The organism is Chromobacterium alkanivorans (assembly GCF_016937655.1).
Lineage (GTDB): Bacteria > Pseudomonadota > Gammaproteobacteria > Burkholderiales > Chromobacteriaceae > Chromobacterium > Chromobacterium alkanivorans.
Window position 1 is genome coordinate 56,152 of record NZ_JAFHKL010000013.1, and the last position, 57,671, is coordinate 113,822.

At 61.3% G+C, this 57,671-nt stretch carries 41 protein-coding genes (1 of these 41 running past the window's edge); 29 read left to right on the forward strand and 12 right to left on the reverse strand.

Annotated elements, in window-relative coordinates; all coding sequences use genetic code 11:
• Positions 1-53: 53 nt before the first annotated feature.
• Together JW897_RS20045 and JW897_RS20050 are read right to left on the reverse strand one after the other, a co-directional pair.
• Positions 54-2,132, reverse strand: a complete 2,079-nt coding sequence (locus JW897_RS20045) for a M60 family metallopeptidase (RefSeq protein ID WP_205467388.1) — start codon at positions 2,130-2,132, stop codon at positions 54-56.
• Positions 2,133-2,559: 427 nt separating this feature from the next.
• The gene (locus tag JW897_RS20050) at positions 2,560-3,045 is read right to left on the reverse strand and encodes a putative pterin-binding protein (protein ID WP_205467389.1); all 486 of its coding nucleotides are present in this window, start codon (positions 3,043-3,045) and stop codon (positions 2,560-2,562) included.
• A gap of 496 nt (positions 3,046-3,541) precedes the next feature.
• Between JW897_RS20050 and JW897_RS20055 the strand changes: the two genes are divergently transcribed.
• The 5 genes from JW897_RS20055 to JW897_RS20075 are packed head-to-tail and all read left to right on the forward strand — an operon-like array spanning position 3,542 to position 10,556.
• A complete protein-coding gene (locus JW897_RS20055) occupies positions 3,542-4,798 on the forward strand; it encodes an MFS transporter (protein WP_205467390.1) in 1,257 nt (418 codons plus the stop codon).
• Positions 4,799-4,827: 29 nt separating this feature from the next.
• Positions 4,828-5,952 (forward strand): LuxE/PaaK family acyltransferase, encoded by a 1,125-nt coding sequence (locus JW897_RS20060; protein ID WP_205467391.1) that lies wholly within the window; start codon positions 4,828-4,830, stop codon positions 5,950-5,952.
• 1 nt (position 5,953) lies between these two features.
• Positions 5,954-8,377: an acyl-CoA reductase gene (locus tag JW897_RS20065; RefSeq protein WP_205467392.1), complete on the forward strand. Its 2,424-nt coding sequence runs from the start codon at positions 5,954-5,956 to the stop codon at positions 8,375-8,377.
• On the forward strand, positions 8,374-9,648 hold the full coding sequence (locus JW897_RS20070; RefSeq protein ID WP_240352309.1) for a phenylacetate--CoA ligase family protein: 1,275 nt from the start codon (positions 8,374-8,376) through the stop codon (positions 9,646-9,648). The genes JW897_RS20065 and JW897_RS20070 overlap by 4 nt, the downstream gene beginning before the upstream one ends.
• Positions 9,645-10,556 (forward strand): GNAT family N-acetyltransferase, encoded by a 912-nt coding sequence (locus tag JW897_RS20075; RefSeq protein WP_048415144.1) that lies wholly within the window; start codon positions 9,645-9,647, stop codon positions 10,554-10,556. Before JW897_RS20070 ends, JW897_RS20075 begins: the two co-directional genes overlap by 4 nt.
• A gap of 10 nt (positions 10,557-10,566) precedes the next feature.
• Here the strand turns inward: JW897_RS20075 and JW897_RS20080 are convergent, their stop codons facing one another.
• A complete protein-coding gene (locus tag JW897_RS20080; RefSeq protein ID WP_205467393.1) occupies positions 10,567-11,343 on the reverse strand; it encodes a hypothetical protein in 777 nt (258 codons plus the stop codon).
• A 191-nt stretch (positions 11,344-11,534) separates the two neighbouring features.
• Here JW897_RS20080 and JW897_RS20085 point away from each other — a divergent pair, with 191 nt between their 5' ends.
• A complete protein-coding gene (locus JW897_RS20085; RefSeq protein ID WP_205467394.1) occupies positions 11,535-12,458 on the forward strand; it encodes a LysR family transcriptional regulator in 924 nt (307 codons plus the stop codon).
• 22 nt (positions 12,459-12,480) lie between these two features.
• Here JW897_RS20085 and mnmE read toward each other — a convergent pair whose 3' ends face one another.
• From mnmE to rpmH, 5 genes are all read right to left on the reverse strand, one after another.
• Positions 12,481-13,833: a tRNA uridine-5-carboxymethylaminomethyl(34) synthesis GTPase MnmE gene (mnmE, locus tag JW897_RS20090; protein ID WP_019102217.1), complete on the reverse strand. Its 1,353-nt coding sequence runs from the start codon at positions 13,831-13,833 to the stop codon at positions 12,481-12,483.
• Positions 13,834-13,957: 124 nt separating this feature from the next.
• The gene (yidC, locus tag JW897_RS20095; protein WP_048415147.1) at positions 13,958-15,610 is read right to left on the reverse strand and encodes a membrane protein insertase YidC; all 1,653 of its coding nucleotides are present in this window, start codon (positions 15,608-15,610) and stop codon (positions 13,958-13,960) included.
• Between the two features lie 21 nt (positions 15,611-15,631).
• Positions 15,632-15,841 carry a membrane protein insertion efficiency factor YidD gene (gene yidD / locus JW897_RS20100; protein ID WP_043639818.1) on the reverse strand — a complete coding sequence of 70 codons (210 nt, stop codon included), beginning with the start codon at positions 15,839-15,841 and terminating at the stop codon, positions 15,632-15,634.
• Positions 15,817-16,182 (reverse strand): ribonuclease P protein component, encoded by a 366-nt coding sequence (rnpA, locus tag JW897_RS20105; RefSeq protein ID WP_048415148.1) that lies wholly within the window; start codon positions 16,180-16,182, stop codon positions 15,817-15,819. Before rnpA ends, yidD begins: the two co-directional genes overlap by 25 nt.
• Before the next feature lie 5 nt (positions 16,183-16,187).
• On the reverse strand, positions 16,188-16,322 hold the full coding sequence (rpmH, locus tag JW897_RS20110; RefSeq protein WP_048408088.1) for a 50S ribosomal protein L34: 135 nt from the start codon (positions 16,320-16,322) through the stop codon (positions 16,188-16,190).
• Between the two features lie 458 nt (positions 16,323-16,780).
• Between rpmH and dnaA the strand changes: the two genes are divergently transcribed.
• The 12 genes from dnaA (at position 16,781) to JW897_RS20170 (ending at position 36,541) form a co-directional block, all read left to right on the forward strand.
• The gene (dnaA, locus tag JW897_RS20115; RefSeq protein WP_048415149.1) at positions 16,781-18,175 is read left to right on the forward strand and encodes a chromosomal replication initiator protein DnaA; all 1,395 of its coding nucleotides are present in this window, start codon (positions 16,781-16,783) and stop codon (positions 18,173-18,175) included.
• Positions 18,176-18,229: 54 nt separating this feature from the next.
• The gene (gene dnaN / locus JW897_RS20120; RefSeq protein WP_048415150.1) at positions 18,230-19,339 is read left to right on the forward strand and encodes a DNA polymerase III subunit beta; all 1,110 of its coding nucleotides are present in this window, start codon (positions 18,230-18,232) and stop codon (positions 19,337-19,339) included.
• Between the two features lie 150 nt (positions 19,340-19,489).
• Positions 19,490-21,880, forward strand: coding sequence for a DNA topoisomerase (ATP-hydrolyzing) subunit B (gyrB, locus tag JW897_RS20125; protein ID WP_205467395.1), 2,391 nt, complete (start codon positions 19,490-19,492; stop codon positions 21,878-21,880).
• A gap of 179 nt (positions 21,881-22,059) precedes the next feature.
• The gene (locus JW897_RS20130; RefSeq protein WP_205467396.1) at positions 22,060-23,103 is read left to right on the forward strand and encodes a DNA cytosine methyltransferase; all 1,044 of its coding nucleotides are present in this window, start codon (positions 22,060-22,062) and stop codon (positions 23,101-23,103) included.
• Positions 23,104-23,114: 11 nt separating this feature from the next.
• Positions 23,115-25,148: an ATP-binding protein gene (locus JW897_RS20135; RefSeq protein WP_205467397.1), complete on the forward strand. Its 2,034-nt coding sequence runs from the start codon at positions 23,115-23,117 to the stop codon at positions 25,146-25,148.
• A complete protein-coding gene (locus tag JW897_RS20140; RefSeq protein ID WP_205467398.1) occupies positions 25,145-26,407 on the forward strand; it encodes a PP_RS20740 family protein in 1,263 nt (420 codons plus the stop codon). Before JW897_RS20135 ends, JW897_RS20140 begins: the two co-directional genes overlap by 4 nt.
• Positions 26,408-26,900: 493 nt before the next feature.
• Positions 26,901-29,747: a type VI secretion system Vgr family protein gene (locus JW897_RS20145; RefSeq protein ID WP_205467399.1), complete on the forward strand. Its 2,847-nt coding sequence runs from the start codon at positions 26,901-26,903 to the stop codon at positions 29,745-29,747.
• A complete protein-coding gene (locus JW897_RS20150) occupies positions 29,747-30,937 on the forward strand; it encodes a VRR-NUC domain-containing protein (protein WP_048415162.1) in 1,191 nt (396 codons plus the stop codon). The genes JW897_RS20145 and JW897_RS20150 overlap by 1 nt, the downstream gene beginning before the upstream one ends.
• Positions 30,938-30,952: 15 nt before the next feature.
• Positions 30,953-32,146: a type VI immunity family protein gene (locus tag JW897_RS20155; RefSeq protein ID WP_205467400.1), complete on the forward strand. Its 1,194-nt coding sequence runs from the start codon at positions 30,953-30,955 to the stop codon at positions 32,144-32,146.
• Positions 32,147-32,223: 77 nt separating this feature from the next.
• Complete coding sequence (locus tag JW897_RS20160; protein ID WP_205467401.1) at positions 32,224-33,279, forward strand: type VI immunity family protein; 1,056 nt, start codon at positions 32,224-32,226, stop codon at positions 33,277-33,279.
• 202 nt (positions 33,280-33,481) lie between these two features.
• A complete protein-coding gene (locus JW897_RS20165; RefSeq protein WP_205467402.1) occupies positions 33,482-35,923 on the forward strand; it encodes a type VI immunity family protein in 2,442 nt (813 codons plus the stop codon).
• 141 nt (positions 35,924-36,064) lie between these two features.
• On the forward strand, positions 36,065-36,541 hold the full coding sequence (locus JW897_RS20170; protein ID WP_205467403.1) for a hypothetical protein: 477 nt from the start codon (positions 36,065-36,067) through the stop codon (positions 36,539-36,541).
• 86 nt (positions 36,542-36,627) lie between these two features.
• Here the strand turns inward: JW897_RS20170 and JW897_RS20175 are convergent, their stop codons facing one another.
• Positions 36,628-36,957: a hypothetical protein gene (locus JW897_RS20175; RefSeq protein WP_048415165.1), complete on the reverse strand. Its 330-nt coding sequence runs from the start codon at positions 36,955-36,957 to the stop codon at positions 36,628-36,630.
• A gap of 1,223 nt (positions 36,958-38,180) precedes the next feature.
• Between JW897_RS20175 and JW897_RS20180 the strand changes: the two genes are divergently transcribed.
• From JW897_RS20180 to JW897_RS20200, 5 genes are all read left to right on the forward strand, one after another.
• Complete coding sequence (locus JW897_RS20180; RefSeq protein ID WP_205467404.1) at positions 38,181-39,206, forward strand: lysophospholipid acyltransferase family protein; 1,026 nt, start codon at positions 38,181-38,183, stop codon at positions 39,204-39,206.
• On the forward strand, positions 39,193-39,441 hold the full coding sequence (locus JW897_RS20185) for an acyl carrier protein (RefSeq protein ID WP_043639763.1): 249 nt from the start codon (positions 39,193-39,195) through the stop codon (positions 39,439-39,441). The genes JW897_RS20180 and JW897_RS20185 overlap by 14 nt, the downstream gene beginning before the upstream one ends.
• Positions 39,442-39,502: 61 nt before the next feature.
• Complete coding sequence (locus JW897_RS20190) at positions 39,503-40,297, forward strand: CPBP family intramembrane glutamic endopeptidase (RefSeq protein ID WP_205467405.1); 795 nt, start codon at positions 39,503-39,505, stop codon at positions 40,295-40,297.
• An 80-nt stretch (positions 40,298-40,377) separates the two neighbouring features.
• Positions 40,378-41,064, forward strand: coding sequence for a S49 family peptidase (locus tag JW897_RS20195; protein WP_205467406.1), 687 nt, complete (start codon positions 40,378-40,380; stop codon positions 41,062-41,064).
• Positions 41,049-41,744 carry a hypothetical protein gene (locus tag JW897_RS20200; protein ID WP_205467407.1) on the forward strand — a complete coding sequence of 232 codons (696 nt, stop codon included), beginning with the start codon at positions 41,049-41,051 and terminating at the stop codon, positions 41,742-41,744. The genes JW897_RS20195 and JW897_RS20200 overlap by 16 nt, the downstream gene beginning before the upstream one ends.
• 119 nt (positions 41,745-41,863) lie before the next feature.
• On the opposite strand, the gene JW897_RS20205 is transcribed toward JW897_RS20200, so the two are convergent.
• Positions 41,864-43,021, reverse strand: a complete 1,158-nt coding sequence (locus JW897_RS20205; RefSeq protein WP_205467408.1) for a histidine decarboxylase — start codon at positions 43,019-43,021, stop codon at positions 41,864-41,866.
• A gap of 452 nt (positions 43,022-43,473) precedes the next feature.
• A complete protein-coding gene (locus tag JW897_RS20210; protein ID WP_205467409.1) occupies positions 43,474-43,746 on the reverse strand; it encodes a phosphopantetheine-binding protein in 273 nt (90 codons plus the stop codon).
• A gap of 124 nt (positions 43,747-43,870) precedes the next feature.
• Between JW897_RS20210 and JW897_RS20215 the strand changes: the two genes are divergently transcribed.
• Complete coding sequence (locus JW897_RS20215) at positions 43,871-48,259, forward strand: amino acid adenylation domain-containing protein (protein WP_205467410.1); 4,389 nt, start codon at positions 43,871-43,873, stop codon at positions 48,257-48,259.
• A gap of 74 nt (positions 48,260-48,333) precedes the next feature.
• On the forward strand, positions 48,334-49,650 hold the full coding sequence (basC, locus tag JW897_RS20220; protein ID WP_240352310.1) for a putative histamine N-monooxygenase: 1,317 nt from the start codon (positions 48,334-48,336) through the stop codon (positions 49,648-49,650).
• Between the two features lie 971 nt (positions 49,651-50,621).
• On the opposite strand, the gene JW897_RS20225 is transcribed toward basC, so the two are convergent.
• Entirely contained in the window at positions 50,622-52,772 is a 2,151-nt protein-coding gene (locus tag JW897_RS20225; RefSeq protein WP_205467412.1) for a condensation domain-containing protein, read from the reverse strand.
• Between the two features lie 360 nt (positions 52,773-53,132).
• Here JW897_RS20225 and JW897_RS20230 point away from each other — a divergent pair, with 360 nt between their 5' ends.
• The 4 genes in view from JW897_RS20230 to JW897_RS20245 are tightly spaced (each overlapping or abutting the next) and all read left to right on the forward strand, a layout consistent with a single transcriptional unit that may run on beyond the window.
• Positions 53,133-53,702: a sigma-70 family RNA polymerase sigma factor gene (locus JW897_RS20230; RefSeq protein ID WP_048415170.1), complete on the forward strand. Its 570-nt coding sequence runs from the start codon at positions 53,133-53,135 to the stop codon at positions 53,700-53,702.
• Entirely contained in the window at positions 53,699-55,492 is a 1,794-nt protein-coding gene (locus tag JW897_RS20235) for an ABC transporter ATP-binding protein (protein WP_205467413.1), read from the forward strand. The genes JW897_RS20230 and JW897_RS20235 overlap by 4 nt, the downstream gene beginning before the upstream one ends.
• On the forward strand, positions 55,486-57,255 hold the full coding sequence (locus tag JW897_RS20240) for an ABC transporter ATP-binding protein (RefSeq protein ID WP_205467414.1): 1,770 nt from the start codon (positions 55,486-55,488) through the stop codon (positions 57,253-57,255). The genes JW897_RS20235 and JW897_RS20240 overlap by 7 nt, the downstream gene beginning before the upstream one ends.
• Positions 57,252-57,671 carry the beginning of an ABC transporter permease gene (locus tag JW897_RS20245; RefSeq protein WP_275899888.1) on the forward strand. The gene runs 525 nt beyond the window's last position, so only the first 420 of its 945 coding nucleotides appear in the window; the start codon lies at positions 57,252-57,254; its stop codon lies beyond the right edge, outside the window. The genes JW897_RS20240 and JW897_RS20245 overlap by 4 nt, the downstream gene beginning before the upstream one ends.

The window sequence follows — 57,671 nt, forward strand, 5'->3', positions numbered from 1 at the left end:
TGGCGGGCCGGCCTCGACGAAGGACGAGGCCGGCCCGCTTGCGGGAGCCGCGTTTACGGCGTCAGGTACTGGCTGCCGTCATAGGTGCCGATGTAGGTCCAGTTGCTGTTGCTGACCCCGGTGGTGGGAAAGTAGCCGTAGCTGGTGTTCTTCAGCACGAAGTAGTCGCGGCTGGAGCGATAGGGGTTGTCGTAGACGTAGACGTCCCCCACCGCGCCGCTGCGGCTGTCGCTCCAGCTGTTCAAGCGGCTCTTGCGCTGCGAGGTCAGCATCGCCAGGTCGTAGGACTGGGAGGCGGACAGCGGCGCGCCGTTGTAGCTGTCCAGGAACTGCCAGCCGGCGTTGCTGCCGCCTTCGGTCGGAAAGTAGCCGTAGCTCGCGGTTTTCAGCTGGAAGTAGTCGCGGGTGTTGCGGTAGGGGTTGTCGTAGACGTAGACGTCCCCCGGCGTGCCCGTGCGGCTCTCGCTCCATTTTTGCAGCGCGCTCTTGTTGTAGGCGGCCAGAATCATCGCGTCGTAGCTTTGCGCGCCGGGGCGGCGCAGCTGGATGGCGCTGCCCAGCGTCATCTGGGTGACGCCGTCGCTGACCGTGACGCGGATCGGCGCGTACGCGCCTTGCAGCGCCTGCGCGGGCGCGGTCAGCGTCGCCGTTGCGCTGTTGCCGGGCGAACCGCCGAAACCGGGCGGCAGCTGCCACTGGTAGCGCAGCGTCTTGCCGCCGGCGTTGCTGACCCGCGCTTCCACGCTGAAAGTGCGGCCGGCGTCGACGGCGTCCGGCAGCGACACGCGTCCGGCCAGGCCCTGCTGCTCCAGCGGGTAGCGATAGAGAAGGCTTTCGTCGCGGTTCAGCCAGATCGGCTGGGACAAACTGGGAAGGGCCAGGTTGCTCAGGCTCTGCCGGGTGGCCGTGTTGGCCTTCAGGCCCCATTTGTCGAAGAAGGGGGTCAGATTCTGGCCGGAGACGCGGCTGGTTTCGATGATGAAGCGCTGGCGCTTGTCCTCGTCGTTGGCGGGCAGCACGGCGAAGGGCATGCTGCGGTAGCGCTGTCCCAGCCGGCTGTAGAAATCCTTGCCGAAGGCCAGGTCCAACTGCCAGAACATCGCCGCGCGCACGAACAGGTCCGTTTGCGCGTCGAAAGACGGTTGCGCCTGGTTCAGATGCTGGCGCACCAGGTCCCACTTGCGGTCGGTTTCCAGCCGCGAACGCTGGCCCAAGGCCCGCTGCACATAGAGCGAGGTCAGGTTCACCGTCACCTCGGTCTGGTCGTTCCAAGTCATCGCCGGCATCTGGTAGTGATGACCCAGCTCATGCCAGGGGCCCCAACCGTCCTGCTGCAGCAATTTGGAGTTGGCCACCGAGCCGGCGCCGCCGACATTGGTGCCCAGCCAGTAATTGCTGGCCGACATATAGCCGCCGCTGCTGTCCGGCTTGGTGACGAATTGGTACTGGAACGGCGTCGCCGTGTGCGGGTAAGGATTGCCGGCGGCCAGGCCGTATTGTTCCTCGGCCAGGGTGACGATGCGGTCCCACAGCGTCATGGTGGCCACCGGGTCGTCCACCTGCTGGCGCAGGATGGACTGCGGCATGGTCACGATCATGCGCTTGCCCACCAGCTCCGCGTAGGGCTCGGCCGACAGGCGGTTCAGCATGGCGTTCCAGTCCGCGCTGCTGTGCTGACCCAGCACGAAACGCGGTATTTCGCGGCCGCCGCTTTGCAGCGTCGCCACGATCTTGCCGCTGCCGGGCTGGCTGCGCGGCGCGAAATAGATCACGGCGTCGTTCTGCGCGGTGATCTGATTGAGGCCGGGCCGCAGCGGGACCACCTGATTGGACGGCATGGCGCTGTTGGCGTTGGCGATAGGCACCAGCCACAGCTCCGGGGGCAGATTGGGCGGCATGCCCTGATAGGCGATATTGACACTCAGCGCTTCGCCCTTGCGGGCCCAATAGCCGGTGGACTGGGTGGGATGAGTGAGGAAGCCGCGGCGGTGGGCCATCAGCCATTCGCCGGGATCGCCGCGCTGTTCCAGCGTCAGCTGGCGCGGCGCGTCGGCGAAGGCGGACAGAGAGGGCAGGCTGGCGGCCATCGCGGCGCCAAGCCATAGACAGGAACTGAGCTTAAATGCGTGCATATTTCTCTTATTCCATCAGGCCATGCCGGACTGCTGCGGGCGCAGGGCACGGCCTGTCCAGTTGCGGGTTGCGCCCTGGCTCCCACCGGCATGAAGGGCGGGAGCCTACCCACTGGAGTCCGCTTCTTATTCCAAAGTTCTTATTTTATTCAGGTAAATATTTACTTGGGACTAACTGGATTTATTCAGCGCATTGACATTTTTAGTCGAGAATTCGGCTAAAAGCGGCTCATAAAAACCGCTCTCACGGCTGAGGCCAATCGGCGCAACGCGGCATCAGCGCTTGGCTAGCGGCTTAAGAGCCGCTAACAAAACTCAGTTTTACGGCTGAGGCAAGGCGCGCCGACGCAGACAGTACTTGAGTACGGCAAGTCGGCGCAACGCGGCATCAGGGGTTTTGTTAGCGGGTCTAAGCGCTACGCCGCGCTCAACGCACCACCAGCGCCTTCACCCGCCAGGCCAGCTTGGCGTCGATGTCGGCGGTTTGCAGTTCGCGGAAGTCGTTGAGCGGATACATCATCCACTGGCTGAAGCCCATTTCCTCCAGCGGCCGGCCGTTGATGCGCAGCGCCAGGATGGGCTGATAGCGGCTTTGGTCGCCGGGCGGGATCACCACCTTGTACTGGTCTTCTGTGACCACTTCCACCGGCCGGCCGGTCGCGCCCACGGCGCGCAGAATGGCGGAGAGCGTGGGGCCGGAGAAGGCCGACTTCGGCGTCCAGGTGGTCTTGGTCTGGATGGTGCGCTGCTGCAGGCGCTCCAGATCGGCCTTGCTGAAGTGGTATTCGCCGGCGCGGGTCTGATTGGACACCTTGATCTGGCCGGTGACCACCAGCGCCGGCGGCGCGCCGGCCAGCGCGGGCGCGGCGCAGAACATGGACAGGATGGCGGCAAAGGGCAGGATGGATCTCATGAGGGCGGGCTCCTGGAAGCGGAATGTCGATGGAGATGACATTTAACCTTGAGAATCCATTGTCATGCTTGTTGCAACGCAATGAAACGAGGTCATCCCGCGCTTGAGGCCTGCGCCGCTCAGCGCAATTTACATGCTGATTGGGAAGGTCGTTGTTTAATCAAACAATGGTTTTGATCGGAATCGTCTCTCCAAATATTAATTAACTTGCCATTTGCATATTATTTTGCGTTGTGGTTTATTTATATAAATATCCGTCGCCAAAATTGGATATTAATATATTTACTCTAGAATAACTGTCCAATAGGGCAGTCAATTCATTCAACAAGCCTGTCTATAATCTCGCCCCTTCTGAGTAGGCCATCGTCATTGGGTGGCCCTGCTTGATCGCCGAAATCAATGCCGCGCCGTCTACGCCTTCGCGTCGTTTTTTCATTGTTGGTTTTAAATAGCCCATGGTTTTTATAGGGCTGACATTCAATTACCTTGATATTTTATGAGTCAAAACTCAATTCAATCCCTGCTGCCTATTTCTCGAGGCCGGGCGCTGGGCTTTTGCCTATTGCTGGCCGCTTTCGAACTGCTGACCTATATCGGCAGCGATATGGTGATGCCGGCCATGTTGCAAGTCGTCGCCGACCTGAACGCCGACGCCCGCCACGTGCCCACCGCGCTCAACGCCTACCTGCTGGGCGGGGTGGCCCTGCAATGGCTGATTGGTCCATTGTCAGACCGTTACGGCCGCAAGCCGCTGCTGGTGGCCGGCGCCGTCGGCTTCGCCCTGGCCTGCCTGGCCGCCGTCGGCAGCCGCGACATCGAGCTGTTCAATCTGCTGCGCTTCATCCAGGGCCTGTCGCTGGGCTTCGTGATGGTGGTCAGCTACCCGGCGCTGCAAGAAGCGTTTCCGGAAAAAGACGCGGTGCGGCTGATGGCCTTGCTGGCCAATATCGCCTTGCTGTCGCCGTTGGTCGGCCCGCTGCTGGGCAGCCTGTTGCTGGGCCTGCTGCCGTGGCGCGGCCTGTTCGCGCTGATCGGCGCGCTGGCGGCGCTGGTGGCCGTCGGCCTGTGGCGCTGGATGCCGGAAACCCTGGGCGTGCAGCGGCGCGACGGCAGCCGGCTGGCGGCGAGCCCGCTGCGCCTGGGACGCAGCGCGCGCCAGTACGCGGCGCTGCTGCGCAACGCCCCCTTCATGCACGGCAGCGTGGCGCTGGGCCTGCTGTCCATTCCGCTGGTGGGCTGGATCGGCCTGTCGCCGCTGCTGCTGATGCGCGGCCTGGGCTTGTCTGGGATCGAATACGGCCTGTGGCAGCTGCCGGTGTTCGGCGGGCTGATCGCCGGCAATCTGACCTTGAACCGGCTGGCCGCGCGCCTGGAACTGGAGCGGGTGCTGCGGCTGGCGCTGTGGCCCTTGTTCGGCGGCCTGGCGGCGATGCTGGCGCTGACCTGGTCCAGCGGCGCGCTGCCGGCGCTGGCGGCCGGCCTGACGCTGTACGCCTTCGGCCTGGGCCTGGGCCACGCCACCCTGTACCGCTTCACCCTCTACGCCAGCGACAGCGGCAAGGGCGCGGTGGCGGCGATGCTGGGCATGATTTCCACCGCCTTGCTCGGCCTGGGTTGCAGCGCGCTGGCCTGGCTGGGCGCCGGCGCCGGACTGCAAGCCTTCGCCGGTTGGGCCGCGCTGGGCGCCGGCCTGGCGGCGTGGCCGCTGTGGCGTTTGCTCAAGCAGCGCGCTTACGCCTTGCAAGCGGCTTGATTCCCCATTCTCACTCCCGGAGCCCCACCATGCTGAACCATGTCGACGCGCTGTGCGCGCTGGAACACCCTTATCGCGCCGATGCCGACGGCGACCGGCTGTTCGACGCCGCCATGCGCGAACTGAGCCATTACCATTGCGAACACACACCCGGCTATCGCAGCTGGCTGCAGGCCAACGGCCTGGACGCCGCCGCGCTGGAAACGCTGGACGATTGGTCGCAGCTGCCGCCGCTGTTCGCCAACTACTTCAAGCGCCGGCTGGTGGTCAGTGCCGCCGGCCAGGACGCGCTGGAGCTGACCTCCTCCGGCACCACCGGCCAGAAAAGCCGCATGCGTTACGACGCGCGGAGCCTGGGCGCGGCGCAAAGCATGGTGGATCGCATCTTCCGGCATTACGGCTGGGACACGCCGCAACAGCCGTGCAACTACCTGCTGCTCAGCTACGAACCGGCCGGCGCCATCACCCTGGGCACCGCCTACACCGACCAATTCCTGTGCAAATACGCGCCGGTGAACCAGGCCTGTTACGCCTTGCGCCACAACGGCCACGGCAATGAGTTTGATCCCTTCGGCGTGATCCGCGCCTTGCAGGACTTCGCCGAACAAGGCCTGCCGGTGCGCATGCTGGGCTTCCCCGCCTTCCTGTGGTTTGCGCTGGAACGGATGCGGGAACTGGGCCTGCCGCCGCTGCAACTGCACCCGGAATCGCTGGTGTTCCTGGGCGGCGGCTGGAAGACCCACGCCGACCGCGCCATTCCCAAGGCCGAGCTGTACCGGCGGCTGGGCGAGCAACTGGGCATTCCGGACGCGCGCTGCCGCGACGGCTACGGCGCGGTGGAGCACCCGGTGCCTTACGTGGAGTGCGAACGCCACCGCTTCCACCTGCCCAGCTACGCCCGCGCGGTGATCCGCGACACCGCCAGCCTGCGGCCGCAACCCTACGGCGCCGCCGGCTTCCTCAACCTGCTGTCGCCCTACATCACCTCCAGCCCGGCGCACAGCATCGTGATGGGCGATCTGGCCGTGCTGCATCCGGCCGAGAGCTGCGGCTGCGGCCTGGCCACCGACTGGTTCGAACTGCTGGGCCGCGCCGGCACCAGCAAGAGCCGCAGCTGCGCGGTGGCCGCCTCCGAATTGATCAAGGAATCCTGATATGTATCTATTAAATGGAACACTGAACGCCGCCGTGGACGCCGCCGCCGCGCTGGCGCAATTGCAAGCGGGCCTGCCGGCCGCGCTGGCCCGGCCGCCGGCCTTGGACGCGGTGTTGGCATGCGCCGAAGGCTTCGCCGCCGCGCTGCCGCAACGGGCGCAGGCGCTGGGCCTGGACGCCGCCGCCGTCGACGCGCTGCAAGGCTTTTGCCGGCGCGAGGCGCTGGAAGCCAAGGTAAGCCGAGAACTGGGCGAGCAGGCCTTCTCGTTGCGCCGCTTCGACTACCGTCAGCCGCGCTTCGAAAGCTGGCGGCCGTTGGGCCTGGTGGCCCACATCACCCCGGCCAACGCGCCGCTGCTGCCCTTCATGGCGGTGTTGGAAAGCCTGCTGGCCGGCAACGTCAACTGGCTGCGCCCCAGCGGCAGCGACCAAGGCCGCAGCGCGCGGCTGTTGGCCGATTTTCTGAGCCACGACGCCGTCGGCGATCTGGCCGCCCACGTGGCGGTGCTGCCGCTGGCCACCGACCAACTGGCCGGCCTGCTGGCCCGCGCCGACGCGGTGTCCGCCTGGGGCGGCGACGCCGCGCTGGAAGCAATCCGCCGCCAAGTGCCGGCCGGCTGCCGCTGGATACCCTGGGGCCACCGCATCAGCTTCGCCTACCTGGACCCGGCCGCGGCGACGGTGGCCGATTACGACGCGCTGGCCGACGACGTCTGCCGTTTCGACCAGCAAGCCTGCTCCAGCCCGCAATGCCTGCTGGTGGACAGCGCGGACGAAGCCGTCTTGCGCGGCGTGGCCCAGTCCATGGCCGCCGCGCTGGCGCGCCGCGCGCCGGCTTGGCCGGCTCTGCAGCCGGACGTGCAGGAAGCCGCGGAGATCTCCAGCCAGCTGGCCATGTTGCGGCTGGACCAGTCTTTCGCCGGCGTGGCCGGCGCGGTGGAGCAGGGCGAGGGCTGGCGCGTGGCCTGGGCGCAGCGTCAGGAACTGGCGGCCTCGCCGCTGTTCCGCACCCTGCAACTGCGGCCGGCGCCGCGCGCGCGGCTGGTGGAACTGCTGCTGCCCTGGCGCACCCATCTGCAAAGCTGCGGCCTGATCGCCGCGCCGGAGCAAGTGCCGGCGCTCAGCCGCCTGCTGCTGGACGCCGGCGTCAGCCGGCTGTGTCCGGTGGGGGCGATGCACGACGGCTACGCCGGTGAGCCGCACGACGGCGTTTACGCGCTGAGCCGGCTGACGCGGCGGGTGTCGGTCAGCCTGCGCGACGGCCAGTTGCCCGGCCACGCGGCGCTGGACGCCCTGCCGCCGTCGCCGGCCGGCCTGGACGCGCTGCCGGTGATGGACAAGGCGGCATTCCAGCAAGCCGAGATGGGGCCGGCCGCCCAGCTGTTCTTCCGCAGCGGCGGCAGCAGCGGCGAGCCCAAGCTGGCCGGTTTCAGCTACCGCGATTACCACCGCCAGATGCAAGCAGCAGCGGACGGCCTGCTCGCCGCCGGCCTGGACCCGGCGCAAGACCGGGTGATGAATCTGCTCTACGGCGGCAACCTCTACGGCGGCATGCTCAGCTTCTTCACCATCCTGGACAAGCTGGGCGCGCCGCAATATCCAATGGGCGGCCCGGTGGACGACGACTTCAGCCAGATTGCCCACTTCATCGTGTCCCGCGGCGTCAACACCCTGGTGGGGATGCCGGGCACCTTGCAGCGCCTGTTCGAATGCGAGGAAGCCGCGCTGCGCGCCTACGGCGGCGTGCGCAAGCTGTTTTGCGGCGGCGAGCACATCAGCGAGGGCCAACGCCAGTTCCTGGCCGGCTTCGGCGTGGAGCTGATCCGCTCCGCGATGTACGGATCGGTGGACGCCGGCCCGCTGGGCCACGCCTGCGACCACGGCCGCGACGGCGAATTCCACCTGCTGGCCGACATCCAGTGGCTGGAAATCCTGGAGCAGGACAGCGACCGCCCGGCTGCGCCCGGCACAGTCGGCCGGCTGGCCTTCACCTCGCTGGCGCGCGAAGGCCAGCCGGTGCGGCGCTACGACCTGGGCGATCTGGGCCGCTGGCTGCCCGGCCGTTGCGGTTGCGGCCTGCCGTCGCCGCGCTTCCAGCTCACCGGCCGCCACGGCGCGCTGCTGCGCGCCGGCACCATCTTCGTCAACCCGGAAGCGCTGTCCGCGCCGCTGGGCCTGGCTGTGCAATGGCTGGTGGACCACGCCGCCAGCGGCGGCGACCGCATCCGGGTGTTGGCCGACGGCGACGCCGCGCAAGTGCGCGCTCAACTGCTGCAACACCCGATGCTGAACGAAGTGGTCAGCGGCGGCCTGCTGCAACTGGACGTCATCGCCACCCCGGCCAGCCAATTCCAGCGCCATCCGCAAAGCGGCAAGACCCCGCTGGTGTTGGACCAGCGCCGCAAGACGGAGCCGGCGCGATGAACGCCGCTATGGATGCCAGGCTGCGCCGGCTGGTGGAACACGCCCGCGCTCACTCGCCGTTTTTCACCGCGCTGTACCGCGAGCTGCCGGCGGACTGGACGCTGAGCGATCTGCCGCTGATAGAACCGGCCGACTACTGGCGTCAATGCCAGCCGCTGGCGGATTGGCCGGTGCTGAGCGGCCCGCTGGCGGACGGCCATGTGTTCAAGACCGGCGGCTCCACCAGCGAGGGCAAGCTGTCGGTGTTCCGCCGCGACGAATGGCAGGCCTTCGTCCGCGCCTTCGGCCAGGGCCTGGGCCGGCAGCTGCTGCCCGGCGACCGCGTCGCCAATCTGTTCTTCGCCGGCGATCTCTACACCAGCCTGCTGTTCATCCACGGCGCGCTGTCGCACTCGCCGGTGCCGGTGGTGGAATTCCCGTTCACCTGCAATGTCGAGGACGCCGCGCTGGCCGACGCCATCGCCACGCTGGACATCAATGTGCTGGCCGGCGTGCCGGTGCAACTGGTGCGCTTCGCCAGCTGGTTGCAACAGGCCGGCCGCACGCTGCCCGGCGTGCGCTGCCTGCTCTACGGCGGCGAAAGCCTGTTCGCCGAGCAACTGGCCCTGCTGGGCCGGGTGTTTCCCAAGGCCCGCATCGGCTCCATAGGCTGCGCCAGCGTGGACGCCGGCCTGATCGGCGCCGCCGGGCCGGATTGCGGCCAGGGCGAACACCGCGTGTTCGACGCCGACACCCTGGTTGAAATCATCGACGAGGCCAGCGGCCTGCCGATCACCGAGCCGGACCGCAAGGGCCTGCTGGTGGTCAGCAATCTGCAACGCCGGCTGATGCCGGTGATCCGCTACCCCACCGGCGACCTGGCCTGCTGGCGCGAACCGGCCGGGCGGCCGGAACGCAAGTTCGCTCTGCAAGGGCGCGCCAGCCGCGGCCACCGCGTGCGCGTCTGCACGCTGTCCTTGTTCCCGGACGAGCTGGACCCGCTGCTGCGCGGGCAGGACGGCGTGCTGGCCTGGCAGCTGCTGGTGGGCCGCCGCGACGGCGTCGACACCCTCAGCCTGCGAGTGGCCAGCGAGTACGCGCCGACTCCGGCGGCGGAGCCGCTGCGCCAACTGCTGCTGACGGCGCAGCCGGCCTTGGCCGAGCTGTGCCGCCAGGGCCTGCTGCGCTTGGACGCCGCCTACTGCGCGCCGGAGGCCATGCACACCCATCCGCGTTCCGGCAAGCTGATGCGGGTGGTGGACCAGCGCGCTTACGACGAGGTGGCGGCATGAGCATAGACATCCGCGTTTTCCAGGCGGACGACGCCGCCGGCGTCAGCGCCTTGTTCCGCGCCATCTACGGCGAACACTACGTCTATCCGGACGTGTATCTGCCGTCTATGATCCGCCGCCACAACGCCGCCGGCCGCTGGCATTCCGCCGTCGCCGTGCGCGATGGCCGCGTGCTGGGCCACGCCGCGCTGTGGCGCGACCCGCATTGCCCGGGCAGCGCCGAGCTGGCGCTCAACGTGGTGCATCCGGACGCGCGCGGCCAGGGCCTGGCCACCGCATTGGGCCGCCATCTCAGCGCCCAAGGCGCGGCCCTGGGCCTGAGCATGCTCACCATCAAGCAGGTGTCGTCCCACGGCCAGAGTCAGCGCCTGGCCAAGACCCTGGGCTTCCACACCACCGGCCTGCTGCTGGACTACGTGGCTTCGCCGTTTGGCCAGCCGCAGCCGGAAAGCATTGTGCTGGGCTGCCTGCCGCTGCAAAGCCGGCCGATTCCGGCGCTGAACTGGCCGGCGGCGTGGCGGGAATGGCTGACGCCGCTGAGCCGCGCCTTCGGCAGCGCGCCGCCGCCGGAGCAGGCTCCGGCCGGCGGCCTCAGCATCGCCAGTCATGGCCGGCGGCTGGAAGTGGGGCTGGAGGACATCAGCGGCGGCCGGCTGCGCGAAGTGGCGGCGCTGCCGGCCGGGCGCTTGGTCTACGTCAGGCTGGCGCTGGGGCCGGACGCCCCGCGCGCGGCGGCCGCGCTGCAACAGGCTGGCTTCGTCTGCGGCGGCCTGGTGCCCGGGCCGGACGGCAGCTGGCAGGCGTTGCTGCTGCGCGGGCACGGCCAGCAGGAACTGGCGCTGAGCTGCCCCTTGGCCAACCATCTGCATCGGTTGAGCCGGCAGGTGGCGGCGGCGGTGGCCGCCTGAGGCCGGCGGTTCAGCCGCGCAGGCCAAAACGCCGCCGCCGCGCGTCCCGGTGGCGGGTTTTGTCTGCGATGGCCTGCCGCAGCAAGGCCAGCTGATAAGCGCGCCGGTGCAGCACCGCCTTGAGTAGAACCCCGCCCAGCAGCATGCCGGCGACGCCGGCCAGGGCCAGCATCAATAGATCGCGTCCATTCCAATGGCTGAAAGGCAGGGAGAAATGGAACAGCCGGTTCAAGGCCGAGCCTTGATCGGACAGTTTTTCCCACACCGCCAAGGCGAAGCCGGCGATGGAAAACAGAGCGAGCTGCTCATGGCTGCCGATGATGGCGCCGATGCGGCTGCCGACTTGCTCCTGCTTGTCTTGCAGCGCCTGCGCCGCCTGTTCCAGCGCGGACTGCCGGTAAGGTCGCAATAAAGCCGCCTGGAGCCGGTCATGTCCCAGTTCCTTCAACAGATCGCGCTGGGCCTGGTGTCGGAAGCGGATCAGCAAGGCCAGGCCGGGCAGGCTGTTGACGATGATGGAAAGCAAGGACAGCGCGATGCACAGCAGCGCCAGGATTTGCGCGGTCCAGACGCCAATGCGGGGCAAGGGCGCGGCAAGATGCCACAGGGCCAGAACCAGCAGTGCCGCGAACAGGCCGCCAGAGCTCAGCAAGGCCAGCTGCGCGTAGCGCTCGCAGCCGCGTTCGAAGGAGCTTTGCTTCTGCTTGGCGCTAATGGGGCGCAGGCTGTGCAGCCGTTGCAGCACGGCGTCGGGATCATGCAACGGGTTGCGATGGGAGACGGTCATGAGGAATTCGATGGCGGCCAAAACCCGGCATCCTAATCCAAACGGCATGCGGCGTCAGCGGTTGGCGTCTGAGTTTTATCGGCAAAGCCGGGATGGCCGTTCCATGATGAAGGGCGTGAGCTTCAAACGCGCAAGCGTTGAAAGTTATTGGTGTAAAATGAATTAATAAAGTCAATCAATTCCAATCCGTCATGAATATCTCCCTCCGCCACCTGCGCGCCTTCTCGGCCGTTGCCGAAGCCGAAAGCTTCACCGCCGCGGCCCGCCAGCTGTTTCTGACGCAATCCACACTGACCAAGACCATACGCGAGCTGGAGCAGGAGATCGGGCTGACGCTGTTTGAGCGCACCACCCGCAAGGTGGCGCTGACCACTCAGGGCAACGCCTTCCTGCCGGTGGCGCGCCGGCTGCTGAACGACTTTGAACTGCTGCTGTCCGATTTGCGCGAAAAATCCGCCGGCAGCAGCGGCAGCGTCTACGTGGCCAGCGGCATGGCTTTTGCGTCCAGCGTGCTGCCCAAGGTGCTCAAACGGCTGAGAAGAGACTACCCGTGCATTCATGTGCGGCTGCTGGACGACACCAGCGGCGGCGTGGTGCGCCGCATCGAATCGGGAGAGGTAGACATCGGCATCGGCTCTTATGTGGGCGCGGCCGGAGACAAGCTGGACAAGCGCCAGCTGCTTTCCGCCCGCTTGGGGGTGATGTTTCCGCCGGGCTTCGAGCCGCCGACGGGGCCGCTCAACTGTGAATCCTTGCGGCAATGGCCCTTGCTGCAGGACGAGAGCGACACCAGCATCATGTCCGCGCTGGAGCGCAGCCATCCCGAGCTCTGGCAGCAGGTGGCCAGCAAGATCACCGTCACCAATCTGGACATGCAGTTCTGCCTGATCCGCGCCGGGGTGGGCGCTTGCGTGCTGTCGGCGCTGGCGGCCTCCCATCCGTCGGCGCGGGATCTGCCCTACCGCTTGTTTGAGTCGGCCGAACTACAGCGGGACGTGCACGTGTTCACCCGGCGCGGCGTGCCGCTGTCGCCGGCCGCCTTCACCTTTTTGCAGGTGCTGGACGAGGTGTTGCCGACGATAGCCTTCCACCCTGGGGTGACGCTGGCGGTCTAACGGCGGCGCGGTAGGGGAGGGCTTACTTGCCGATGCAGAAGCGGCTGAAAATCACCCCCAGCAGATCGTCGGCGCTGAATTCGCCAGTGATCTCGGACAGCGCGTTCTGCGCCATGCGCAATTCCTCGGCGAAGATTTCCACTTGTTCCCAGTCCGCGTGCGCCAGCTCCAGGTGTTCGGCGGCGCGGCGGATGGCGTCCAGGTGGCGCTGGCGCGCCAGGAACACGCCTTCGCCGCCGCCGCTGTAGCCTATCATCTCCAGCAGCTTGGCCTTGAGCAACTCCACGCCGGCGTGGGTGCGCGCGGACAGGCGCACCAGCGGGTGGCCGTCTTCATCGGCCAGGCCCGGCGCTTCGCCGGACAGGTCCACCTTGTTGAACACGTGCACGCGCGGCAGCGCCGCCGGCAGCCGTTGCAGGATGGCCTGCACCTCGCCGGTCAGGCCGTCGCGGCTGTCCGCCAGCACCAGGGCCAGATCCGCGCGTTCCACCGCTTGCCAGGTGCGTTCTATGCCTATCTTCTCCACCACGTCGTCGGTGTCGCGCAGGCCGGCGGTGTCGATGATGTGCACCGGCACGCCGTCGATGACGATCTCCTCGCGCACGGTGTCGCGAGTGGTGCCGGCGATGTCGGTGACGATGGCGATGTCGTCGCCGGCCAGCGCGTTCATCAGGCTGGATTTGCCGACATTGGGCTGGCCCACCAGCACCACGTGCATGCCCTCGCGCAGGATGGCGCCCTGCTTGGCGGTGGCCTGTACCTGCACCAGCCGGCCGCGCAGCCGCTCAAGCTTGCCCAGCGCGTCCGCCTGTTTGAGGAAATCGATTTCCTCTTCCGGGAAATCCAGCGTCGCCTCCACCAGCATGCGCAGGGTGATCAGCTCGTCCACCAGCACGTGGATTTCCTTGGAGAAGGCGCCCTTCAGCGATTTGAGCGCGCTCTTGGCCGCGGTTTCGCTGCTGGCGTCTATCAAGTCCGCCACGCTTTCCGCCTGGGCCAGGTCCAGCTTGTCGTTGAGGAAGGCGCGCTTGGTGAATTCGCCCGGCTCCGCCAGCCGCGCGCCCAGCTCCACGCAGCGCGCCAGCAGCATTTTCAGCACCACCGGCCCGCCGTGGCCCTGCAGCTCGATCACGTCCTCGCCGGTGAAGCTGTTGGGGCCAGGGAAGTAGAGCAGCAGGCCGTTGTCCAGCGGCTGGCCGTGGGCGTCGACGAAGTCGGTGTACAGCGCGTAGCGCGGCTTGGGCGTTTTGCCGCCGCTGACGGCGGCGGCGAAGGGCAGCAAATCCTTGCCGGACACGCGGATCACGCCAACGCCGCCGCGGCCGGGAGCGGTGGCGATGGCGCAGATGGTGGCGGGGGTGTAGCTGAGGCTCATGGGCATTCCTTGGAATCTGGGCCGCGGCCCCCGCGCGGCGGGGCGTCGTGGCGAATACGCTTTAATTATCCAGCAAAAAACCCGGCCATGCGGCCGGGTTTGGGGTTCAGAGCGCGCCGGGCAATCAGGATTGCAGCGCGGCCTTGTTTTTCTTCTCGATGCTCTTGTTGATCTGCCACTGCTGGGCCATCGACAAGATGTTGTTGACCACGTAGTACAGCACCAGGCCGGACGGGAAGAAGAAGAACATCACCGAGAAGGCCACCGGCATGATCTTCATCATCTTGGCCTGCATCGGGTCCGCCGGCGGCGGGTTCAGGAAGGTCTGCAGGAACATGGTGGCCGCCATGATCACCGGCAGCACATAGTACGGGTCCGGGCGGGCCAAGTCGGTGTACCACAGGATCCACGGCGCCTGGCGCAGCTCAACCGAAGCCAGCAGCGCCCAGTACAGGCCGATAAACACCGGGATCTGGATCAGCATGGGCAGGCAGCCGCCCAGCGGATTCACCTTCTCGGACTTGTACATCTCCATCACCGCCTGCTGGAACTTCATGCGGTCGTCGCCGTACTGCTCCTTCATGCGCTCAAGACGCGGCGCCAGCGCCTTCATCTTGGCCATGGAGCGGTAGGACGCGGCGGTCAGCGGGTAGAAGATGGCCTTGACGGTCAGGGTCAGCAGCACAATGGCCCAGCCCCAGTTCTGCACCAGCAGGTGCAGCTTGGTCAGCAGCCAGAACAGCGGGGAGGCGAAGATGTGGAAGATGCCGAAGTCCTTGGCGTATTCCATGCCGTCGGCCAACTTGCTGATCACATCGTACTCTTCCGGGCCGGCGAACAGCGGCACGGACACGCTCAGGCTCTGGCCCGGAGCGATGGTGGCGTAGTCCACCAGCGCGGCGGCGGAGTTCAGGCCGTTGCTCTGCTTCAGTTCAAAGCGGCAGGACTTGTCGTCCTTGCACACGCTGGCGCCGTCCAGCGGCTTCAGGATCCACGCGGACATGAAGTAGTGCTGGATCATCGCCACCCAGCCGTCGCTGCCGGTCTTGGCGTAATCGCCCTTGCCCTTGGCCAGGTCGTCGAAGCTCACCTTCTGGAATTTGTTTTCCGAGGTGTAAACAGCCGGGCCGGTGAAGGTGTGGGCCAGGCGGCCTTCGCCTTCCGGGGTCTGGCTGTCGCGCAGCAGGCGGTAGTAAGCGGTGGCGGCCAGCGGCGCGGCGCCGCCGTTGGCGATGTCGTAACGCACGCCAATCTTGTAGCTGCCCTTGGTGAAGGTGTAGATCTTGCTTACCTTCACGCCATTGGCTTCCGGCGCGGTCAGCTTCACTTCCAGCTTGTCGCCGGAGAGTTCATAGCTGGTTTTTTCCGCGGCGAATACGGTTTTGTGGGTGGGCAGCGCCGGGTTGCTGGCGGCCACCAGGCCGGTTTGCGCCACATAGACGCGGCCGTTCCGGTCCGTCAGCAGATCAAGCGGTTTTTTGCTGTCCACGGCGGAATCGTGCTTCAACAGCGTCAGCTGGCGCAGATCGCCGCCCACGGTGTCGATCTCGGCCTTCAGCACATCGGTGTTTACCGTGATGCGCTGGCCGGAGCTCAGCTTGTTGGAATCCACCGGCTGGGCGTTGTGGGACGCGCTGTTGGCGGCCTGCTGCTGCGTGGCGGCTTGTTTTTGCGCGGCCACCTGCTGCGGCGTCGGCTTGGGCGCGAAAAACTCCTGCCAACCTAGCAGGATGCCCAGGGACAGCATGATGAAGATTATGAGGCGCTTGGAATCCATCTCTCGATACCGGATTTAAGTTCAGGGAACTGGGTCGTAGCCGCTGCCGCCCCAAGGGTGGCAACGTCCGATGCGTCTGGCGGCCAGCCAGCCGCCCTTGAGTGCGCCGTGTTTTTTCACCGCCTCGATCGCGTAGCTGGAACAGGTGGGCTGGAAGCGGCAACGCGGTGCCAGCCACGGGCTGATAGCCAGCTGGTAAAAACGGATCAGGAGGATGAAGAGACGCGACATCGTGCCAGTTTAGCAAACAGAGAAGACAAAGCCGTGATCACTTCAGTTCGCTCGGCGCGAGTAAAAGGCACCTTGGCGCGGACCACGAAGTCCATCTCCGGCAGCGTTTGCCGGTTCAGGCGGAACCACTCGCGCACCGTGCGCTTGATGTAATTGCGGCGCACGGCTCGCTTGTGGACCTTGCGGCCCACCACCAGGCCCAGCCGCGCGTGCCCCAATTCATTGGGCCGGGCCGATACCTGGAACGTGGCGTTGCTGCGCGACATCCGCAAACTAAAAACGGATGAGAACTCATCCGTTTTTAATAGCCGGTGCGCACGGCGAAAGCGGTAAGCCGACAAAGGGCTTATACGGCCAGACGCTTGCGGCCTTTGGAACGACGGGCTGCGATCACTGCGCGGCCGCCGCGGGTCTTCATGCGGACCAGAAAGCCGTGGGTACGCTTACGACGGGTATTGGAGGGCTGGTAAGTACGCTTCATGATTGGAATTCCTGTTTCGAAACGGAAATAAACGCGTGATTTGACAGGATAAACGCCGGTTTGTCAATGAGGAATTTTCTAAGCACCTGTGGATAACTTTGAGAAAAACCGTTAGAATGCCAAGGCTTACCGTTCCGAGTCCGCTGCGCAATTATTGAACGCGCGTCGGGGCGGAACGCCAACCCAGAGAAGCGCTGCCAAAATTCAGCCCCACCCAACTGGAAGCAACGCGCGCCCGCGTAGGCGCGGCGCGGGCCGATCCAGGAATTTTGCCAGCGGTTCTCGGGGGCCGCCCCATCCTTGTCCGGCCCGCCTTGCGGCCGGGCGATGCGCGGGCCGCGGCCCTTGAATCATGCCGAACACACGTCGTCCGCCCCGCGTGCGGGGCGCGGCGGCTTCTCCCGCCGCTTGGCCGTAAAGCCGACAGCGGGTTTTTCGCTTTTACTTGCGTATATGTAATGACCGAACTGGATCAATTTTGGCCTGGCTGCCTGGCCCGCCTGGAGGCCGAACTGTCTTCGCAACAGTTCAACACCTGGATCAAGCCGCTATCGGCTGAAACCACGGAAGAGGGCATCGCGCTGTTTGCGCCCAACCGCTTCATCATGCAGTTCATCAAGGACCGCTTCCTGGCGCGCATTGAAGAACTGGCGGTGGAGCTGGTGGGCGAGTGCCTGGTGGAACTGCGCCTGGGCGCGCCCGCCGGCCGCCCGGCCGCCGCGCCCGCGGTGATGCCGGTCAAGGCCAAGCCCTCTCCCAGCGTGCCGGCCCCCAGCGCGCCGTCCCAGGCCAAGCAGGCCGCGGTCAAAGCCATTGGCGGCAGCCACGAAAGCACCCGGCTCAACCCCTCGTTCACCTTCGACACCCTGGTGACCGGCAAGGGCAACCAGCTGGCGCGCGCCGCGGCCATGCAGATTGCGGAGAACCCGGGCGACCAGGCCTACAATCCGCTGTTCGTCTATGGCGGCGTGGGCCTGGGTAAGACCCACTTGATCCAGGCCATCGGCAACCACGTGTTCCAAAAGAACCCGCAAGCCAAGATCCGTTACATCCACGCCGAACGCTATGTGGCCGACATCATGCGCGCCTACCAGCACAAGGCCTTTGACGAATTCAAGCGCTACTACCACTCGCTGGACCTGCTGCTGATCGACGACATCCAGTTCTTCGCCGGCAAGAACCGCACCCAGGAAGAATTCTTCTACGCCTTCAACGCGCTGATCGAGGGCGGCAAGCAGGTGATCATGACCTGCGACAGCTACCCCAAGCAGATAGAAGGCATGGAAGAGCGGCTGATCTCTCGCTTCTCCTGGGGCCTGACCGTGGAAATCCAGCCGCCGGAGCTGGAAATGCGCGTGGCCATTCTGATGAAAAAGGCCGAGGCCGACAGCATCAAGCTGGACCACAACGTGGCCTTCTTCATTGCCCAGAACGTGCGCTCCAACGTGCGCGAACTGGAAGGCGCGCTCAAGCGCGTGGTGGCTTACGCCCGCTTCACCAATCAGAACATCTCGCTGGAACTGGTCAAGGAAGCGCTCAAGGACATCCTGGCCGCCGGCAACCGCCAGGTGACCGTGGACGCCATCCAGAAAACCGTGGCCGAGTACTACAAGATCAAGCTGTCCGACATGCACAGCAAAAAGCGCAGCCGCGACATCGCCCGGCCGCGCCAGGTGGCGATGGCGCTGGCCAAGGAACTGACCCAGCTGTCCCTGCCCAATATCGGCGACGCCTTTGGCGGCCGCGACCACACCACCGTGCTGCACGCGTGCAAGACCATTGCCGAAATGCGCGGCAACGACGCCGATATCGCTCACGATTACGACACGCTGCTGGCCATGCTGCGTAACTAAGACCATGAAGCCTAACTTGAACCGACTCACAAACACCCAACGGGAGCCCGCCCCATGCTGATCCTGCAAGCCGAACGCGATGCCCTGCTCAAGCCACTGCTGGCAGTCACCGGCATTGTCGAGCGTCGTCACACCCTGCCCATCCTGTCCAATGTGCTGATAGAGAAAAAAGGCGGACAAGTGGGCTTCCTGGCCACGGACCTGGAAATCCAGATCACCACCGCCAGCAGCGACGAATTGCCGGGCGAAGACTTCCGCCTGACCACCTCCGCCAAAAAGCTGCAGGACATCCTGCGCGCCATCCCGGGCAACGCCACCGTGACCCTGGAACAACTGGACGGCGGCCGTCTGACCCTGAAAGCCGGCAAGAGCCGCTTCAACCTGCAAACCCTGCCGGCCGACGACTTCCCGTTGCTGTCCGTGGGCAGCGCCAGCGACTCCAGCTTCAGCCTGAGCCAGCGCGAACTCAAGCGTCTGATCTCCCAGGTGCAATACGCGATGGCGGTGCAGGACATCCGCTACTACCTGAACGGCCTGCTGATGCAGACCGACGGCAACCAGGTGCGCCTGGTGGCCACCGACGGCCACCGCCTGGCCTTCGCCAGCGCGGACGTGGAAGCCAACCTGCCCAAGTCCGAAGTGATCCTGCCGCGCAAGACCATCATCGAGCTGTACAAGCTGCTGCAGGACATCGACGACCCGATCAATATCGAAGTGCTGGCCAACCAGGTGCGCTTCAGCTTCGGCTCCACCGTCATCATCAGCAAAGTGGTGGACGGCAAGTTCCCGGACTACAACCGCGTCATCCCGCTGGACAACGACAAGATCTTCCTGATTGAACGCCTGGAATTCCTGCACGCCTTGCAGCGCGCCGCCATTCTGGCCAACGAGAAATTCCGCGGCGTGCGCCTGGTGCTCAAGTCCGGCTCCATGTCCATTCTCTGCACCAACAGCGAGCAGGAAGAAGCGGAAGAAGAACTGGAAATCGCCTACCAGGGCGGCGAGCTGGAAATCGGCTTCAACATCAACTACCTGATGGACGTGCTGACCAACCTGCCGGCGGACACCCTGCAACTGGCCTTTGGCGACTCCAACCGCAGCACCCTGGTCACCATACCGGACGTCAGCAACTTCAAATACATCGTCATGCCCATGCGGATTTGACGGCGGCCGCCACCCGGCAGCCCGCCGGCGGCGGAGGCCCAGCCTCCGCTTCCGGCAAACGGATTTTCAGATTGACCGGCAGAGGCCGGCCGCGCGGCGCCAGGAGTCACTCCCGGCCCGCCCGGCCCCTCTCCATACAGAAAGCAGCAGATGAGCGAACAGGAATACGGCGCGGATAGCATCAAAGTCCTCAAAGGGTTGGATGCGGTACGCAAACGCCCCGGCATGTATATTGGCGACACCTCGGACGGCACCGGCTTGCACCACATGGTGTTTGAAGTGCTGGACAACGCCATTGACGAAGCGCTGGCCGGCCATGCCGACACCATCAAGGTCATCATCAACCCCGACAACTCCATCACCGTGGAAGACAACGGCCGGGGCATCCCCACCGACATCCACCCGGAAGAGGGGCGATCGGCGGCGGAAGTGATCATGACCATCCTGCACGCCGGCGGCAAATTCGACAGCAACAGCTACAAGATCTCCGGCGGCCTGCACGGCGTAGGCGTCTCCGTTGTGAATGCGCTGTCCGACTGGCTGCGTCTGAAAATCTGGCGCGACGGCAAAGTCCATGAAATGGAATTCCGCCGCGGCGACGCCGTGGCCCCGCTCACCGTCACCGGCCACACCAATCACCGCGGCACGGAAGTGACCTTCCGCGCCAGCGAAGAAACCTTCGGCCTGGTGGAGTTCCACTTCGACATCCTGGCCAAGCGCATCCGCGAACTGTCCTTCCTGAACCAGGGCGTGGGCATCAACCTGATAGACAAGCGCAGCGGCAAGGAAGAAAACTTCGCCTTCTCCGGCGGCGTGGCCGGCTTCGTGGAATACATGAACCGCAACAAGACCGTGCTGCACCCCAAAGTGTTTTACGGCCTGGGCGAAAAAGACGGCATGACCGTTGAAGTGGCGATGCAGTGGAACGACTCCTACCAGGAAAGCGTCCAGTGCTTCACCAACAACATCCCCCAGCGCGACGGCGGCACCCACATGACCGCGCTGCGCCAGGTGATGACCCGCACGCTGAACCAATACATTGAAGAGAGCGAAGTCGCCAAGAAAGCCAAGGTGGACACCACCGGCGACGACATGCGCGAAGGCCTGACCTGCGTGCTCTCCGTCAAACTGCCGGACCCCAAGTTCTCCAGCCAGACCAAGGACAAGCTGGTTTCCAGCGAAATTGGCCCGGTGGTCAACGAGATCATCAGCGAAGCGCTGAAGAGCTACCTGCTGGAAAACCCGGCCGACGCCAAGATCATCTGCGGCAAGATCGTGGAAGCCGCCCGCGCCCGCGAAGCCGCGCGCAAGGCCCGCGAAATCACCCGCCGCAAAGGCATCATGGACGGCCTGGGCCTGCCCGGCAAACTGGCGGACTGCCAGGAAAAAGACCCCACCCTGTGCGAACTGTACCTGGTGGAGGGCGACTCCGCCGGCGGCTCCGCCAAACAAGGCCGCGACCGCAAATTCCAGGCCATCCTGCCGCTGAAGGGCAAGATCCTGAACGTGGAACGCGCCCGCTTCGACAAAATGCTGCAAAGCCAGGAAGTGGCCACCCTGATCACCGCCATGGGCTGCGGCATTGGCAAGGACGAGTACAACCCGGACAAGCTGCGCTACCACCGCATCATCATCATGACCGATGCCGACGTGGACGGCGCCCACATCCGCACCCTGCTGCTCACCTTCTTCTACCGCCAGATGAGCGAACTGGTGGAGCGCGGCCATATCTACATCGCCCAGCCGCCGCTGTACAAGGCCAAACTGGGCAAGCAAGAGCGCTACCTCAAGGACGACTCCGAGCTCAACCAGTTTCTGCTGCAACTGGCGCTGGAAAAAGCCGAACTGATTCCGGCGGAAGGCGCCGCCGCGCTGTCCGGCGACACCCTGGGCGAAATTGCCCGCCAGTTCCTGCTGACCCGCTCCGTGATTGAACGCGAAAGCCGCGTGATAGACCCGCTGGTGCTGGAAGCCATGCTCAAGACCGGCCCGCTGTCCCTCAGCAGCCAGCAAGAAGCGGACGCCGCGCTGGCCAAACTGAGCGCGCTGCTGCCGGTGGAAGCCATCGAACTGGAACTGCTGCGCGACGAAAAGAACGACGGCCACCTGATCAAGATCATCCGCAAACTGCACGGCAACGTGATGGTGACGGTGATGGACCAGGACTTCCTGGAGTCCGGCGACTACGCGGAAATGAAGAAAACCGGCGACATGCTCAGCGGCCTGCTGCGCGAAGGCGCCCACGTCAAACGCGGCGAAACCGTGAAACCGGTGGCGGAGTTTGGCGAAGCGCTGGACTGGCTGCTGGCGGAAGTGAAGAAGGGCATGAACATCCAGCGCTATAAGGGCCTGGGCGAGATGAACCCGGAACAGCTGTGGGAAACCACCATGGACCCCACCGTGCGCCGCCTGCTGAAGGTGCGCATTGAAGACGTGATGAGCGCGGACGACGTGTTCACCACTCTGATGGGCGACGAAGTGGAACCGCGCCGGAACTTCATCGAAGGCAATGCCTTGATTGCGCGGAATATTGACGTCTGAACTTGTAATCAAGCACTAAGCACACGACAAAGCCAACCTTATCGGTTGGCTTTGTCTTTAATATTATTCCAATACAAGACAGCAATCACTCTCTTTTTGGGCGAATGACATGCCTCCCCTTGAGAAGAAGATGTGCTTGTGATATATACTCCATGCCAACTATTAATTCAAATGCCATAATGAAAGAAGACAATATCTCTCACCAGGCTAAAAGTAATCAAGATACAAGCAAAAATAAGCCCAAACTTCTGAGCTTATTCTGTGGAGCTGGTGGCTTAGATATAGGGTTTTTAGAAAATGGCTATGATATTGCTTTTGCTGCTGATTACGATAAACAAGCAATAACCACATACAATAATAATCACTCAGGCGAAAAAGCTCATCAAATTGATTTGCTTGTTACTTCAATTGAAGATTTGCTTCTATTGATTTCAGAAAAAACAGAGAATGTACAGGAATTTATTGGCATTATTGGGGGGCCTCCCTGCCAAGGTTTCTCAAGAGGTAATGCTTCTCGTTGCCATACCGATCCGCGTAATCAGCTAGCAATGAAATATGCTGAGCTTGTTAATTATTTTTGTAGAGTATCAAATATAAAATTCTTCTTGTTTGAGAATGTGCCAGAAATTTTAGCAAATAAAAACAAGGAATTTCTTAAACTGTTACGTGAGCATCTTTCAATTCATTTTAACATTTACGAAAAAGAGTTAAATGCTTCAGGCTTCGGAGTGGCACAAAAAAGACGTAGGTACTTTATTGTTGGAATAAAAAAAGAAATCGATTCTGGGGGGTTTATGTTTCCAATTCCATCTCAAGAGAAAGAAAAAACTGTTGCAGATGTAATTAGTGATCTTCCTCCCCCGAGCTTCTTCGACAGAAAAAATATTGGCCAGGTTAATAAGTTTCATCCAAACCACTGGACTATGCAGCCAAAATCAAAACGATTTATAACCGGTGAAATGCCTGAAGGTGGTAGGTCTTTTATTAAGCTAGATTGGCATAAGCCAAGCCGTACTGTTGCCTATGGAAATCGAGAGATTCATGTACATCCCGATGGAAATCGTAGACTAAGCATATATGAAGCTATGCAGCTTCAAGGCTTTCCAAAAAATTATCAACTTTTCGGAAGCTTAAGTGCACAAGTTAGGCAAGTTTCGAATGCAGTACCGCCTCCTGTAGCATTTGCTCTTGCAAATAGTTTAAATAAATATCTTAAACTCTAAAGGGTATTCGCATGAACCCAATAGCTGATGCAAACGAGAGATCAGAATCAGAGATAAACTCTCGCCTTTCTGAAGCGATAGATACTGGCGAAAGCGTAAAAGCACGCCTCATGACTGACGAGAGGGTGTTTGCTCGAATCACAGATGGTATTTATCGTGATCCAGCGTCAGCTTTGCGCGAGCTGATAGCAAATGCATATGATGCAGATGCAACTGAGGTGAGAGTTGAGACCGACTATCCTCGGTTTACAAAGATATCAGTGAGAGATAATGGCAGAGGGCTTACAAAGGAAACGTTAGCGCATGTCATTTGCCATATTGGTGGTAGCTTAAAAAGAACTAAGGATGGACAGAAACACCAGGTTTCCAGTGAGAAGGATGTAACAAAGAGTAAATCTGGCCGTCCTTTAATTGGAAAATTGGGTATTGGTCTGTTTTCAGTCTCACAAATCACACACCATATTGTAATAATATCAAAAACTAAAAATAGCAATAAACGTATTTACTGTGATATTTTGTTAATGCCTCAATCTGAGGCCTTGCTCGAAAAAGAAGAAGGTCAGCAATTTGTAACCGGTCATGTTGAAATTAAATTTGTCGATGCTGATGATATTGAATCTCAAGGGACAGAGATTTTACTTCTAGATTTGCGTGACCATGTAAAAGAAGCATTGCTTTCAAAAATGACATGGGCGTCATTGAAAGAAAAGGAAGAAAAAGAGAAGCAAGAAAACTTTATCCAAAATGAAGTTGATTTAGCATTGGCTTTTGGCGAAGATCAGTACGACGGATCGATTAATGTTGTTGAACCTGAATTTCATATTGGAGAAATAGATGTAAATAGTGGGCTTGTTATTCGTCAACCTATTTTGCCATGGGAAATTGATCACTCTCCAAGAGAGAAATTTATCAGCTTAGTTGAGCGAGTATCTCAACTATCAGATCCCGATAAAGTAACACAACAAAAAGGACCAAGCATACAAGATCACCTTGATTACTATCTTCGCATGCTATGGACCCTAAGCCTATCACTACCTCTTCCCTACATAAAAAAACACCCTTTCTACCTAGACAGCAGTGACAATATATCAGTCTATCAAATTGACAATAAAGCTAAAGGCAGTGCAATACCTGTAGATTTGGCTGAAAAACAAAATATTATAGAAAAATATAAACTACAGTCAGGCGTAGATTTAGGTATTGAGTTTAATGTATTTATCGATAATATACAAATATTACGGCCGATCTCTTTTGGTGAGTTTCATAGTTTAGACTATGTAATTAATTCTCCAATGATGTTTGTTGGTCGCGCCAGACCAGATTTATCTGATATTCCAGAGCAATATAGAGGCGGTGACCTTGAATTTGAGGGCTATCTATACTGGACAAGAAAAATTATTCCCAGAGAACACAATGGAGTCCTGATCAGAATTAATGGTGCCAGCGGCACACTATTTGATGAAACTTTTTTGAAATATCAAATCTCTGAACAAACGAGATTGAGGCAAGTTTCAGCAGAAATTTTTGTTGTAAAAGGGCTGGATGCTGCGCTTAATATAGATAGAGAATCTTTTAATATTGCGCATCCGCATTTTCAGATATTGAAAAACTGGTTACATGCTGCAATGCGCCAGTTAATGAATAGGCACAAATATCAGTCCGAGGCTGTTAATAAAAATATCCTTGCAGAAAGGAAAGAAGAAACATTCTCTCAGCTTCGAGAGATTGTCTCTATACAGAATAGTATTCATCGGAGTGGGGGTAAGTTAAAAGAAGTTCATTACAGTGTGACAACTCTAAAAGAATTGTTTGAAAAGAATAAGAATACTATTGAGCTTGATCGGGAAAAAACGCTAAGGCCAATTCTTAAAAAGAAAGCCATAACCGCAAAAGATAAAATTAGCCAGATATTGAATGAAGAAAAAGCTAAGTCTGTTGCATCGCTTCTAAGTGTCTATGGGGTTGATGATTTTCTTCCTCAAGAGAAATTTGAAGACTTAGTGTCGGCAATCTTGGAAATCATGGTGCTTGAGATTAAAAAATGAGCGAGAATATCATGGAAAATATGGATGATGACCCTTTTGCAATTGACTCCAGTCTAATTAAAGGCGTCGCCCCTGTTAACATAGAGCATACTTCTCCCCACCTGAAGAAAGACTTTGCACCTTGGCACAAGCCTAGAAAACAATGGATTCGTGATAATCAGTGGGGGGTGTTAATTTCTTCTCTAATAAAAAAACTCAACACTACAAATGAAAATAGACCACTAAATTATCTGAGTCTGCCGGGAGTAGATCTCCTTGATATCAGATCATTTGAACAAGTTTTTACAGAACTTAATGCAAGAATTCAATTTCTAGGGCTAAATTATATAGAGGAAGATCAAGACGATATAAAGGCTGAGCAAGCGCTTTCTCTGAATGAGGTACGATCTCTTGATTTTGTAGATCAGGAAAGTAATGTAATAACAGAACAATTTGAGGAGCTTAGCGATGATAGCTCGATTGTAAGCCGGCGTGTTTTGCAAGAGCATAAAACATTTGATGTCATTAATCTTGATTTATGTGCGTCTTTTGCAAAATATAAACCTGGCACAGTGCAAAGTCTTTATACGGCAATACATAAATTGCTCCACCACCAATCTTATTATCGTACGGAAGACTGGCTATTTTTTATTACTACTAGAGTAGATAAGAAAAAAGTTGATCCTGATGCTTTTTTAACTCTTATAGAGTCAGCTTTAAATAGCTTGCCTGCCGACATGGTTAACAGCAATTTGATTGAAAAGTTCGGGTTAGATCAAATCTGTGTTGAGAATAAGTCAATTGCAGTAAGTAATTTAACTTCACTGCAACATAAATGCTGCTTTACCGCGACATATGGAATATGGAAGCTCAAGTTGCTTATTGATTGCAAGCCGCAAAGCAAGTCAAAAATGCATCCCCCATATGAATACCATGTCGAGTCTGAGGATGAAACGCCAGACATGGTGTCGATGTCTTTTTGGTGTTCTAGAATACCATCAAAAAATGTTGACACTGCGGGGTTGTCAAAATTAGAAATAAATGGGCAGCTCCCAGATTCCAATTCAATCTACATTGACTATGCTCAAAAGGCATTTGATGCTTCGTTGAATGCAATAGATTTAGATGCGTTTTTGTCTCAAAGCCAAGAAAAATACCAAGGGGCGTTGGAAAGATCTAAATTATTACTCAAGAAGGCTCGCTATTCCATTGAAGATTATGAAAGGTGGTTAATAGAGCAGCAAAACAAAATTAATTCGATGCTTGCACCTAAGTACTAATCATATATATTGCGGTGGCTTGCCTGTGTTCTCCCTCCTTGTTTTTACAGGTAATATTTTTACTACTGATTTAGGATTATGGGATTGGTTAAATGAAATTAAGAAAAATGGTTATGGTCAAAATATGGCAATACTGAGCTGGCCTGACTCTTGAAAGCAGCTGATTTGGACTTTGGCCAAGAAAAGTAGGTGCGATTTAATGGATATATTTAAGCCTAGTTACAACGCCGCAGCTTCCACTGCGGCGTTTCCACATCCCCCATAGCAGCTATCCATTGTGCGTCCCCCGTCAGCCTGCCGATCTCCCGCCACGACCCCCCCCCCAGCCTTCCAAGCCACTTCTTGTGTCCCCAACCCCTAAACCTGTCCTTTAGTCCAAGAGAACGTGCTTCCAGACCACGCCGGCTTGTGACTGTCTTCCTAACTTCATAAAATTTCAGGCTTATTTTCAATGTCATACCGCCGCTTGGCGGTGTTTTCGTTTGGAATGCCGATGGACCTGAATGCACTGTTGGCCAGCTTTGCTTCCGCCTTTGGCCAAGACAACCGGATGTTGACCTTGCAGCTTGGAGAGGGGCAGTTTGCCGCAGAACAGCTGCTGCCGCTCAGCCTGGAGGGCGAGGAGGGGGTTTCCCAGCCTTATCGCTATACGCTGGCTTGCCTGTCGCCGGACGGCAATATCCCGCTGAAGACCCTGCTGGGCCAGCCGGCTCGTATTGGCATCCAGGGCGCGGAGGGAAGGGAGGCGATCCGTTGCGGCGTGGTTAGCCAGGCCAGTTTGGTGGGGTCGGATGGCGGCTTTGCTCGTTATCAGCTGACCGTGGAAGCGCCGTTCGCCTTGCTGCGCCACCGCAGGACCTCCCGGGTATTCCAAGACCTGTCCGTGCCGGACATCGTCAAACAAATCCTCAGCGAACATCAGCAGGCCAACCCCATCTTCGCCCGCGTGCAAACGTTGGCCTTGCAGCTCAAGCCTGCCGCGCCGCGCAGCTATGCGCTGCAATACCGCGAGAGCGATTACGATTTCATCGTCCGCCTGTTGCATGAAGAGGGGTACGCCTGGCGTTTCCGTCATCTGGAGGCAGATGGGCCGCGGGTGGAGCTTTCCATCTTTGATGATGCCCACGCCTTGCCGGTTTCCCCATTGCAGCGGGTGCGCTTTCACCGCAGCGACGCCACTGAGGAAGAGGATGGCCTGACGGGCTGGGAAGCTGCGCGCCAGATTGTGCCCGGCGCCAGCACGCTGGCCAGTTACGATTACAAGCCGGTGCTCACCCAGCAAGGCCGGGAGGCAAGCCGGGTGGAGCAGGGCCAGTTTGGCCAGGCCTTGCAAAGCAGCCTGGGCCATTACGATGCGCCGGGCTTGTATTACGCTGGGGACGATGAGCAACTGGGCCGTTACGCCGTGCTGCGGCAACAGGCTAACGATTTGCAGGCCAAATCCTTTAGCGGTAGCGGCGCGGTGCGCGGTCTGTTGCCGGGGGAGTGGTTCCGCCTGGATGATCACCCCGCGCATGAGGACGACGCGGAGGAGAAACGCCAATTCGTCGTCACCGGCCAGCGCTTCCAGGCGCGCAACAATCTGCCGCGGGATCTGGCGCAACATTTGAGCGAGGAGGCCGCCGCCGCGCCGTTCGCCTCCGCCATCCAGGCCCAACGCCGCGGCATTCCGTTGACGCCGGCGTATGCCGGTACTGCTCACGCCAAGCCCACCAGCCTGGGTGTGCAAACCGCCTCCGTGGTGGGGCCGGCCAGCGGGGATGCCGGGGCGGAGAGCTCCGGAGAAGTGCATACCGACGAGCACGGCCGCATCAAGATTCAATTCCATTGGCAGCGTCTGGAAGAGCATCCCAGCATCGGCGCGAGCATGGACGACAAATCCTCCTGCTGGGTGCGGGTGGCGATGCCGTCCGCCGGCGCAGGGTGGGGCCATCAGTTCCTGCCACGCATCGGCCAGGAAGTGCTGGTGGACTTTATCGAAGGCGATATCGATCGCCCGGTGGTCAAGGCCGTGGTTTACAACGGCAGCCATCCCGCGCCGGATTTCAGCGGCGCCGGCAGCCTGCCGGCCAATAAGACGCTGTCCGGCATCAAATCCAAAGAGCACCAGGGCGGCGGCTATAACGAGCTGTTGTTCGACGATACCCCCGGAGAGGTGCGCGCCAAGCTGTCCAGCGAGGCGGGCAAGACCCAGCTCAACCAAGGCTTTCTCACCCACCCGCGCAGTAATGGCCAGGCCCAGCCGCGTGGCGAGGGCTTTGAGCTGCGGACGGACCAGCACGGGGCCATCCGCGCCGCCCACGGCCTGCTGCTGTCCACGGAGGCGCAAGGCGGCGGCGCAGGCAAGCAGCTGGCGCGGGAGCAGGCCAGCAGCCAGTTGCAAGCCGCGGTGGCCTTGAGCCAGGCGCTGGCAGAAACCGCCACCACGCAGCAGGCCGACACCATGGAAACCGGGCCGGACGGCATTGGAGACGACAACGCCAGCAGCGGCAAGCGGGAACAAGGCCATGTGCTGCACCAGTTGCAGGCGCTGGCGGCTTGGGAGGCCGGCAGCAATACCGATCCAGACAGCAAAACCGCGAAAGAACAGGCGGGTCAGCAAGCCTTGCTGGTGCTGTCCGCGCCGGCCGGCATCGCCAGCCTGTCCGGGCAAAGCCAGACCCTGGCCGCGGAAACCCATCTCAACCTGGTGGCGCAGCGCGACACCAATCAGAGCAGCGGCCGGCGCTGGATTCATAACGTAGGCAAGCACATCAGCCTGTTTGTGGCCGGCGTGGCGGATAAGGTGGCGATGAAGTGGATAGCCGCCAAGGGCAAGATTCAGTTGCAGGCGCAAAGCGACAGCATTGAGCTGACGGCGGACAAGGACGTCACCATCACCTCCTGCAAGGAACGCATCACCATTGCGGCCAAGGATGAAATCCTGCTGACCAGCGGCGGCGGCTATATCCGCCTCAAAGGCGGCGATATCGAAGTACATTGCCCGGGCACGGTCAGCATCAAGGGCAGCAGTCATTCATTGAGCGGGCCGGCCAGCGTCTCCGTGCCCATGCCGACCATGCCAAAAGGTTACCAACGCAGCTATATCCTGCAGGACGAAAAGACGGGCGAACCGCTGGTGGACAAGGCTTACCGGCTCAAGCTGCCGAATGGCCGTGTGCTTCCGGGTTACACCGACTGGGAAGGCCGAACCAGCACTGCCTTCACTCCGAGTTCCCAGCCGGTCAAGCTTGAGGCGCCCAAGCCTCCTATCGAGCAGGAGTACACCCTGTATGGCTACGGCACTGGCCAGGCGGAGCGCGGGCTGCAATTGAAAGACGACAATGGAGAGGATGCTTGATGGCCAACTATCAACCCGCCGGCGGCACGATGACCATCGTGGAAGAGCGGCCCGAGTATGCAATGCTGCCTCACCCGGGCAATAAGCCCTACCTGACCGAGAAGGCTGACGTGGCGATTCTGTCGCCCAAATCGGTAGGGGTGACCAGTAAAAAGACTGGCCGCACTTACCAGCTCAATATGCGGCAAATCACTATGTCGATCCTGATTCGTCTCGATGAAAGCAGCCACGACTACAAGTGGTTCTATAAGGCGGAAGTCAATTTCGACATGACTCGCAACCCCCCGACGCCTTTTCTGAGTCCAAGCCGCCGAGAAGATGGGGCAAACCGGCGACACACTATCACTCCCTTCCCCAAAGGCTTGTCGAAGGGCTATTTACGACGGCCGGACTTGGTGATTGTGAAGGACAAGGAAACCCGCTGGCCGGGGCGGGCAGCCCCTGACCATGACGGCGTGCCGCATGGGGATAATTTGGCTCGGGTGGCGGAGGTGAAATTCCCTGGGGATGAACTTAGTCGAGGCCAGGAGGACGCCTACAAGCGCATTGCCGGTGGAGATGACCGGTTTACCGTCTTGGATGTTATCGACAAAAGGAAAAAGAGAGTCCCTGAGCCTAAAAAAGTACCAGTCTTCAGTCCGCAGCCACAAGCCAAGCCCAAATCGCAAACCCAACGAGTACCCGCGCCGATCTACAGCCCGGTTCCGGTAAAGACTCCAGGCTATCTCCAGGATTGGGGCACGCAGTTGCAGCGTGGGGTTGCCGAAGTATGGTCGGATGCGAAGAAAGGCATGCAGGGCTTGGCTGAAGATACTCAAGCCTGGCTGGAAAAAGAGGCTGCTTGGCTGTTAGAGTCAGGCCGCTGGGTTCGGGATAAGTCCGAAAAAACTTGGACTTGGGTCAATGCGCAAGGGAAAGCGCTGGTCCGCTGGAGCGAGGAGCAATTGAAGGCCGCGTGGGCCAAAATTGAGCGCTATTGCGACATCGCCTGGAATGAAATTAGCCAGATCCAGTGGGGGCAAATTTTGCTCAATGTCGGCAAGGTTGTAGTGGGCATCGTGCTGGTGGTGGCAGCCGCCGCCTTGATGGTGATGGCGCTGCCTGCTGAACTGGTAGCGGCCTTTATTGCCTGCGTTGCCATACTGGGGGGCGCTACGGTTTCAAGCAACGATAAACCACTGATGGCATGAGTTAGGAATTGAGAAATGGAACAGGTAGAAATGCCGCAGCAATTGCAACGGCTTGAAACATACCAAGACGAACTGACGTGGAACTTGGAGTCCGACGAGGGTATCGTCATCCGTCCTGGCTTGATTGCCACTTTTTTCTTTGAAAAGGGCAGCACGGTTGAGGTCAGAGCAAAGCTCGTCGAGTGCTTCGACAGGTTCTACTCTCTCTTTGGCGCAAAGCTAAAGGGGCAGAAGTACATGGATGCCAAAACCAGGAAAATGGGCGCATCTGATTATGAGAAGTCCAGAAACAAGATATTGGCAATCACCGATCCACATGAGCGGATTGAGTGGTTTGTCAGTAGTGAAACAGTGCCGGACTTGGCTCCGGAATACTCGGTTTCCTGCTTGACGCAGCAAAGCATTCACGAAGGCTGGGGCGACAAATCTTTTTTCAAAATCGTGCTGCCCGCGGCCACAGTGTTCGATGAAGCAAGCCTTGGTCAGTACCAACAGTTGCTTGCCTTCATCTGTGATGCCTTACAACCGGTTCATGGTTATGGTGGCCTGTCTCCGATCCTGCCATATGACTATCATCGGTACTTGCCCAATGAGTATGAGCTTGCGCAGCGGTTTATCGGTTTGAATATTGATACTCGGTCCTTCAGTGCCGGAGGGTTTGAACTGAAGAGTCACATCAAGGGGGCAGACTGGTACACGATTCTGGGAAATGAGTTCGTAGAGCAGCTTGATGGCGAAGAGGCTATCCGCGCCAAGCTAGCGCCCTGGCGAGATATTTCCATACACCGATATGCAAGCGGATTGATGATTCAGGCAGGCCCTTACCCTGACTTGGGCGCTCCTAATGCTAGCCCTCCGGAGTCCTACGTGGTGGTCAGTCACCTGGTGAGGTCGATACGCACCACGGAACCCGGCTCCCTGCATTACCACTTGCCTCAACAGAATGGATTCGACAAGTCCGAAACCGTAAGCTGGTATGCGCGCTTCGACGGTAGCCCGTTGCCGGCGGCGGAGCCGCTACCAATACAATCAGAACATGGAGGTCGGTGCGAAGCAGGTAAACCTTGCCCTGAGAGCGGACATTGGTGGACTCCAGCTATGGAGAACTCGCGGCAATATTTCACCCAAGGCGAGCTGATGCCTGATTTCTCGCGCTCAACGTATGGCAGCACGATCTGGTATCGAGAACCGGTCTCCGGTACTAGATGAGCCATTGATGAGGAGCGCTTAAGCATCCGCAGGGATGCAGCCCTATGCGTGTGATGGGATGAGTTAGGGGTTGAGCAATGGAGCAAGTAGAAACTCCACGGCAATTGCAGCGATTACAACAGTATCAAGATGAGCTTGTTTGGACCCTTGGTACGGATGATGCCGTTGTTGTGCGCCCAGGATTGATTGCCACGTTTTTCTTTGTGGGTGGTAGCATAATTGCGGTGCGTGAAAAAATAGTGGAGTGTTTTGATTATTTCTATGACCGGTTTGGTTTCCATCTAAAAGGAAAACAAATTGGTTCCGGCAACTATACCAAGATGGCCAAAAATGGTTATGCCGCCAATAGGAATACCGCTCTTGCCAATGTTGACCCGCATAATGCGCTGGAGTGGACGTTAAGCTCAGAGCCCACTCAGGAGAGAGCTCCCTCCTATGCCATGCAGTGCCTGACACGACGAGAACTACACGAAACGTGGGGGCATAAATCCTATTTGAAGTTCACTCTGCCGCATACCTTATTGTTTGAAAAAAACGGCATCGCTATTTATCAGAATTTAGTTCAGTTTGTTTGTAATGCTCTCTCCCCCGTTCATGGCTATGGCGGCCTATCGCCAGTCCTACCTTATGATTTTGACCGCTACTTGCCCAATGAGTATGAACTGGCGCAGCGTTTTATTGGACTGGATGTGGACAGCATGTCGTTTTCTGCCGGTGCGCACGAGTTGCAAAACCATATCAAAGGCGCTAACTGGCTCACCATTTTGGGGAGTCAGTTCATACAGCAATTGGGTGGTGAGGCATCACTCCGCGCTCAGCTTGCAAGCTGGCCGAATATCGTTCTGAGTGCTTACCCGGGGGGCTTGATTATCCAAGCCGGAGAGTACCCTGACCTTGGCGCACCGGAAGACGGCGCGCCCATTTCCTACGTGGCAGTGAACCATGTAGTGAAACCAATTCGCACCACGGAGCTAGGCTCCCTGCATTACCACCTATCTCAACAGAATGGGTTCGACAAGTCCGAAACCGTGAGCTGGTATGCGCGCTTCGACGGTATCCCGTTGCCGGAGGCGGAACCGCTACCAATACAATCAGAACATGGAGGTCGGTGCGAGGTAGGTACCTTGCCCTGAGAGCGGACATTGGTGGACTCCCGCTATGGAGAACTCGCGGCATTATTTCACCCAAGGTGAACTGATGCCTGATTTCTCGCGCTCAACGTATGGCACACGATCTGGTATCTAGAACCGGTCTCCGGAGCAAGGTGATCTGTACTGGGGGCAAGGCTAGTGAGGGCTGTGGGTTATAGCGAGTCCAATCATTGGAGATTGAATTGTGAAAAATTTCCGTATAGAGACCGTGGCGCAGCTACAAGCCCAGCTTAAGCAGCTATTGAGTCTGGACGATGACAGCTTTACTGCGAATGGAACGCAGACTGTTTGTTTTGTGTACATGCCCGCAAAGAAATTATTGGGGTGTTTCAAGGACTGGCAAGGTCAAGCGGGGTGGAAGAAACTAGGTAGGGAATGGGCCTGCTCTAATGAAGAGCGCAATGTAAGTTTTTTTGTCAGAGCGATTGCGCCTTCCACGGCATTACTTATCTCCACCGTTAATACACTGCATAACCAATATCTAATACGATGTGGTGGCGGTGTAGTGGACGAAAATGTAAATGAGCAGCAATTAAGGTATCTGAACGCCTATGGCCGTATTCTCAATCAGGCGGATTATATTGATGGCGTAAGCCCGGAAGGCGAGGTGCGGGCTAAACTTGGGTTGATTTGCACCGTGTATTTCCGCAATGGCGGGCAGCGGGATGTCGGTTACAAAGTCTTGGGCTGTTTCGACCGTTTTGTCGAGCAGTTTGGCGAGCATCTGCAAGGACAGTTTCATAGCCTAAGTGGTCGCAGTTTTACCAGCCTCCGCAAAGACAGCATCGTGAAGGCCAAGGAGAAGCTCCGCGGACTGGTGGATGAGGGAGCTATGTTTTCCTGGATTCTGCAAAGTGAAAAAACAGCTGAGGTAGCTGCAAGCTATTCGATTTCAGCGTTGACGTCCAATGCGGAAAGTGACCCCTATGGTGCGATGTCTTGCGTCAAGATCATATTGCCCTGGCAACTGCTGGCGGATGAGGACGGGGAACAGCGGTTCAAGGACTGGGTGTGTTATTTGTGTGAAACCCTAGATGTGGACCATGGCTATGCAGGTCTGGCCTGCAATCTGCCCTATGACCATCATCAATTCCAGCCTTACGAATTCCAGATGGCACAACGCTATAGCGGACTGATGGTCGATTCGTTTGCGCTGATTGATGGGGATAACCTTTCCGAGCATATCAAAGGCGTCAACTGGCTGACACTGCTGGGACCTCGTTATATCGAGAAGCTAGGCGGCATGGCCGCGCTCAAGCAGCAGCTGCAGTTGCCCGATGTCAGCGTGCAGGAAACCGATAACGGCAGATTGATGATTCAGGCAGGCGTGTTGCCGGATGTCGGCGTTCAGGAATACGGCCATCCGCCGGCCTATGTGGCGGTGAACCGGGTGCTCAAATCGATCCGTGTGCCAAATCCCGATCAATTGCATACCTGCATGGACGATGCGGAGGGCTTCACCCAGGCCAATACCTTGGCATGGTATGCGCGGTTTGACGATGTGACGCAGGCGGCAAGCTTGCCCCTTTTCGCGCCGGCCGGTGAGTTGTGGCGCAAAGCTGGGCAGGCCAGCCCGATTCCATCAGACCAAATGATGAGAGATGCCCAAGCACCCTCGCACAAGCAAGCCTATGAGCGTATTGCCAAGCAAGTGGACTTCATCGAAGGGGTAACCCCTGAAGGCCAGGAGCTGGTCCGGCTGGGGCTGATCTGCACCGTGTACTTCCGCCATGGCGGGCAGCGGGACATAGGTTACAAGGTGTTAGGTTGCTTTGACCGTTTTGTCGAGCAGTTTGGCCCGTACCTAAAAGGGCAGTTTCATGACTTTAGCGGAAGAGGGTTCACCTCTCTGCGCAAAGCCAGTATCACGAAAGCCAAAGAAAAACTGTCCGGATTAGTAGACGATGGGGCCATGTTTTTCTGGATTCTGCAAAGCGAAAAAAATGGTGAGTTGCCCGCTGAGTACGCCATCAAGGCGATGACCTGCAATATTGATCATGACTCCGAGTGGTTGTCCTATCTGAAAATCACATTGCCATGGCAGTTGCTGGAAGAGCCGGATGGCGAGCAACAGTTCAAGGACTGGGTGCGTTATCTGTGCGAAACCTTGGATGTGGACCATGGCTATGCGGGTCTGGCTTGCAATCTGCCTTATGACCGACATCAGTATCAGCCCTATGAATTCCAGATGGCACAACGATACAGTGGTCTGATGGTAGATTCTGGGCCCCACATGGATTTAGCTGAATTGGAAGATGGCATCAAAGGCGTCAACTGGCTGACGCTGCTGGGTCCCCGCTATATCGAGAAGCTAGGCGGCATGGCCGCGCTCAAGCAGCAGCTTCAGTTGCCCGATGTCAGCGTGCAGGAAACCGACAACGGCAGACTGATGGTTCAGGCAGGCGTGTTGCCGGATGTCGGCGTTCAGGAATACGGCCATCCGCCGGCCTATGTGGCGGTGAACCGGGTGCTCAAATCGATCCGCGTGCCAAATCCCGATCAGTTGCATAGCGGCATGGACGATGCGGAGGGCTTCACCAAGGCCAATACCTTGGCGTGGTATGCGCGTTTTGACGATGCGACGCCGGCGGCAAGCGTGCCGCCGCAGGTGCCGGCCGGTGCTTGAGCTGCGAAGCCGGGCTTCCCTAGATCCTGTTATGGCCGCACGATCTGGTCTCAGCAGCGCGAGTAGCGGTGGTTATTAGGCTTATGTTGTAGGCGAGCGCAGGCTTGCCGGTGTTAATGCGAAAAATACGAAAGACAGTCAATGAATGCACGAGTGGATTTGAATCATCAGAATGCAAGCTGGGTGTCAAAAGTGGCTATTGATGACCCGGTTCGTTTGCTGGCGAGGATGCGGAGCGCTGGCTTGCCCTTGCAGGATGGCGGTGCCGGTGAGGTGGAGGGCGAGTCCGACAGCAGCAAGATCACGGCCTTGGTGGCGGTCGGCGCGGACCGATTGGCGGCGATTGTCGCGTCGCCAAGCGGCTTGGTGTACCGGTTGGAGCCGGAGGTGATTGAGCAGGATTGGTGGTCGTTTGCCGCCCGGTATTACTACGTCGTGACGGGCAATCTGGCGGATCGGCAATTGTTGGCCGAGCATGCCGGCGTTGAGATTGGCCTGGTCAAGGGTAAAACGATTTCGCGGAAGAAGGCGGCGGAGCTTTCCGGACTTTCTCTGGACCAGTTGTTGGATCAGGCGTGCCCGGAACTGGCGCAGCGGCAAGAGTCTTTGTTTGATTGACCGCTTCTTAGCGGCATTAGCTTTGGTTTTTGCTGTAACAGGATAGTGAGCCACGCCGCAGCCTCCCCGCTGCGGCGTTGTCACGTCTACATCACATCGGATATCTGAATGAAGCCGGCGTGCAGTTCCTGGCGGATGGGTTCCAGCAGGGCCGCCATTTGCTCGCAGTTGATTTGCTGGTTCTCCTGGCAGTTCAGCAGCAGGGACATCATGGCGTGCAGGCTTTGGTTGGCGGTGTGGAGGTGGACCATGCCGCGGGTCAGGTTCTCGTCGGCCTGGAGGTAGCACTCCTCCAGGGCTTTAACCAGGGCGTAGGCGTCGTCTTGGCCGGCGGTGGCGATGCGCAGCTGCTTGATCTGCTGGTACATCTGTTGCAGCAGCCATGTTTTTTGGGTTTTGGCGACGGCGGCGCTCATGGCTGGCGCTCCATCGTGGCGGGTTGGGGAAAACTAGGGGTTTGCCGGCAGAAACTCAATATATTCATTATGGCCTCCACAAACATTTGCTTAAGGAAGCCTGCACGGCACGCACGGAAGGCGTGGGCAGGCTCATGACAAAGTGGGAGGACCGGAACGTTCCACGGCAGCCCAAGGGGCTCAGTGCCATGAGCCCACCCGGTGGTGGCAGACGCATGAGCACATAGCAAGTCGCAGCCAAGCGAATTGCTAAGAAACGTTCAGAACGGGCCTCCCAGCCCATGGCTGCGTTATTTGGCGCAGCGCATGGGCAGAGTAAGGGGGGAAGACAGGGGCGTCAAGGCTAGGGCATGCGGATTGAGGAGAGTAAAGCGGCGGTGTCCGCGTTTTCTGCATGGATGGATAAGCTCGGCTTTTGCCATGTTGCATTTTCCCACCATTATTTTTTTACGGGGGCTCTTGCGATTAAGCCATGCAGGTGAGGGAACGGGGGCGTGATCATGGCAATAGGCTTGCGGTAGAAACTTAGATGATGTTGGTATGTTTTGGGGCGGTCAGATTAAGTTGGCAAGGCATTTCCGTAAAGCGTGGCGTGCTTTAGTTCTATTATGCAATAGCTTTTCTTGCTGAGTTGAATTTTTTATTTTGCATGCTATTGGTATTTTTGGTTTGTGTTGGAATTATAAAATTTTATTCAGAGATAAATCATTCTAATGATGTGGCTGATTTTATTTCGGGCTTCTGGGGGTGGGGGGCTTCGAAGGACATATTGAATTGACACTTGGGAAAATGCGGGAGCAGAGTGCTGATTGCCTGCGCTGCTAGCAGGCTTGTTGATTTCAACGCTATTTTATTTGGAGAGCACTCATGCCATTAAGCAAACCAGCCACCCCGGTTAAACCTCCGGTTGTGAAGGTGTTGATTGGCGGGAAAGTCGTTCTGGTGTCCAAGTCCGCCGTCACTCCGGTTCAGTCTTCCGCCACATGCTTGATTATTGCCAACTAATTATGAGGTAAATAAAGTGAGCCCTGCTGATAAGCGTTTGCTTACGATCTACTGTGTGTCGGCGATACAGTATTGAAAACCTCTTTGAAATGCTTATGTGCCGTATATACACGCCGCTTTCTCAGTTGTTTTCTTTTTGTCTTGCCTTGGCTCGAGTGGTCGTAAACAGGCGCTAAGGGCTCACTTTATCTGGCATTTTTTGGCTTTGGAGGAGGGTAATGGAGAATCTAAACACTATATCGTCTACGTCGACAGCTTATGCCATGCCTGTTGGCGTAAAGTTCTCAGATTTGATGGACCTCATACCTCGTTGGGCCTGGTTTGGTGGTAAGTGGCCTTATCCGCTGCAAATGATGCTGGCTGTTTTGGTTGGGAGCGGATGGACGTTAAAGGCTTTAACGAGTACGGCTAAAGCGAGTCTGACGCTGTCTGCCATTTCCCATGTGATGAGCGTGTCGTATTTTCGGAGCTGGCAGGTCTATTGGAAAATACAGATCAATCACGCTAGGAACACCCTGACCTTTTCCACCCTTTGCCGGCTGCCTGGAGATCAATTATTGCGCTGGGGTCGAAAACATACGCATGTAGATATCCAGGCGCCAAAGGGCACGCTTCCGGAAAAGCCGGTTGTTTATCTGCTGGTTTCATTCGCGTTGCACTATTTTGGCATGCTGTTGCCCGTGCAGCAGCAATATGCCAATGCCAGGAAAATTGCCGTGGTGCAGCCACGCCGCGCTTTGGAGCCTTTGCAGAAGATTGGCTTTTATCCATTTTTATCCGCCATGACCGGGCAGAAAATTGAAGGGATTGCCGCTGACCAGCCATTGGTGGCAAGGCAGATTGCCAGGGCGGTGCGTCAAGGTTATTCCGTGGCGATGAGAGTGGACAGCATGCCAACGGAAACCGTGCGCATGGTGGGGTCTCGGCTCTGCGGCAAAGCCGCGATGTTTCCATTGAGCATTCTGGAGTTGGCCAAGAGGCTGGAGGTGGATCTGGTTGTGCTCAGCGTGGTGAGAGAGGGGGGCGTGTTTCGTACCGCCAGCCATTTGCGTCTTTCCGTGCCGAGCCAGTCTTCAGGGGAGGAACTGGCTGAGCTGGCCTGCCGCATAGATGGTGCGATAGGCGCATTGATTGCTCGTTATCCCGAGCAATACACCGCTTGGCACGCGGTAGCGGAACGTTGGCGCTTGGCGCAGGAGATAGAGCAGGCTCTTTCTGATGGAGGCGAATATGGAACTGCGTGAAAAAGTGGCGGCCATTCTGGCAGAGGCGGCGGATTTACCGGTGGAGGCGATTCTTGAAGCCGCGGATGTGGAGACCTTGGGGCTGGATTCCCTGTCGCTGTCCGACGTGCTGTTTGAGTTGGAAAAAGCGTTTCAGGTCGAGATTTCCGATGAGGAAGCTGGTCAATTGCACACTTTGCTGGATTTTGAGGCGCTATTGCAGCGCAAGCTTGCGGAAAGCGCGACAGCGGGGTGAGCCAGGGGCATTCATGCCCGTTTCATGACCAAGCCAGGCTTAATCTTGAGGAAAGCTTGATATGAGCATGCCGTTGCTACGTAGCCGCGAGAGAACTGGGCTGTTTGGTCTGATAGCCGCGCTGGCATGGGCACAGTTGAGCAGCGGGGCGGCGTTATGGGGCCCTGCGCTGCTGGCTGTCTTGTGTGTCTGGCGTTCATGGTCTCATGCCCAACCCTTGGCGCGCATGGTCATGCTGCTGGTGTCGGTTTGCTTGCTCAATCGCGTGTTGCTGCCGGGGTGGCAAATCTGGCCGCTGATCATGCTGTTGCCTATCTTGGCCACGTCCCTGGTGTTTTGGCGCCGGGACCGGCCGCGTCTGCTGGAAGTCATGCGCATGGGGCGCGTGAGGGCGCGTCATGTCGCTTTGGGTGTGCTGGTGGGCTTGATCAGTAGCGGCGTTTTGCTGCTGTGGATGCGTTGGTTCGCTCCGGATTTGCGGGTGCAGGCAGGTTTGATGCCGGCTTGGCCGGCTACGGCCTTGCTGGCGGTCATTCTGGGGTTTGCGTTGCTGAACAGCTGGATGGAAGAAGTCATGTATCGCGGCATGGTGCAAGGCAGTTTGATTGAAGCCGGTTTGTCCTTGCCTATCGTTCTGACGGTTCAGGCGATGGCTTTCTCTGCCGCGCATTACGCCGGAGGCGTGCCGAATGGCTTGGTAGGCGTTGGCTTGACCTTGTGGTACGGCCTGGCCTTGGGAGGGCTTAGAGCCTGGAGCGGGGGATTGGCTGCCGCCTTTATCGCTCATGTAACAACGGATGTGTGCATTGGTACCGTACTGGCGTTTCCGATGGTTCGGATGGAGATCATGCCGTGATATGGCCGCGTCGACCGTCTTGTATTTATGTTTTCTCCATTGCCGGGCCTATCACCGAGGCTTGCGCTCTGGAGTTTGCCATGCGGCTACGCGAACTGCCGGCACGAAAGCCGGCGGCTTGCGCGGTATTGCTGCGCGTCTCTTCCAATGGAGGCGCAGCCGGCAGCGCGGAAGCCATCATCGAAGCGGTCAAGCTATGCCGCGAGGAATTGGGGTTGCCTATTGTCTCCCTGGTGCTGGAGACGGCCTTGTCGGCAGGCTTGTTGATCGCTCTGGCGGCGGACCGGGTCGTGGTCACGCCCAGCGCCACCTTGGGCGGTGCGGGGGCGATTGTGCGCTTGTTGTCCCCGTCGGCATTGTTGTCGAAGATTGGCTTGCGCTACACCGCTTATGCCAGCAATGCCTTGAAAGATATGTTCAGCCATTGTTCCGATCTGGCGCCTGAGGCCGAGCAGGCGCTGCATGAGCTGGTGCAGAAAAACGGGCGGCAGTTCATGGCGACCATCTTGCAGTGCAGGCCGGGCTTGAGTCCAGAGGGGCTAGAGCGTGTGGCTACCGGACAGGTGCTCAATGGCTCGGAGGCCGCCGTTTTGGGGCTGGCGGATGTGGTGGGCGGGTTTTATTCAGCGGTGGCGGAATGCGGACGTTTGGCGGGACATGGCGCGCCTTTGCTGCGTTTTGTGGATCATGCTGCTGTTGCGCCATCTGTTCCTTTGGCGTCTTTCCATGGTTTGCTGCGGATGGGAAAACGGTGGCTCAGTCCCTGAAGTGTTTTTGCCGGTGGGTATGTCTGGCGGTGGTTGGCCTGGGCTTGTCGCCCGCCGTCCAGGCCCAGCATGTCTACGAGTTGGACTATCGGCGTATTGCCGACGGGGTGAATCTCAAATACCTGTTCCAGGTCAATCCGCAAACCTATCCGGCCCTGGCGTTTCGTCTGCGTTTGTCTACATTGGAGCGCGCTTTGTCCTTGGAGGGCAGTACGCTGGAAATTCTGGCGGCGGCCGCGCCCATCAGCATGCGTTTGGACCGTTTCGGCTCGGCAGCCGTACCTATCAGCGCGGCTTTGTATGATGAGAATCCCCCTGTGCGGATCACGGTGCCGGCCAAGGTGAGCTTGCAGCTTGGGGTGGAGGTGCGCCTTAAGCGGCACGATGTCGACGGGGTGGCGGTGGCGCAGTTGGAACAGGGGCGACGGCAGTATCAGGCGGCGATGCGCGAGGCCGGCTGGTGGGTGGCGCGGCTGGCTCCACGCTTGCAGCGGGTGGTGATTCGCATGCCGGCTGGTCCGGTGGCTGCTTGCAAGCTGGAGCCGGCCGCCACGGAAGCCAGCTGCGTCAGCGACGCAAAGGGGGAATGCCGGTTGCGGCTGGCTGATCTTTCCTCATCGCCCGCTGGCCGCGTGGGGTGTTTGCAGGGGGTGGAGGCGGTGTTGCTGGAGGCGGAGTAAGCACTTGTTCAAAGCCTGCCTCGCGTCGGCGATACGGCGGAGGCGTTACAGCAGAAAGCCGCCCTTTCCGGGCGGCTTTTTACGTGGTATTGCCACAAGCTGGCAGAGCTAAACCGGCTTTAAGCTGCGTTCATGGCGGCGTTGGTTGAGACAGCTCCCAAGTCCCGGATGATGTCGTCAATCAGGCGGTCCAGCCGCTGGCTGTCGTGGTGGTGGGGCGTGGTGATCAGGTGGGCCGCGCCGCCGGACCTGGCCAGGCCGTGTTTGTCGCACACCGGTTCAGACGGGCTGGGGAACACCACGGTGATGGAGTTCTTGCAGCGCCAGGCCTGAATGCCGGCGGCCTGAAGGCGGTCTATCGCGTATTGGGCCATGTCCAGGCAGTGGCGCACTTTGCGGCGCCATTCCGCCAGCGGCCGGCTCTTGATGGCGGCCCACAACATCATGGGGGTGTGGCCGTTGCGGGAGCCGCTGATGGTTTGGTCTTTAGCGGAGATGTAGTCGATTTCCACGGAGATGCGCGACACATTGCTGCGTTTGGCCAGCACGATGCCGCATGGCATGGGCGAACCTATCATCTTGTGGCCGGACACGCTGATGGAGTCGATGCCGTCGGCGAAGGAGTAGGGCTGCGGGGCGTCGACAAAGGGCAGGATCATGCCGCTGAGCGCGGCGTCGGCGTGCAGGTAGTAGTCCTGCCGCGGGATGCCGGCCTCAGCCAGTTTTTGCTGGATGACGCCGATGTCGTCCACCGCGCCTTTCATGGTGGTGCCCACGTTGACGAAGACGATGGGGTGGCGTTCCTGGTCTTGTCGGATTTTGGCCACCAGGTCGTCGTAGTCGATTTCGCCGCTGGGCAGGGAGTCCACCGCGCGGGATTTGATGCGCAGCAGCTTGATGATCTTGGCCACGGAGTAGTGGCTGTCCTTGGAGTAGTACAGGGTGGCGTCCGGGAACAGTTCGCGGGCGAGGTAGCAGCCGAACATATTGCCTTCGGTGCCGCCATTGGTCACGTAGCCCCAGCTTTCGTCAAAGGGGATGTGGAACAGTTCGGCGAAGAAGTGCATGACTTCGCGTTCGAAGTCGAAGGAGTTCAGCAGGTAGTTGCTGCTTTCGTTCCAGTCGCCGCAGTTGTTGATGGAGAAGCGCAGGAAGCGGTGCAAGGGGGTGTAGTCGAAGTCGGCTGACTCTGGGTAAGCAAGATTGAAATATTGGTGCTGCAAGCAGTACTGCCAAAAAGATTCGATACGGTTTTGGTCTAGAGAAGACAGCGACATGGGGGAGCTCCGTGGTTTCTCAGAACCTGCTCACGATCCGCTGCGCGTCGACGGGATAGTTTAGACAGGGCGTTGAGAACGCCTTCGAAATGCTCATGCACCCTGTGTGCACTCCGCTTTCTCAGCTGTTCTCGCCTTGTCTCACCTTGTCTTGTCCTGGCTCGCAAGATCGTGAATGGGTCCTCGGTGGGTGGGTATTGCTGGTGTTTTTCCTTGTTGGCTGGGCGTGGGTTGGCGCCCGGTTTTGTCTGTTTTAGGGGTTCTGTTAGTGGTTTAGAGCGTGTTTACGATCTCGCGAGCAAGAGCGAGACAAGGCGAAAATGGCTGAGGAAGCGGAATGTACTAGTGGTACATGAGCATTTCGAAGCCGTTTTCAACGCGGTATCGCCGCAGCGCAGCAGGTCGTAAACAGGTTCTAAGGGCCGGTTCTGCGTGCCGGCCGCAGCCACTCTTCAAGCGCTCGCTTGCCGGGCGTCCAGCAGCGCTTCCCAGTCCGCCAGGGTGGGGGAGCGGCTCAGTTCTTCCGTGCGCACGGGGATGCCGCGGGCGTTGAGTTCCGCGGCCAGCGTCATCAGGCGCAGGGAATCCAGGCCGTAATACATCAGGTTTTCCGTGGGGTTCAGCGCCCCGTCTTCCGCTATCAGTTGCCGCAGCCGGCTGTGCAGCCATTGGTGCGTGCTGGCGGCTTGCGGCGGGGTGGTGCTGATTGCTTTTTCATTCGTCATGACGATTTCACCTGGATCATTGCATCACGCTAAAAATGTAAATTATAATCATTCGCATTTAGAGATGCCATATGGAGATGGAAGAAATGCAAGAAATCCATTTGTCAATTTTCATGGGTGCGAAATGAGAGAGCTGACTTCAATGCAGGCGGCCTGCTGGATGGGCCGGGGCGATCATTCCGATCTGGGTGGCGTCTCTGCGCATTTGTATGCGGAGTTCGACGGCCAAGCCGTTGATCTGCCGCGCCTGGTGGCCGCGCTGGCCAGGCTGGGCCGCGAGCATGGAATGCTGCGCGCCTGCGTGACGGCGGACGGCATGCAGGCGCTGGCGGCGGCGGAGAAGGCGCCCCATTTGGAGGTGGAGGATTTCACCGCCTTGGAGGGCGAGGCGCTGGCGCAGCGGCTGGAAGCCAAGCGTCAGCAGTGGACACATCAGCGGCTTGACCTGGCGACCGGTCAAGCCGTTCGTTTTTCCATCAGCTTGTTTGGCGCGGGCGACAGCCGGCTGCATGTGGACGCGGACATGATCGCGGTGGACCCGTCCAGCTTCCGCGTGCTGATGGAGGATTTGGCGCTGTTTTACGAAGCCCCGGACGCGGAGACGCCGCCCACGCCGTCCTTCTTTGAGTGGTGCGACCGGGCGCGGGACGAACCCTGGCTCAAGGCGGCCCGGGAGCGGGACCGCGACTGGTGGCGCGAGCAATTGCCCAATATCGCGCCGGCGCCGTCCTTGCCGCGGCGGGAGGGGCCGGCGGGCGCGGCGTCCAGCCAGCGCCTGTGCGCCTGGCTGGCGCCGGAGCAGCGCCAGGCTTTGCGGCGGCTGGCCAAGGCGCAGCGGCTGACGCTGTCCGGCCTGATGCTGGGCGTGTTCGCCCAGGCCTTGGGCGCGGCCACCGGAGACCGGCGCTTCCGGCTGAATGTGCCGGTGTTCTGGCGGCCGCCGCTGATGGAGGGCGCGGAGCGCATCATCGGGGAGTTCGCCAACCTTGTGTTGCTGGATGTGGATTTGGACGCGGCGCCGACTTTGGGCGCGCTGTGCCGAAACCTGGCCGCGCAGTTGCTGGAGCGCGCCGGCCATTGCGCTTATCCGGGCGTCAATCTGATGCGGGATCTGTCCCGCCATCACCGCTCGCCGCAGATCGCGCCGGTGGTGTTCACCGCGGCGCTGGACATGCCGGGCGGCGAGCTGTTCTCTGAGCGGGTACGGCGCGTTTTCGGCGCGATGAACTGGGTGATTTCGCAGGGGCCGCAGGTGGCCTTGGACGCGCAGATCGTCAGCGCGGACGGCGGGGTGTTGATCAATTGGGACATCCGCCTGGACGCCTTGCCGCAAGACTGGGTCACGCAGCTATTCAACGATTTCGTGGCGCTGGCCACCGCCGTGGCGGCGGACCCGGCCGCGCTGGAGCGCCCGTTGGCGCAGCCGGAGGCGGAAACGCCGTTGTCGGTGTTGCAGCAGGCTTATCTGCTGGGCCGCACCGCGCAGCTGCCGCTGGGCGGGGTGGCGATGCAGGAGTTCCGCGAATACCACGGGACGATGGACCCGGCGCTGCTGCGCGGCCGGCTGGGCGAGATGGTGCGGCGTCACGATTGCCTGCGCACGGTGATAGACGACACGCGCCTGCGGCAGCGGGTCCGCGCGCAGCCGCGGGTGAATCTGCGCGAGGTGGATTTGCGCGCCTTGTCGCCGGCGGCGGCTCAGGAGCGGGTGGCGGCGGCGCGAGAGGATTACGCCCACGCGCTGTTTGATCTGGAGCACTCACCGTGGGAGCTGACGCTGTTCCTGCTGCCGGACGACAGCTTGACGGTGTTCGCGCGTTTCGACGCTTTGATCGTTGACGGGCGCTCCATCGCCGCGCTGATGCTGGAGCTGTTCCAGGGCGTGGCGGAGCCGAGCAGGCCGGCCGCCGCGCCGGCGGTCGAGGCGTCCGCTGAAGCGCGCAAGGCGGACGCGCTGTATTGGAAAAACAAGCTGGCCGATTGCGGCGGCGCGCCGCGGCTGCCTTGGCGCAAGCCCTTGGATCAATTGGGCGTGGCGCGCTATGAGCGGCAAAGCCTGACGGTGAGCGCGGAGCGTTTCGAGCGGCTGAGCAAGCTGGGCAACGGCCAACGCTTTTTCAAGAACACCACGGTGATGGCGCTGGTGTTGGAGGTGTTGTCGCACTGGCTGGACGAGGGCGGGCTGTGCGTGGCGGTGCCGGTGGCGCCGCTGCCGTCCGGCGGCTTCTCCAACCGTTCCAGCTTTATCGCGGTGGCGTGGCAGGCGGGGCTGGACAGCCTGGCGGAGCGCGGCCGCCGCTTGCAGGCGGACGTGATGGAGGGCTTGCAGCATCTGGCTTTCTCCGGCGTGGACCTGGCGCGGATGTTGTTTGAGAGCCATGGCCCCGGCCCGGCGCTGCCGGTGGTGGTGACCAATGGCCTGTCGTGGCCGGCGGCGGCGGACGGCGCGATGCGCCAGACGGGTGGGCTGACCCAGACGCCGCAGGTGGCGATGGATCTGCGCTTTTCCGCGCGGGCGGACGGCGCGCTGGTGTTTGACATCGACTACGCCCGCGACGCGCTGGAGCCGGCGCTGGTGGGCGCGGTGCTGAGCGCGCTGGAGCGGGCCATCGAGCAAGTGGTGGACAGCGGCGTGTTCGAGGCGACGGCCGGCCGGGTGCTGGATTACGGCCATTACCGGCTGAACAGCGTGGAAGCCGAGGCGCGGCGCGAGGATTTCCTCGGCCGCATCGCCGCTCAGATCTTCGACCCGGACAACGCCAGGGTGGCGCTGATCAGCGGCCAGCGGCGGATACGCTACGGCGAGCTGGGCGAGGCGGTGTCCCGGGCGATGGCGGCGCTGAAGGCGCGCGGCGTGAGCGCGGGCCAGGTGGTGGCGGTGTGCCTGCCGCGCGGCCCGGAACACGCCATCGTCACCCTGGCCTGCGCTTTCAGCGGCGTGGTGTGGGTGCCGATAGACGCGGCGTCGCCGGAGGAGCGGCTGCGTTATTTGCTGGACAACTGCCGGCCCAACCTGGTGGTGGCGACCCAGCCGCTGCCGACGGAGCATGCGCGGGCCACGCCGGAGCAACTGTTGGCCGAGGCCGCGCCGCTGGCCGCGCGCGGCGGCTGGCAGGCGCTGTCCCTGAGCGAGACGCCGGCGTATTACCTGTACACCTCGGGCACCACCGGCAAGCCCAAGTGCGTGGTGTTGTGCAACCGGGCCACGGCCAACGTCATCGGCGCCACGCTGGAACACTGGCAGGTGAGTCCGCGCGATGTGTGCATGTCGGTGACGCCGCTGCATCACGATATGTCGGTGTTCGACGTGCTGGGCAGCCTGAGCGCCGGCGCCACGCTGGTGTTGCCGGAGGCGGGCGAGGAGAAGGACGCGGTGCGCTGGAACCAGCTGGTGGACGAGCACGGCGTCACGCTGTGGTGCACGGTGCCGGCGATGCTGGAGATGTTGCTGTCTTGCCGGCGGGAAGGCGGGCTGCAAAGCCTGCGGCTGGTGGCCCAGGGCGGGGATTACATCAAGCCGTCCATCATCGCGGACTTGCGCGCCGGTTTGCCGGCGGCGTGGCTGCTGTCCTTGGGCGGGCCGACGGAAACCACGATCTGGAGCATCTGGCACGACATCGTCGCGGAGGACAGCGCCAAGGTGCCCTATGGTCGGCCGCTGCCCGGCAACCGCTATTGGTTGCTGAACGAGCGCGGCGAGCATTGCCCGGCCGGCGTGGCCGGACGTATTCACACCGCCGGCGTCAATCTGGCGCTGGGCTATCTGGAAAACGGCGAGCTGACCCAGCACGACTTCGTCACGGTGCGGGACGAGGCCGGCCGGGAGGCGCGCGCCTTCCGCACCAGCGACTGCGGTCGCTACCGGCCGGACGGGGTGATGATGTTCGACAGCCGGGTCAACGGCTACATCAAGGTGCGCGGGGTGCGGGTATCGCTGCCGGACATCGAGATGGAGCTGATCAAGCATCCGGCGCTGGCCCATGTGCTGGTGGTGGATGTGGGCGACGAGCGGCAGGGGGAGCTGGGTATAGGCGCGCTCTACGTGGCCAAGCCCGGCGCGGAGGCGAGCGCGGCGGATCTGCGCGAACACGCGCGCCGCGTCCTGCCGCAATCCCATGTGCCCACGCGCTTCTTGCAGGTGGCGCAGCTGCCCTTGTCGCAAAACGGCAAGCCGGACCGCCGCGGCGCGCGCGCCTTGTTGCAGGCGCCGGCCCATGTCCCGGCTCAGGATCGCGTGGCGCCGCCCGCGCCCGCCGTTGCCGAGGCCCCGGCCGCTGCGACGCGGCACCGGCGTCCGGTGCTGGACATTTATCTGGGCGTGCTGGGGCGTTCCTACCAGGAGCTGGCCGACGAGTTGCTGGATTTCAGCAGCATGGGCTTGCTGCCGCAGCATCTGAAAACCATCGCGGCGCGCATGCGGGAAACCTTCGCCGTGGAGCTGTCGCCGGGGCAGCTATTGCGTTGCCGCAATGTGGCGGATGTGGAGCGCTTGCTGGCCGCTGGTCAGTCCTAAACCAACTCACCCCGGGGCGGCCTCTCCGTCTCGGGGACAACCGATAGAACCTTGGGAGTTTTTCGCATATGGAAATGGCGAACGTAGATGTTGCCGGCGTCGGCATCGGGCCGTTCAATCTGGGCTTGGCGGCCTTGTTGTCGCGTCACTCGGACATCAAAGGGGTGTTTCTGGAGCGCAAGCCGGCGTTCCGTTGGCATGAGGGCTTGTTGTTGCCGGGCACCACGTTGCAAGTGCCGTTCCTGGCCGATCTGGTCACGTTGGCGGACCCGACGCATCCGCTCAGTTATCTGAATTATCTGCACCAGCATGACCGCCTTTACCAGTTCTATTACTACGACAACACCCTGGTGCCGCGCATCGAATACGACGATTACTGCCGCTGGGCCGCGCAGCAGTTGCCGGCCTGCCGCTTTGGCGAGGAGGTGCGGGACGTGGCTTACGACGCGGGCACGGGGCGTTTCGTGGTGGACAGCGAGTCGGCGTCGGGCGGGATGCGCCGCTATGCCGGCCGCGATCTGGTGGTGGGCGTCGGCACTTCGCCGTGGCTGCCGGCGTGGGCGCGCGCCAGCCGTCACCCGCGGGTGATCCATTCCGCCCAGTTCATTCCCAATCAGCAGGCTTTGTCGCAGTGCCGGCGCGTCACTGTGATCGGTTCCGGCCAGAGCGCGGCGGAGTGCGTGCTGGCGTTGTTCCGCGAGCTGAGCCCGGAGCAGGTGGCGGCCGGGGCGTCCATCCAGTGGATCACCCGCGCGCCGGGCTTCCACCCGATGGAGTTTTCCAAGCTGGGGCAGGAGTGCTTCACCCCGGCCTATATGCAGTACTTCCACAGCATCCCGCGCGAGAAGCGCCGCGAGGTGGTGGCCGGCCAGGGCCTGCTGTACAAGGGCATCAGCTTCTCCACCATCGGCGATATCTTCGACCTGCTCTACGAGCGCTCGATAGGCGGCCGCGATCCGGGCCTGAAGCTGTATTCCAATTGCGATGTGGAAGCGCTGGAGGAGCTGGGCGCGGACGGCGCGCTGCGCATGACTTGCCATCACCGGCAGCTGGGCCAGCGTTGCCAGCTGGAGACGGACGCCATCGTCGCCGCCACCGGCTACGCCCACGCCTGGCCGCAGTGGTTTGAGCGGCTGAAGGAGACGGTGCTGGAGGTGGACACGCAGGGCGATTGCATCGTGGAGGAGGATTTCACCGCGCGCCGCCGCGAGCAGGGGCCGGGCCGGGTGTTTGTGCAGAACGCGGAGATCTTCCAGCACGGGGTGGGCTCGCCGGACCTGGGCATAGGCCCGATCCGCAACGCGGCCATCATCAATCAGTTGCTGGGCCAGCCGCGTTATCGGCTGCCGCAGCGTTCGGCGTTCCAGCATTATGGGCTGCCGCAGGGGTAGGTTCTAAACAGGCTGGTGGGTATCGCCTGCGGCTTCACCCACCCTACGACGGGTTGCTCGTTGCGCTAGGGAGGGCGTAGCGATGTCCACGCGGAGGTCTGGGATAGATCGCGAACCGTTTTCAAGGTTTGTTGGTGGGTATCGCCTGCGGGCTCCACCCACCCTACGACGGGTTGCTTGTCGCGGTAGGGCGGGCGCAGCGATACCCACGCGGAGGTCTGGAGTAGATTGCGAGCCGCTGCCAAGGTCTGTTGGTGGGTATCGCCTGCGGCTTCACCCACCCTACGACGGGTTGCTTGTCGCGGTAGGGCGGGCGCAGTGATGCCCATGCGGAGGTCTGGAGTAGATTGCGAGCCGCTGCCAAGGTTTGTTGGTGGGTATCGCCTGCGGCTCCACCCACCCTACGACGGGTTGCTCGTTGCGCTAGGGAGGGCGGGGCGATGCCCACGCGGAGGTCTGGGATAGATCGCGAACCGTTTCCAAGGTTTGTTGGTGGGTATCGCCTGCGGGCTCCACCCACCCTACGACGGTTGCTTGTCGCGGTAGGGCGGGCGCAGCGATGCCCATGCGGAGGTCTGGAGTAGATTGCGAGCCGCTGCCAAGGTCTGTTGGTGGGTATCGCCTGCGGGCTCCACCCACCCTACGACGGTTGCTTGTCGCTGTAGGGTGGGTGGAGCGCAGCGATGCCCACGCGGAGGTCTGGGATAGATCGCGAACCGTTTTCAAGGTTTGTTGGTGGGTATCGCCTGCGGCTCCACCCGCCCTACGACGGGTTGCCTGTCGCTGTAGGGTGGGTGGAGCGCAGCGATACCCACGCGGATGTTCGAGTGCCTGGGGTCAAGCTTGGGTGAAGTAGATCGTCAGCAGGCCCTGAGGCTGAATGGAGTCGACGCCCCCGCTCTCGTTTGAGGGCGGGGGCGTCGGGCTTTGCGCGCCGTAGCGCCGGCGCGCGGCGGACCGTGAGCGGCGGCTTAGTCCAGCAGTTCCTCCAGCTTACGCTCGCTGGCGTCGCCCGCGCTCAAGAGCGCGAACAAGCGGTGCAGCGTGGCGCAGATGGCCTCTAGCTGGGCGGCGGAGTAGCGCTCCGCGCGGTAGGTGATCACCAGGCGCAGCGAGCCGTCGTGCGCGTCTTCCATGATCTCGAACTGCAGGCCGAACATGGATTCGCTCTTGTCCGGGTCGATCTGGCGGTAGCGGATCTCGCCGCCGTCCGGGGCCGGCAGCGCGCCGTTGAGCGCGTTGTTGGCGTGGACCTGGATGTAGACGTCGAACAGCAGGCCGTCCGCCGGCGTCATGCCCAGCGCGTTTTGCACCAGCTCCAGCGGAATGTCGGCGTAGGCCATGGAGTCGTTGATGGTCAGGGTCACGTCCTTGAGCAGGCTGCCCAGCGACTGCCGGCGGTCGAAGCGCACCCGGTGCGCCACCATGGTGGTGAAGTAGCCGACGGTGTCGAAGTAGGCCGCGTCGGTGCGGCCGGAGGACGAGGTGCCGATCACGATTTCCGGCAGATCGCCCAGCTTATGCAGGGCCAGCGCGATGGCGGTGTAGACCACGCTGAACAGCGAGGAGTCGTGACGTTTGGCGAAGGCGGTGATCGCTTCCTGCGTGCCCGGTTCGGGCTTGAACTCCAGCCATTTGGCCTTGAAGCCGGCGGCCTGGGCCGGCGCGGCGGCGGGCGCGGCCGGGTCCGGCAGGCGCAGGCCCGGCGTGGCGCCGCGCAGCAGGGTGGTCCAGTAGTGCATGTGGCGCGGGTTGACGCCCTGGTTCTGCTGTTCCAGCGCGAAGGCGTGGAAGGAGGGCGCCGGGGAGGCCCACTGCGGCGCCTTGCCGGCGGCGCGGGCGCGATAGGCCTGCGCCAGTTCTTCCATCATCACGTTCAGCGACCATTCGTCTATGGCCATGTGGTGGACCAGGAAGGACAGGGTCTGGCGGCCGGTGGCCGGGTGGCGCAGGAAGCGTATCCGCAGCGGCAGTTCGCGGCTCAGGTCGAAGCGGTGGGCGGCTTCGTCCGCCAGCGTCAGCCCCTCGCTCTCCGCGCTGCTCCAGAACCATTTGTAGCCGCCGGTTTCCGCCAGCGGCGCGATGCGCTGCAGCGCGACGCCGTCTTCTTGATGGAAGGTGGTGCGCAGGCTGGCGTGGCGTTCCAGCAAGTCCGTGAAGGCCAGGCGGAACAGGTTTTCGTCCACCGGGTCCAGGAAGTCCAGCGCGAAGGGCAGGTTGAAGATGGTGCCGAAATCGTAGGCGGCGTAGGCGCGCCACAGCGAGGCTTGCGCCAGCGCCAGCGGGGCTTGGCTTACTTCGCCGGCTGGCGCGGCCTGGCGGCGCTGTTCGCTGACGGTGGCGCGCGCGGCCAGCGCGGCGGCGCTGGGGGCTTCGAAGAAGTCGTTGAAGCGGATCTGGATGCCGTGCTTGCTTTGCAGGGTGCCGATGATGCGGGTGGCCAGCAGCGAGTGGCCGCCGAAATCGAAGAAGTTGTCGTCCGGCCGCATGTCGGGTTCGGCCAGCACGGCGCGCAGTTCGGCCAGGATGACGGCGGCGACCGCGTCCACGCCGTCTGCTGCGGGCTGGGCGGCCGCCGGCGGGCGGTGGCCGGCGTCGCCGGCCTGCAACGGCGTCAGCGCCAGCGGGCGGCGCGCGGGCTCCAGTTGCTGATAGCCCTGGGCCAGCGCGTCCGTCAAAGCCTGGAACGGCTGGGCGGGCTCCAGGATGGGGTGCAGGCTCAGCGCCAGCACCGCGCTGCGCTCGGTGTGGATGATGTGGGCCTGGAACGGCGGCTGCGTCGCAGCGTCCCAAGGCGCCGCGCGCAGCGCGAGCAGGCGCTCGGCCAGTTCGGCTTCCTTAATACGGGGGAAGGCGATGCAAGGGTGCCAGCCGTCCACATGGGATTTGCACAGATCGCCGTCGTCGCTGAACTGGTAGCGGGCGTTCAGGTCCGGCCGGGCCTGGATCAGCCGTTGCAGCGCCAGGGTCAGCAGCGCCAGGTCCGTCTGTTCGTCCAAGCGCCAGGCGTCGACATGGCGGCTCAGGCGTTCCGGGTGCTGCTGCTGCAATAGCCAGCATTGTTCTTCGTGAAGGCTCAGGGACAGGCGCTGCGACGGGATGTCGGGGTGGGGGTGCGACAAGGGTAGTCTCCTTCTGGAATTCAACGGCCAATAATCGTTGCGGGCGGCGGAGCGCGTTTGACGGTCGCCGGCCAACAGGGCGCGTCGTCGGGGGGATGACGGCCCTGGGAATGTGTGCGGCTGGTGCTTGCGATGAGATGTCTACGGCATGGACGGCGCGTTGAATTCCGGCCGCTTGAGTCATGGGTCAATCGACGCCAATGCCGCTTATGCGTCATGTCCGGCGGCCGTAAACTGGCTTTTCGGCATAACTCATGCAAAGGACATTGTGTGATCGCGTCATGTATGACGTATTGACAATGTCGGTGATAATAATAAAAATGATTATCATTTGCAAATACAAGTGAAAAGGAGAGGGGCGTGGACAATGGCCCGATCACTTTTCAGTCGCAATTGCAGAGCTTGTACCTGGATCACCACGGCTGGCTGTGCGGCTTGCTGCAGCGCAAGTTGGGCAATCCGAACGATGCGACGGACCTGGCCCACGACATCTACCTGCACCTGATCAAGAAAGGGCGGATTCCGCCGGCGGACGAATCGCGTTGCCACCTGGCGCAAATCGCCAAGGGCAAGGTGATAGACCTGCTGCGCCGCCGCCGGCTGGAGGCCAGCTATCTGGAAAGCCAGGCCCAGCAGCCGGAGCCGCGCGCGCAGTCTGAAGAGGCGCGCGCGCTGCTGAAGGAGGAGATCAAGGGGGTGGATCTGGCGCTGATGGGCAAGTCGTTCAAGGTGCGCCAGGCGCTGCTGTTGTCCCGGCTCAACGGCATGAGCTACGGCGACATCGCCGCGGAGCTGCAGGTGTCGGTGTCGTCGGTGGAGAAATACGTCGCGCTGGGCCTGCAGGCCTGCCGCCGAAGCGTGGAGGCCGGCCTGGGGCCGGGCGCGTGCAAGCAACATCCATTAATCCGTGTCGTAGAGGAGTTGTCATGAGTGTTGAGGAAGAGGTTTTGGGAGAGGCCGCCGGGCCTATCGCCCGCGTGCTGGCGCCGATACGCGGCCGGCTGATCGCCGCCGGCTTGCTGGCGGGCCTGGGGGCCATGCTGAGCCTGGCGCCGCTGGCCGGCGTCGCCCATATCGCGCAGCTGGCGCTGGGCCAGGGCGCGGCCGCGCTGGGTGGCGACGCCTTGTGGCGGGTGGTGGGCCTGAGCCTGCTTTGCCTGTTCGCCGGCATGACGCTGATCCTGGCCGGCGACGTGGTGGCCCATCTGGCGGACAACCGCATCACCGGCCTGCTGCGGCGGGCCATCACCCGCCGGCTGGCCAGGGTGCCGCTGGGCTGGTTCACCAGCCGCGCCTCGGGCGAGGTCAAGCAGGCGATGCACGACGATATCGGCACCCTGCACAGCCTGACCGCCCACTTCTACACCACGCTGGGGCGCAGCGTGGGCGCGGTGCTGGCGTCCATCGTCTATCTGTTTGCGATGGACTGGCGGATGGCCATCGCCTCGCTGCTACCCTTTCCGCTGTTCTTCCTGTTCTTCACGCGGGCGCACAAGGCCAGCGCGGCCAATATGGAGAGCTTTGGCGCGGGCATGGGGCGTATCAACAACGCGGTGGTGGAGTTCGTCAACGGCATTCCGGTGGTCAAGGCTTTTGGCGCGCAGCACAAGGCGCACGGCAGCTACCGCGCGGCGATAGACGCCTTCGCCAGCGCTTTCACCGATTTCACCCGGCCGCTGGTCAGCGCGATGGCCAACGCCAACGCCATCATCGCGCCGGTGTCGGTGCTGGGCGTGGTGCTGGCTTTCGGCGCGCTGATGGTGGGCCTGGGCTGGATCGCCCCGGTGGACGTGCTGCCCTTCGCCCTGGTGGCGCCGGGCCTGAGCTCGCCGCTGCTGATGTTGAGCTACATCACCCATGACCTGAACCACGCCACCGGCGCGGCCCAGCGCGTGCACGCGCTGTTGCAGACCCCGGTGCTGGAAACCGCCGCCGGCGCGGCGCAGCCGGCCGACGCCGAGATCCGCGTGGAAGGGCTGAGCTACGGCTATTCCGAGCAGGAGCCGGTGTTGTCCGGCATCGATTTCACGCTGGCCCCGGGCACGGTGACCGCCATCGTCGGCCCCTCCGGCGCCGGCAAGTCCACGCTGGCGCGGCTGCTGCTGCGCTTCTTCGACCCCAGCGCCGGGCGCATCACCCTGGGCGGCGTGGATCTGCGGCAGCTGGACAGCGCGGAGCTGTATCGGCGCATCGGCTTTGTCTTGCAGGACGTGAGGCTGATTCACGCCAGCGTGCGCGACAACATCGCGCTGGGCCGGCCTTCGGCCAGCCAGGCGGAGATCGAAGACGCCGCGCGCACCGCCAATATCCATGAGCGCATTCTCAGCCTGCCGCGCGGCTACGACTCGGTGATCGGCGAGGATGTGCAGTTCTCCGGCGGCGAGGCCCAGCGCATGAGCATCGCCCGCGCGGTGCTGTTGAACCCGCCGGTGCTGGTGCTGGACGAGGCGACGGCGGCGGCCGACGCGGAAAACGAGGTCAAGCTGCAGCAGGCGCTGTCCGCCTTCGCCCGCGGCCGCACCCTGGTGGTGATCGCCCACCGGCTGGACACGGTGATGCAGGCGGACCAGATCCTGGTGGTGGACAAGGGCCGGCTGATCGAGCGCGGCCGCCACCAGGAGCTGCTGGCGCAGGGCGGCTGCTACGCGCGGCTGTGGGCGCAGGGCCATTACGGAAAGACCGGAGAAGCAGAACAGGAAGGATTGGTGCCGCAATGTTGAAGACTTTTATTCGGCTGCTGGGGGACGACGCGGTCAAATTGCGCCGCTACGCGTGGCTGGCGCTGATCTACAGCCTGCTGTGCGGCGTGACCATCGTGATGTTGGCGCCGGTGCTCAGCCATCTGCTGGCCGGCGAGGCGCGCGAGGCCGGCGTGTGGCTGGCGGCGCAGGCGCTGGGCGTGGCGCTGTGCTGGGGCCTGCGGCGCAAGGTGGAAAAAGCCGGCATCGCCGTCGGCATCGCCGTGCTGCAAGGCGGACGCCACCGGCTGGCCGAGCATGTGGGCAGCCTGCCGGTGGGCTGGTTCAGCGCCGGCAACACCGCCCGGCTCAACCACATCGCCACCCAGGGCATGATGGAAATGGCCCAGTTGCCGGCCCATGTGTTCACCCCGCTGTTCGTCGGCGCGGTGACGCCGGTGGTGGTGTTGGGCGCGCTGTTCGCCGTCAACCCGCTGATGGGTTGGGTGGGCTTGGCCAGCCTGCCTTGCCTGCTGCTGGTGTTTTGGCTGACCGCGCGGCTGAGCCAGCGCGCGGACCAGGCCTACCAGCAGAGCACCGCCCAGAGCAGCCAGCGCATGGTGGAGTTCGCGCAGGCCCAATCGGTGCTGCGCGCCTTCAACGGCGAAAGCGGCGGCACGCGTTTTCTGGAGCAGGCCATCGCCCAGCAGCAGCAATCCGGCCGGCGCTTGATCCGGCTGTCGGCGCTGTCCTCGGTGCTCAATGTCTGGGCGGTGCAGGCCAGCTTCGCCGCGCTGCTGTTGGTGGCCGCGCTGTGGCTGAGCGACCACGCCGGCCTGGGCCTGAGCCCGGCCACGGTGGTGCCGGCGCTGGTGGCGCTGATGCTGATGAGCCGCTTCATCGACCCGCTGCTGGACGTGGCCGGCTATAGCGAGGTGTTGCGCGGTGCGCGCGGCCAGCTGCAGGCGGTGGCCAAGCTGTTCGAGGTGGAGCCGATGGCGGAGCCGGCTCGCTCCGGCGCGCCGGCGGACGGCTCGGTGGAGCTGAACCGGGCGGGCTTCCGCTACGGGCCGGAACAGGAGCAGGTGTTGAGCGAGTTCAGCCTGCGCATAGAGCCGGGCAGCATGACCGCGCTGGTGGGCGCGTCCGGCTCCGGCAAAACCACGGTGCTGCGCCTGATCGCCCGCTTCTTCGACGTGGATCAGGGCGAGGTGAAAGTGGGCGGCGTGGATGTCCGCGATCTGTCCAGCGAACGGCTGGCCGGCCAGATCAGCCAGATCTTCCAGGACGCTTATCTGTTCCAGGGCAGCATCGGCGACAACATCCGCATCGGCAAGCCGGACGCCAGCGACGCCGAAGTGCTGGCGGCGGCCAGGCTGGCCGGCGTGGAGGAAATCATCGAACGGCTGCCGCAGGGCCTGGACACCCCGGTGGGCGAGGGCGGCGCGCGGCTGTCCGGCGGCGAGCGCCAGCGCATTTCCATTGCGCGCGCGCTGATCAAGGACGCGCCCATCCTGCTGGTGGATGAGGCCACCGCGGCGCTGGACACCGAGAACCAGGCCGCCATCGCCCAGGCGCTGGCGCGGCTGCGCGGCAAGCGCACCCTGATCGTCATCGCCCATCAGCTGTCCACGGTGGAGATGGCGGACCAGATCGTGGTGCTGGAGGACGGCAAGGTGCGCGAGCAAGGCAGTCATGCCGAGCTGAGCGCGCGCTCCGGCCTCTACGCCCACTTCCTGGAGCAGCGCAGAAGCGCCAAGGGCTGGCGCATCACCGCGGCGGCGGCCGTAGAGGCGCTGTCTTGAAACGACTCGCCTTGCCGCTGCTGCTCTTGGCCTGCAGCGGCCTGTCCCTGATGGTGGGGGCCAAGCAGATGGCCTGGACCGGGCCGCTGGCCCTGTCCGAGGACAGCTGGCTGACCCTTACCGCCAGCCGGCTGCCGCGCTTGGCGGCGCTGCTGCTGGTGGGGGTGGGGCTGGCGGTGTGCGGGGTGATTCTGCAGCAGATCGTGCGCAACCGCTTTGTGGAGCCGGCCACCTCCGGCGGGCTGGACGCGGCCAAGCTGGGCATCCTGGTGGGGCTGAGCCTGGCGCCGGAGGCCGGCAACCTGGGGCGGATGCTGTTCGCGCTGGCCTTCTGTTTTGTCTCCAGCCTGGTCTTCATCGCCATCATTCGCCGCATCCAGTTCAAGAACACCGTGCTGGTGCCGGTGATAGGGCTG

Excerpts from the sequence above, each read along its gene's own strand:
- JW897_RS20045 (WP_205467388.1), bottom strand. The coding sequence starts at position 2,132 with ATGCACGCATTTAAGCTCAGTTCCTGTCTATGGCTTGGCGCCGCGATG.
- JW897_RS20050 (WP_205467389.1), bottom strand. The coding sequence starts at position 3,045 with ATGAGATCCATCCTGCCCTTTGCCGCCATCCTGTCCATGTTCTGCGCC.
- JW897_RS20055 (WP_205467390.1), top strand. The coding sequence starts at position 3,542 with ATGAGTCAAAACTCAATTCAATCCCTGCTGCCTATTTCTCGAGGCCGG.
- JW897_RS20060 (WP_205467391.1), top strand. The coding sequence starts at position 4,828 with ATGCTGAACCATGTCGACGCGCTGTGCGCGCTGGAACACCCTTATCGC.
- JW897_RS20065 (WP_205467392.1), top strand. The coding sequence starts at position 5,954 with ATGTATCTATTAAATGGAACACTGAACGCCGCCGTGGACGCCGCCGCC.
- JW897_RS20070 (WP_240352309.1), top strand. The coding sequence starts at position 8,374 with ATGAACGCCGCTATGGATGCCAGGCTGCGCCGGCTGGTGGAACACGCC.
- JW897_RS20075 (WP_048415144.1), top strand. The coding sequence starts at position 9,645 with ATGAGCATAGACATCCGCGTTTTCCAGGCGGACGACGCCGCCGGCGTC.
- JW897_RS20080 (WP_205467393.1), bottom strand. The coding sequence starts at position 11,343 with ATGACCGTCTCCCATCGCAACCCGTTGCATGATCCCGACGCCGTGCTG.
- JW897_RS20085 (WP_205467394.1), top strand. The coding sequence starts at position 11,535 with ATGAATATCTCCCTCCGCCACCTGCGCGCCTTCTCGGCCGTTGCCGAA.
- mnmE (WP_019102217.1), bottom strand. The coding sequence starts at position 13,833 with ATGAGCCTCAGCTACACCCCCGCCACCATCTGCGCCATCGCCACCGCT.
- yidC (WP_048415147.1), bottom strand. The coding sequence starts at position 15,610 with ATGGATTCCAAGCGCCTCATAATCTTCATCATGCTGTCCCTGGGCATC.
- yidD (WP_043639818.1), bottom strand. The coding sequence starts at position 15,841 with ATGTCGCGTCTCTTCATCCTCCTGATCCGTTTTTACCAGCTGGCTATC.
- rpmH (WP_048408088.1), bottom strand. The coding sequence starts at position 16,322 with ATGAAGCGTACTTACCAGCCCTCCAATACCCGTCGTAAGCGTACCCAC.
- dnaA (WP_048415149.1), top strand. The coding sequence starts at position 16,781 with ATGACCGAACTGGATCAATTTTGGCCTGGCTGCCTGGCCCGCCTGGAG.
- dnaN (WP_048415150.1), top strand. The coding sequence starts at position 18,230 with ATGCTGATCCTGCAAGCCGAACGCGATGCCCTGCTCAAGCCACTGCTG.
- gyrB (WP_205467395.1), top strand. The coding sequence starts at position 19,490 with ATGAGCGAACAGGAATACGGCGCGGATAGCATCAAAGTCCTCAAAGGG.
- JW897_RS20130 (WP_205467396.1), top strand. The coding sequence starts at position 22,060 with ATGAAAGAAGACAATATCTCTCACCAGGCTAAAAGTAATCAAGATACA.
- JW897_RS20135 (WP_205467397.1), top strand. The coding sequence starts at position 23,115 with ATGAACCCAATAGCTGATGCAAACGAGAGATCAGAATCAGAGATAAAC.
- JW897_RS20140 (WP_205467398.1), top strand. The coding sequence starts at position 25,145 with ATGAGCGAGAATATCATGGAAAATATGGATGATGACCCTTTTGCAATT.
- JW897_RS20145 (WP_205467399.1), top strand. The coding sequence starts at position 26,901 with ATGGACCTGAATGCACTGTTGGCCAGCTTTGCTTCCGCCTTTGGCCAA.
- JW897_RS20150 (WP_048415162.1), top strand. The coding sequence starts at position 29,747 with ATGGCCAACTATCAACCCGCCGGCGGCACGATGACCATCGTGGAAGAG.
- JW897_RS20155 (WP_205467400.1), top strand. The coding sequence starts at position 30,953 with ATGGAACAGGTAGAAATGCCGCAGCAATTGCAACGGCTTGAAACATAC.
- JW897_RS20160 (WP_205467401.1), top strand. The coding sequence starts at position 32,224 with ATGGAGCAAGTAGAAACTCCACGGCAATTGCAGCGATTACAACAGTAT.
- JW897_RS20170 (WP_205467403.1), top strand. The coding sequence starts at position 36,065 with ATGAATGCACGAGTGGATTTGAATCATCAGAATGCAAGCTGGGTGTCA.
- JW897_RS20175 (WP_048415165.1), bottom strand. The coding sequence starts at position 36,957 with ATGAGCGCCGCCGTCGCCAAAACCCAAAAAACATGGCTGCTGCAACAG.
- JW897_RS20180 (WP_205467404.1), top strand. The coding sequence starts at position 38,181 with ATGGAGAATCTAAACACTATATCGTCTACGTCGACAGCTTATGCCATG.
- JW897_RS20185 (WP_043639763.1), top strand. The coding sequence starts at position 39,193 with ATGGAACTGCGTGAAAAAGTGGCGGCCATTCTGGCAGAGGCGGCGGAT.
- JW897_RS20190 (WP_205467405.1), top strand. The coding sequence starts at position 39,503 with ATGAGCATGCCGTTGCTACGTAGCCGCGAGAGAACTGGGCTGTTTGGT.
- JW897_RS20195 (WP_205467406.1), top strand. The coding sequence starts at position 40,378 with ATGCGGCTACGCGAACTGCCGGCACGAAAGCCGGCGGCTTGCGCGGTA.
- JW897_RS20205 (WP_205467408.1), bottom strand. The coding sequence starts at position 43,021 with ATGTCGCTGTCTTCTCTAGACCAAAACCGTATCGAATCTTTTTGGCAG.
- JW897_RS20210 (WP_205467409.1), bottom strand. The coding sequence starts at position 43,746 with ATGACGAATGAAAAAGCAATCAGCACCACCCCGCCGCAAGCCGCCAGC.
- JW897_RS20215 (WP_205467410.1), top strand. The coding sequence starts at position 43,871 with ATGAGAGAGCTGACTTCAATGCAGGCGGCCTGCTGGATGGGCCGGGGC.
- basC (WP_240352310.1), top strand. The coding sequence starts at position 48,334 with ATGGCGAACGTAGATGTTGCCGGCGTCGGCATCGGGCCGTTCAATCTG.
- JW897_RS20235 (WP_205467413.1), top strand. The coding sequence starts at position 53,699 with ATGAGTGTTGAGGAAGAGGTTTTGGGAGAGGCCGCCGGGCCTATCGCC.
- JW897_RS20240 (WP_205467414.1), top strand. The coding sequence starts at position 55,486 with ATGTTGAAGACTTTTATTCGGCTGCTGGGGGACGACGCGGTCAAATTG.